Genomic DNA, 57,671 nt, shown 5'->3' with positions numbered 1-57,671 from the left:
TGGACAAGTACTTCGACACGGCGTTCGCCAAGGCCCAGGCCGCCGCGGGCGGACCCCTGCCCACCTCCGGCGCGCTGTTCGTCTCGGTGGCCAACAAGGACAAGCGCTCCGCGGTGATCCCGGTCAAGATGTTCGCGGACCTGGGCTTCGAGATCGTCTCCACGGGCGGCACCGCGCAGGTGCTGCACCGCAACGGCATCGAGTCCACGGTGGTGGCCAAGATCGCGGACGCCCAGGGGGACGAGCCCACGGTCGCGGACCTGATCACGGACGGGAAGATCGACCTGATCTTCAACACCCCCTCCGGCGGCCAGCAGGCGCGCGGGGACGGGTACCAGATCCGTGCCGCCGCGACCTCCGTGGGCGTGCCCACCATGACCACGGTCTCCGAGCTCGGGGCGGCGCTGCAGGCCATCACCGCGCAGCGGCAGTACACCTGGTCGGTGACCTCCCTGCAGGAGCACGAGCGCACCCTGCGCGAGCGCGCCGAGGAGGCCTCCCGTGGCTGACTCCCCGGCCCAGGACCGACCCGCGGCTCCCGCGCAGGGCGCCACCCCGGTGCACGACGCCGCCGCGGCGCGCGAGCCGTTCGGCGCCCGGCTGCAGCGGGCCATGGCACAGAACGGCCCGCTGTGCGTGGGGATCGACCCGCACCCCTCCCTGCTGCAGGCGTGGGGGCTGCCCACCACGGCGGCGGGCCTGGAGACCTTCTCCCTCCGGACGCTGGAGGCCGCGGCGGGCCGCGCTGCCGCGGTCAAGCCGCAGGTGGCCCTGTACGAGGCCTACGGCTCCACCGGGTTCGCGGTGCTCGAACGGGTGCTGCGGGAGGCCGCGGCCGCCGGTGTGCTGAGCATCGCAGACGCCAAGCGCGGGGACATCGGCTCCACCATGGCCGCCTATGCCGCCGCCTGGCTCTCGGACGACTCCCCGCTGGCCGCCGACGCCGTGACCCTGAGCCCGTACCTGGGCGTCGAGTCCCTGCGTCCCGCACTGGACCTCGCCCGCAGCACCGGGCGCGGCACCTTCGTGCTCGCGCTGACCTCCAACCCCGAGGGGGCCAGCGTCCAGCACGCGGGTGGCCCCGACTCCGTGGCGGGCACCGTCCTCGCCGCCGTGGCGCGGGAGAACGCGGAGCGGCGCGGGGCCACGGCGGACCCCGGCACCGGTCCCGCCCGGGGAACCGACCCGGGCCGGGACCACGGTGACGCGCGACGCGGCGGCGGCGCGGCGGCGTCGTCCGAGGTCGGACACGGGACCGCACGAGGTCACGGCGGCGATCGTGACCGAATCGTGACGTCGTCCCGTTCCGCGGGGCTGGGCTCGTGCGGAGTGGTGGTCGGCGCCACCGTGGGGGAGGCCCTGGAGCGGCTCGGCTTGGACCTGCGCCCGCTCCACGGGCCGGTCCTCGCACCCGGCTACGGTGCCCAGGGAGCAGACGCGCACGCCGTGGCGCGGGTGTTCTCCCAGGTCAGGGGCACGGTGCTGGCCAACTCCTCGCGCGGTGTGCTGGCCCACGGCCCAGACGTGGCCGCCCTGCGGGAGGCCGTGGACCGCGCGAGCGGGGAACTCGCGGAGGTTCTGCAGCGCCCCTGAGGAGTCTCCGAGCCGCCCCGTGACGAGCGCGCGTCCGCGCACGTCACGGGGCGGTCTTCGTGCGCGCCCGTATGTACGCGAGCAAACGCGTCGGGTATTTTCGTGGCGAGGACTCCCGCGCACCACCCCCCTGTCATCGGTGCGCGCCGGGGCCCCTGGGCTATCTAGGAGGAGAGCTGGGCATGGCACTGCGGCCACTGACCGATGAAGAGCGCGCCCGTGCGCGAGAGAAGGCCACGGCGGCACGGTCCGCTCGGGCCGAGATCAAGAAGTCCCTGCGGGACGGCTCCGTGAGCGTGGCGGAGGTGCTGCACCGCGGCAAGGAGGACGACGCCGTGAGCCGCCTGAAGGTCACGGAGCTGCTGGAGGCCACGCCGGGCATCGGCAAGGTCCGCTCCGCGGCGATCATGGAGCAGATCGGGATCGCGCCCACCCGCCGCGTGCGGGGGCTGGGTCAGCACCAGCGCCGGGCGCTCGTGGAGTACCTGGACCGCTGAGCGCGCGGCGGGGCGGCACCGCGGTCCCGTCCCGCCGCGGCCACCGCGGTTGGTACAGTGGCGGACGACCGCTCGGTCCGTCTCCCACCGTCCCCTGGAGGTACCCGTGTCCCGCACGCCCACCGTGACCGTTCTCGCCGGCCCCACGGCCGTGGGGAAAGGAACGGTGTCCACGTACGTGCGCGACCACTACCCGGACGTGTGGCTGTCCGTCTCCGCCACCACGCGCGCGCCCCGTCCCGGCGAGGTGGACGGCGTGCACTACTTCTTCGTGGGGGACGCCGAGTTCGACCGCATGGTCGAGGAGCACGACCTGCTGGAGTGGGCCGTGGTGCACAACCTCCACCGCTACGGCACCCCCCGCCACAAGGTGGAGGAGGCCCTGGCCGCGGGGCGCAGCGTGCTGCTGGAGATCGACCTCCAGGGAGCCCGGTCGGTGCGCCAGGCCATGCCAGAGGCGCAGTTCGTCTTCCTCGCCCCGCCCAGCTGGGACGAGATGGTGCGCCGCCTCGTGGGGCGCGGCACCGAGACCCCCGCCCAGCAGCAGCGCCGCCTCGAAACGGCTAAACTGGAACTTGCGGCGCAGTCGGAGTTCGACCACACGGTGGTCAACGACACCGTGGAGCGCGCCGCCGCAGAGCTCGTGGCCCTTATGGGGCTGCCCGGCGGGCGGGAGCACTGAGCGCCCCGCCGCCCCCGCGGACCCCTTCCGGTCCGCCCGCGAACCACAGAAACACACGTCCACCACAGGAGTCGAGAGAACACGTGAGCACGAACAACGAAGGCATCGTCAACCCGCCCGTCGATCGGCTGCTCGACAAGACGGACTCCAAGTACGGACTCGTGATCTTCGGCGCCCGGCGCGCCCGCCAGATCAACGCGTACTACTCGCAGTTGCACGAGGGCCTGTTCGAGTACGTGGGACCGCTGGTGGACACCCAGCTCAACGAGAAGCCCCTGTCCATCGCGTTCCGCGAGATCGACGAGGGCCTGATCGAGGCCGACCACGTGGCCCACGCGTCCTTCACCCCGAACGGTCAGCTGGTCGGCGACGAGCCCACCGCCACCGACATGTTCACCGGGGACTTCTTCGCGCAGACCCAGGAGCAGGACGGCACCGCGGTGTTCTCCGACGGCGTGGAGATCACCGAGACGGCCGAGGCCGATGACACCGCCTCCGGCGAAGAGGTCACCGAGACCACCACGGAGACCGTGGTCGAGGACACCACGGACGACTCCGCGGAGACCTCCGAGCAGTGACACCGCCGGACACCGGCCCCGCCCCCGTCCCCACCCCGACCGCCGCGCCGCTGCGCGTGGTGCTGGGTGTGGGCGGGGGCATTGCCGCATACAAGGCCGCATCCCTCTCCCGGCTGTTCTCCGAGGCGGGCCACCACGTGGTGCCCATGCCCACCCGCGCGGCCCTGGAGTTCGTGGGTGTCCCCACGTGGGAGGCTCTCACCGGGGAGCACGTCTCCGGATCGGTCTTCGACCGCGTGGACACCGTGAACCACGTGGCACAGGGCCAGGCTGCGGACCTCGTGGTGATCGCCCCGGCCACAGCGGACCTCATGGCCCGGGTGGCCCACGGCCACGCGGACGACCTGCTCACCACCACCGTGCTCGCCACGGCCGCCCCCGTGCTGCTGGCCCCGGCCATGCACACGGAGATGTGGCTCAACCCCGCCACCCGGCGCAACGTGGCCCTGCTGCGCGAGCACGGCCACACCGTGATGGAACCCGCCACCGGCCGTCTCACCGGCTCCGACAGCGGCCCGGGGCGGCTGCCCGAGCCGCGGGAGATCTTCGAGGCCGCACTCGCCCTCGTCACGGACACCACCCCCCGCGCCGGCGGGGGCGACGCCGCCGGGGCCGCGGGTGCCCTGCGCGGACGCCGCGTGCTGGTCACGGCCGGTGGCACCCGCGAGGCGCTGGACCCCGTGCGCTTCCTGGGCAACCGCTCCTCGGGCAAGCAGGGGGTCGCCCTGGCCGAGGCCGCGCGGGACGCGGGGGCGCACGTCCACCTGGTCGCGGCCCACGTGGAGACCGACCTGCCGCGGGGTGTGGAGCTCACGCGCGTGTCCTCGGCCCACGAGCTGCAGGAGGCCGTGCTCGCCGCGGCGGAAGACAGCGACGTGGTGGTCATGGCCGCCGCCGTGGCCGACTTCCGCCCGGACACCGTGGGCGAGCACAAGATGAAGAAGTCCGAGGACGGCACGGACCCCGTGATCCGCCTGGTGCGCAACCCGGACATTCTCCGGGCGCTCGTGGAGCGGCGCGACCGGTGCGGCGCGGAGCAGCTGGTGGTGGGCTTCGCCGCGGAGACCGGGGACGCCGAGCACTCCGTGCTGGAGTTCGGCCGGGCCAAGCTGCGGCGCAAGGGCTGCGACCTGCTGGTGCTCAACGAGGTGGGCACCGACAAGGTCTTCGGCCGGGACGACACCGAGGTCACCGTGCTCTCGGCGCGCTCCCCGGAGGAGCCCACGGCGCGGGGCTCCAAGACGGAGGTGGCGCGCTTCGTGGTGGAGCGCATCGGCCACGAACTGGGTGTCCGGGGCGCCGGGTAGTGTGGGGGCGTGACCGCATCGAGTGAACACCTGAGAATCTTCACGTCCGAGTCCGTGACCGAGGGGCACCCGGACAAGATCTGCGACCAGATCTCGGACTCCATCCTGGACGCGCTGCTGAGCGAGGACCCGCAGTCCTCGGTGGCCGTGGAGACCATGGTGACCACGGGACTGGTGCACGTGGCCGGTGAGGTCAAGACGGACGCCTACGTGGACATCCCGCACATCGTGCGCAAGACCCTGCTGGACATCGGGTACAACTCCTCGGTGCACGGCTTCGACGGCGAGTTCTGCGGCGTCTCCATCAGCGTGGGAGAGCAGTCCAACGAGATCTACGACGGCGTGTTCACCTCCCTGGAGGAGCGCACCGGTGTGGCCAGGGACCCCCGGGACGTGCAGGGCGCGGGGGACCAGGGCATCATGTTCGGCTACGCCTCGGACGAGACCGAGGCGCTGATGCCCGCCCCCATCCTGCTGGCCCACCGGCTGTCCGAGCAGCTCACCCGGGTCCGCAAGACCGCCGTGCTGCCCGAGCTGCGTCCGGACGGCAAGACCCAGGTGACCCTCGGCTACGACGGCCACACACCCGTGTCCGTGGACACCGTGGTGGTCTCCTCCCAGCACGCGGAGAACTACCACCTGGACCAGCTCGCCCGGGACATCACCACCAGCGTGGTCACCCCGGTGCTGGAGGAGTCCGGGCTGGACCTGTCGAGCACACGGATCATCGTGAACCCGGCGGGCAACTTCGTGCGCGGCGGGCCCGTGGGGGACGCCGGGCTGACCGGGCGCAAGATCATCGTGGACACCTACGGTGGCATGGCCCGCCACGGCGGCGGGGCGTTCTCCGGCAAGGACCCCTCCAAGGTGGACCGCTCTGCGGCGTACGCCATGCGGTGGGTGGCCAAGAACGTGGTGGCCGCGGGTCTCGCACGCCGCGCGGAGGTCCAGGTGGCCTACGCGATCGGGCAGGCGCACCCGGTGGGTCTCTACGTGGAGACCTTCGGCACCGAGACGGTTGACCCCGTGCGGATCGAGAGGGCCATCACCGAGGTCTTCGACCTGCGCCCGCTCGCGATCATCGAGGACCTGGACCTCAAGCGCCCCATCTACGCGAAGACCGCGGCGCACGGGCACTTCGGCCGCAACGACCCCGACTTCACCTGGGAGCGCACGGACCGGGTGCAGGAGCTGCGTTCCGCCGCGGGGCTGTGAGCTCCGCGGCCCAGCCGGAGGACCCGGGGGAGCAGCTGGCGCTCTCCGGGCTTCCGGCGGCCGCACCCCGGGACCGTGCAGCCCGTGCGGCTGCCCGCCGCGCCCCCGCTTCCGAGGCCGCGGCGCCTGAGCGTCCGGTGGCCAAGGTGCTGCTGGAGGCGTACGTGCCGCACCTGGACCGCCGCTTCGACTACCGCGTCACCGCCGCGCTGGACCAGCAGGCGGTGGTGGGATCCAAGGTGTCCGTGATCTTCTCCGGACGGAAGATGTCCGGGTGGGTCGTGGACCGGGTGGACCGCACGGACGTGGCGGAGGACCGGTTGCTGCCCATCCGCCGCGTGCTCAGCCCCCTGCCCGTGGCCCGGCCCGAGATCGTGGAGCTCGCCGAGGCCGTGGCGGACCGCTGCGCGGGCACCGCCGCGGACGTCCTGCGCGTGGCCATCGCGCCCCGGGTGGCGCGCGTGGACAGGGAGTTCATCGCGGAGGACCCGCAGGAACCGGCCTCGCAAGCACCGGCCTCGCCGTCCCCTGTCCCGGACACCGGTGTCCAGGAGACCGAGGCCGTGGATGACGCGTCGCCAGGCGCGGGCGGCGCCGCCGCCGGAACGTCGGCAACCACGCGAACGGCCGGGGATTCCTCCACCCCCGATCCCGTGGACCCCTCCGTGACCGGAGGCGCGGCGGCTCCCGAGACCTCCCTCTGGGAGCGGTACGACCGCGGCCCCGAGTTCATCGCAGCCGTTGCGGCGGGAACGCAGGCGCGCGCCGTCGTGGAGGTGCTGCCCTCGGCCGAGGACCACGACTGGGCCGCGCTCACGGCCAACGCCATGGCCACCGCCCACGCGGCGGGCCGCGGTGCGGTGGGTGTGGTGGCGGACCACAAGGCGCTGGAGCGGCTGGAGCGGGCGCTGCACGCGCTCGTGGGGGAGGGCGCCGTCGTCCGGCTGCACGCCGGGGACGGACCCACGCCCCGCTACCGTGGGTTCCTGGAGCTCGCGCTGGGCCGCAAGCGCCTGGCCGTGGGCACGCGCTCCGCGGCGTACGCACCCGTGCGGGACCTCGCCCTGGTGTGCTGCCACGACGACGGGGACGTGAACTTCGTGGAGCAGCGCGCCCCGTACCAGCACACCCGGGACGTGCTGCTACTGCGCGCCCGGCAGCAGGGGCTCGCCGCGCTGTTCACCGGGTACGCGGTGAGCCCGGAGGCGCAGCGGCTCGTGGCCACCGGCTGGGCGTGGCGGGTGGCACCCCCGCGCGCGGAGCTGCGCCGGTTCTCCCCGCGCATCGAGGCGACCTCCGACTCCTTCAACACCGAGCGCGACCCGCTGGCTGCCCGGGCGCGGCTGCCCCACGAGGCGTTCCGCGTGGCCCGGGCCGGTCTGGAGCGCGGCCCGGTGCTCGTGCAGGTGGCCCGCAAGGGGTACGCACCGGTGCTCGCGTGCCAGCGCTGCCGCACCCCCGCCCGCTGCACGGCGTGCGACGGCCCCCTGTCGCTGACGTCCGCGAACGGGGTGCCCGTGTGCACGTGGTGCGGCAGGCAGGCGCACGACTGGCGGTGCGTGGAGTGCGGGTTCACGCGGGTGCGGCTGAGCTCCGTTGGAGCCGGGCGGACGGCCGAGGAACTGGGGCGCGCGTTCCCGCAGGTGCCCGTGATCTCGTCCAGCGACCGCACGGTGCGCTCCCGGGTGGGGTCCGAGCCCGCGCTCGTGGTGGCCACCCCGGGCGCGGAGCCCGTGGCCGAGGGCGGCTACGCGGCCGCCCTGCTGCTGGACGGCAACCAGATGCTCGCCCGTCCCTGGCTGCGCGCGGAGGAGCAGACGCTGCGCCGATGGTTCAACGCCGCCGCCCTCGTCCGGGCGTCCTCGCGCGGGGGCACGGTGGTGGTCACCGCGGACCAGGACCGCGCGGTCGCTGCCCTGGTGCGCTGGGATCCCGCCGGTCACTCCGCCCGTGAGCTTCAGGAACGCCACGAGCTGGGCCTGCCCCCGGCCGTGCGCACCGCCGCGCTCACGGGAACACGGGAGGCGGTGGCCGCCACGCTGCGGGACCTGCGGCTGCCGGAACGGGTGCGGGTGGTGGGCCCTGCGCCCGTGGAGTTCGTTGCGGGCAACGGCGCGGACCCCGCCGACGCCGAGACCGGTGAGAGACCGGCCGAGACGCTCGATGGTCTCGCCCGCGCTGCTTCCGGGGGTTCGGACGGTGCGGTGGGCGGCCGTGTCGGACCCGAACGCGGTGCTGAGCGTCCCTACCGGGCCCTGCTGTTCTTCGGCTTCGGGATCGCCCCGCGCGTCACCGCTGCCCTGCGGGCGGAGAAGGCCCGGGCCTCGGCACTGCGGGAGCACGCGCCGGTGAACGTGCGCTGCGACGTGGCGGACCTGCTGTAGCCGCCCGCCCACGCACGCACTCCGGAGGCGCGGCACCCCGGGTCCCTGGGCCGGCCCGGCAACTGGCCTACCATGACGGCCATGACGGCCAGGACGAGTGTGGATGCGGGCCCTCGACGGCTCACGGTGGTGCTGTTCCCGGGATTCGAGCTGCTGGACGTATTCGGGCCGGTGGAACTGTGCCAGGCAGTTCCCGGACTGGAGATCGACTACGCGGCGCGGGTGCCCGGTCTCGTACCGAGCTCCCAGGGCGTTCAGGTGCTGGCCGAGGCGGCGTGGCAGGACGTGGAGCCCGACATCCTGCTGGTCCCCGGAGGTCCCGGCACCCGGGCCATTGCCGCCGATCAGAGGCAGCTGAACGAGGTGGCCGAGCTCGCGGGACGGGCCAGCGTGGTGAGCTCCGTGTGCACGGGCTCGGCCGTTCTGGCGGCCGCGGGAGCCCTCGCGGGGTACCGGGCCACGAGCAACAAGCGGGCCTTCGAGTGGGTCGCGAGCTGCGGGGAGGGCGTCGAGTGGGACCCCTCCGCCCGCTGGGTACACGACCGTGACCGCTGGACGTCCTCGGGGGTCGCCGCCGGGATGGACATGGCCTGCGCGCTCATCACCTGGCTGTTCGGAGCGGAGAGCGCGCGCGAGTCCGCGCGCCGGTGCGAGTACACGCCGAACAGTGACCCGTCGGCCGATCCGTTCGCGCTCGACCACGAGCTCCCCGGGGCTGACGCACCGCTTCCGGACGCGAGGCGGTTGTAGCGCGTCCGCCGACAGGCCGGGCGACGACGGTCAGCTGCACGGGCGCGGCAGCTGACGAGCGGACTCCTCCCGCATGTGCCCCCGGCCCCTGTGCGGCTGCACGACAAGACGCGCCCGCCTCACACGCTCGGCACGATCGTGACCTGCACCCCCGCGTCCTCGAAGGGTTCCAGGGCGGCGCGGGGTGCGTCCTCGGTGGTCAGCAGGTGGGTGAGGTCCGCGACCGCCCCGAAGCGGAAGGTCGAGGGGCGGGTGAGCTTGTCCGCCGTGGTCACGAGCACGCGGCGGGTCGCGGACTCGATGGCTGCGGCCTTGATCGCGGCGTCCTCGGGGAGGTCGCACACGAGACCGCGGGTCGCGGAGATCGCGCACGCGCCCATCACGAAGACGTCGGCGCTCAGGGCCCGCACGGCGTCGGTGGCCTGCGTGCTCAGCTGCGCGAGGGTGTCGGTGGTGACCACTCCTCCGGGGACCACCACCCGGGCGGCGGGGTCGCTCCCGAGCGCGGTGGCGCTGTGCAGGGACAGGCACACGGCGGTCAGGGGTCTGCCCACGAGCTGCGTGGCCACGGCGTGGCACGTGGTGCCGTTGTCGATGATCACGGTGTCGTGGTCGCTGATCAGCTCGCACGCGGCCCGGGCGAGCGCGGTCTTGCGCTCGAGGTCCTCGCCCAGGCGCAGGGCGTAGGGCAGCTCCTCGCCGGACTTCACGGCGCGTGCCGCCCCGCCGGGCACGCGGCGCAGGGCGCCGTGGGCCTCCAGGGTGGCGAGGTCGCGACGGATCGTCACGGGGGACGCGCCCGTGAGACGGCTCAGCTGGCCCACGCTCATCCGCCCGGAGGAGCGCAGCGACTGGACGATCATCTTGGCTCGAACTGATCGGTGCATGTGATCATTCAGCCCCATAGCGTGATCAGTACGCAAGAGCTCCCGTTCCCGGAAAGGACATCCGATGGCCGTACTCGACCACGCCGCGCTCCACGTCGAGGACCTCGACGCAGTGTGCGACTTCTACACCACCTACGCCGGTGCCTCCCGCGGCCCCGGCTACCACAACCCCCGCACGGGGCTGCGCACACACTTCCTGAGCTTCGACGGCGGGGCCCGCCTGGAGGTGATGTCCCGTCCCTGCCACGACGAGCCGCAGTCCGCGCGTCACCTGGGTCTGCACCACGTGGCGCTGCACCTGGGGTCGCGGGAGGCCGTGGACGCCCTCGTGGCCCGGCTGCTGCGGGACGGCGTGACCGTCCTGGACGGCCCGCGCGTCACCGGGGACGGCTACTACGAGGCCGTGGTGCTGGACCCGGAGGGCAACCACGTGGAGCTGGTGGGCTGATGACGACGACACACCCCGCCCCCTCCGCCGGCACGGGACCGTCTGCCCGGTCCGCCCGCACCGCCACCCTCGTGGTGTTCGGGGCCAACGGCTTCGCCTTCGCGTCGTGGATGTCCCGGCTGCCGGACGTCCGCGCCCACCTCGAGCTCTCACCCGGTGCGCTCAGCGTGCTGCTGCTCGCGATCGCGGCGGGCTCACTGATCGGGCTGCCCCTGGCCGGGCGGGTGCTCGAGCGCACCGGCACCGCCCGCGGCACCCGGCTGGCCGCCGCAGTGGCCGCGGCCGGTCTGGTGGGAGCCTCGGCCGCAATTGCCGTGGCGCCGGACGTCCGGTGGGTGGCCCCGTTCCTCACGGTCTTCGGGCTGGGCAACGGCATGTGGGACGTGGCCCAGAACCTGGAGGGCGCCACCGTGGAGCACCGCCTGGGCCGCGCGATCATGCCGTGGTTCCACGCCGCGTTCAGCGGTGGCACGGTCCTCGGCGCCCTCACGGGGGCGGGTGCCATCGTCGCGGGTGTGCCCGTCGCGTGGCACGTGTCCCTCGCGGTCCTGCTGGCGGCGGGGCTCGCCTGGGTGGTCAGCACCCGGTTCCTCACGGCTCCGACGACGAGGCCGCCCGGGCCCTCGCGCGCCCGGCCCACCGGTGGGGCGTGGCGGGAGCCGCGCACTCTGCTGATCGGCGTGATGGCCATGGCGGCGTCCTTCACCGAGGGCACGGCCAACGACTGGCTCGCCGTGGGGTTCGTGGACGGCCACGGGGTCGGCTCCGGCGTGGGAGTGGTGGCGGTGAGCGTGTTCCTCGCGGCCATGACGCTCGCGCGGATCCTCGGCACGCGTGCCCTGGACCGCTTCGGCCGGGTGGCGCTGCTGAGCGTGCTGTTCACCCTGGCGTTCGCCGGGTGCGTGATGGTGGTCTTCGGTTCGCTCACGGTGGCGTTCCTTGGCGCCGCACTGTGGGGCGTCGGGGCGAGCCTCGGGTTCCCGGTGGGCATGTCTGCGGCCTCGGACGAGCCGGCACGCGCGGCGGCCCGGCTGTCGGTGGTCTCGACCATGGGCTACACCGCGTTCCTCGGCGGGCCCCCGCTGCTCGGTCTGCTGGGGGACCGCTTCGGCACGTTGCACGCGCTGCTCGCCGTGGGAGTGGCGGCCGTCGTGGCCACTGCGGCGGTGCCCGCGGCGCGGCGTCGGTGACGAGATGAGCCGGGCTGGCGACCAGGAGTGGCGAGCGCTCCCGCTCAGCCGCGCTGGTGCAGCTCCTCGGCCAGGGCCAGCAGGTCCCGGGCGGAGTCCTCCCACGTGTGCTCGCGAATCTTCGCCAGCCCCGCGAGGATGCGCGCCCGGGCGAGGTCCGGGTCGGTGAGCTCGCGCACCCGGGCGGCGAACGCGGCGTCGTCGTCCGCGGGGGCGTAGCCGGCGGCGTCCCCGGCGACCTCGTGGAAGATGGGCAGGTCCGAGCACACCACGGGGGCGCCCTGCGCGAAGGCCTCCACGAGCGGCAGCCCGTAGCCCTCCGCGCGGGACGCGGTGACGAGCGCGGCGCACGAGGCCAGCAGCTGCCGGTACTCGTCCTCGCCGACGCCGCGGTGGAACACCACCCGGGCCCCGCTCGGGACCTGGGCGCGCAGCTCGGTCTCCCGCGCGGGACTGATCCGGGACAGCAGGTGCAGGGTGTGCCCGGGCAGGTGGGCCACGGCGCGCAGCAGCGTCTCCACGTTCTTGTACGGCAGGAACGAGCCCATGTAGAGCAGGTCCGTGCCGCGCCGTCCCAGCCGCGCGAGCGCCTCGCTCTCCGGGATCCCGGACGACGGCGCCGCGTTGGCCACCACGCGCACCTCCCGCTTGGTGAGGCGGTGCGCGAGGATCTGCTCGCGGGAGGTCTGGGACACGGTGGCCACCGCGTCCGCCCGGTTGAGCGTGAGCCGCTGCGGCCACCACGCCTGGTGGTAGGCCCGCCACCCCCACTGCACGGCCAGCGGGAGGTCTCCGGGGGGCTGCGGGTGCTCGTAGTAGATGAGGTCGTGCAGGGTGAGGATCAGCCGGTAGCGCCTTCCCAGGGAGCCCATGGTCTGCATGGGGGAGAACACCACGTCCGGCGCGTACCTGTTCACGTACTGGGCGGTGAACGCCTCCGCCGGGGACGTCACGGACGGGCCCGTGAGGACGGGCACACCGTTCGGCACGAAGCCTCGCTGGGCGGGATCGCTGATCAGCGCGCACAGCCGCACCCGCGGGTCCGCCGCCGCCAGGCGTGCGGTGGCCGCGAGCAGCTCGGCGCTGTAGCGGCTGATCCCGTCGTGGTGGTCCGTGCGGATGTAGCGGGCGTCGAAGAGCAGCCTCACCGCCGCGACTCCCCGCGCGAGTCCTTCGAGGCCTCCCGCACCCGGGTCTCCCGGCGGAACTGGCGGGCGCTCGCCGCGGGGTCCACGGCGGGCAGCATCCCGGTGAGCTGGTCCGGGGTGGACTCGGTGGTGTCCGCGCGGGGCAGCTCGTCGTAGCCCTCCAGCGGTTCCGGGGCCGGGGACTCCAGGAAGTCCTCGATCAGCGCGGCGGCGGTCAGCGGTGCCTCGTAGTGGATCAGGTGGCCCACGCCCGGGATGATCTCCAGGCGGTGGCTGCGCACCCACGAGGCCATGGTGCGCTGGGACTCCACGGAGCCCAGGTCGTCCAGTTCCCCCACCAGCAGCAGGGTGGGCATGCTCAGGTTCATGGCCACCTCCGCCACGGTGCGGGAGATGGAGGCGTCGTACGCCTGGGAGAGCACGTCCCGGTTCGCGAACGTGTTGAAGTACGCCTGGTGCTGACGCAGGGCGTAGCGCTTGACCTCCGGGTCCTCGGACTTGACCATCACGTCCGTCATGAGCTTGACCACGGCGTCGGAGGACAGCAGCCGGGTGCCCAGCCGCCGCGGCAGCGCGGAGCCCGCGCCGTAGTACAGGCGGGTGAGCCGGGTGAGGTTCTTCTGCTCCCCGCTCAGGGCCGGCTGCGAGATGGGGTTGACCAGCACCAGCCGCTCCACCATGGACGGGTGCGCGGCGGCGAAGTGCGAGGCCAGGATGGAGCCGAAGGAGTGTCCCGCGAGCACCACGCCGGTGCCCGAGTCCGGGGTCACGGCACCGTCGGTCAGCGCGGTGACGAAGTCCCGCACGAAGTCCACGTAGGCGGCCACGGAGTGCTCCCGGTCCGGGAAGGGCTCCGAGCGGCCGAAGCCCGGCAGGTCAGGGAGGACCACGTGGTACTTCTCCCGCAGGGCGGAGGCGATCAGCTGCAGGCCGTGGTGGTCCCCGCGGAAGCCGTGGAGCATCACGAGCAGGGGCTTGCGCTGCTTGTCCGCGTCGTAGAACCAGTAGCGGACCCGGTACCCGCCCAGGTCCACGCTGCGTCGTTCGGCATAGGGGTTGTCCACGGGACCTCCATCGGGTGAGCATCGGCGCCACCATGGTATCCGGGCCCGGTCCAGGCGGGCCGTGACGGCCGCTGGTCTAAGCTGGGAGGGATCCCCACACATCCACGCGGGGGACCGCACGCCCACCCCGGCACCGGGGTCCGGGCACCCGGCCCCGCGAACCCTGAAGGCGAGGCACGTGAGCGAGCAGAGCACCCCGGAGGCGGGCACCGACTACGACGTCCGGCGGATCGAGTCCACCTGGTCCGGCTACTGGGAGCGCCACCGGGTCTTCACCCCCGCCGACGACGGCTCCCGGCCGCGGCGCTACGTCCTGGACATGTTCCCCTACCCCTCCGGCGACCTGCACATGGGTCACGCGGAGGCCTTCGCCATGGGGGACGTGGTGGCCCGCTACTGGCTGCACCGCGGCTACGACGTGATGCACCCCATCGGCTGGGACTCGTTCGGGCTGCCCGCGGAGAACGCCGCGATCAAGCGGGACGCGCACCCCGCGGAGTGGACCTACCGCAACATCGACACCCAGCGGGAGTCCTTCAAGCGCTACGCGATCAGCGCGGACTGGGACCGGGAGATCCACACCTCGGACCCCGAGTACTACCGGTGGACGCAGTGGCTGTTCCTGCGGTTCTACGAGCACGGGCTGGCGTACCGCAAGGACTCCCCGGTGAACTGGTGCCCCAAGGACCAGACGGTGCTGGCCAACGAGCAGGTGGTCAACGGGGCCTGCGAACGCTGCCACACCCCTGTGACCAAGAAGTCCCTGAACCAGTGGTACTTCAAGATCACGGACTACGCCCAGCGGCTGCTCGACGACATGGGCGAGCTGGAGGGGCACTGGCCCGAGCGCGTGCTGGCCATGCAGCGCAACTGGATCGGGCGCTCCGAGGGCGCCCACGTGGACTTCGTCGTCGAGGGCGCCCCGGCGGAGGGCGCTGACCCCACGGACACGTCCGGGCGCACGGTCACCGTGTTCACCACCCGCCCGGACACCCTCTACGGGGCCACGTTCTGCGTGGTCGCCGCGGACGCGCCCATGGCCGAGCAGATCGTGGCCCCGGAGCAGGCTGCGGCGCTCGCGGAGTACCGGGAGCGGGTCAAGGCGCTGTCGGACATCGAGCGCCAGGCCTCGGACCGGGAGAAGACCGGGGTGTTCCTGGGCCGGTACGCCGTGAACCCGCTCACGGGCGAGAAGCTGCCGGTGTGGGCCTCGGACTACGTCCTGGCGGACTACGGCACGGGCATGATCATGGCGGTGCCGGCCCACGACCAGCGGGACCTGGACTTCGCCCGCGCGTTCGACCTGCCCGTGCGCACCGTGCTGGACACCGGCGAGGAGGACCCCGCGGTCTCGGGCGTGGCCGCCACGGGGGAGGGCACCCTGGTGAACTCCGGCCCCCTGGACGGGCTGCCGAAGGCGCAGGCGGTGCAGCGCGCCGTCGAGATCGTCACGGAGGCCGGCACGGGCGAGCACCACGTGAACTTCCGGCTGCGGGACTGGCTGCTGTCCCGGCAGCGCTTCTGGGGCGCGCCCATCCCCATCATCCACTGCGCCTCCTGCGGGGAGGTGCCGGTGCCCGAGGACCAGCTGCCCGTGCGCCTGCCCGAGAACCTGCGCGGTGAGCAGCTGGCGCCCAAGGGACAGAGCCCGCTCGCGGCGGCGTCGGACTGGGTGAACGTCACGTGCCCGGCGTGCGGCGGTCCGGCGAAGCGGGACACCGACACCATGGACACGTTCGTGGACTCGTCCTGGTACTACCTGCGCTACACCTCCCCGCACGACGACGCCGCGCCGTTCGACCGCGCCGCGGTGGACCGCTGGCTGCCGGTGGACCAGTACGTGGGCGGTGTGGAGCACGCGATCCTGCACCTGCTGTACTCGCGGTTCTTCACCAAGGCCCTGTACGACTTCGGCCTGGTGGGCTTCACGGAGCCGTTCAAGGCGCTGCTGAACCAGGGCCAGGTGCTCAACGGGGGCAAGGCCATGTCCAAGTCCCTGGGCAACGGCGTGGACCTGGGTCAGCAGCTGGACGCGTTCGGCGTGGACGCGGTGCGCCTGACCATGGTCTTCGCGTCCCCGCCCGAGGACGACGTGGACTGGGCGGACGTCTCCCCGCAGGGCTCCCAGAAGTTCCTGGCGCGGGCGTGGCGCCTGGCCCAGGACTGCACGGCGGACCCGGCGGCGTCGTTCGCGGACGGTGACCGCGCGCTGCGCGGGGCCACGCACAAGACCGTGGCGGACGCCGCCCAGCTGCTGGACGCGGGGAAGTTCAACGTGGTGATCGCCCGCACCATGGAGCTGGTGAACGTGACCCGCAAGGCGATCGACTCCGGCTGCGGTCCCGCGGACCCGGCGGTGCGCGAGGCGGTGGAGGCCGTGGCGATCCTGCTGAGCCTCGTGGCCCCGTACACCGCCGAGGACATGTGGCACCTGCTCGGCCACGAGGACACCGTGGTGCGCGCCCCCTGGCCGGAGGTGGACGAGTCCCTGCTCGTGGAGGACACCGTCACCGCCGTGGTGCAGGTCAAGGGCAAGGTCCGCGACCGCCTGCAGGTCCCCGCGGACATCTCCGACGAGGACCTCGAGGCCGCGGCCATGGGATCCGCGGTGGTGCAGCGGCTGCTGTCCGAGGCCACGGTGCGCAAGGTCATCGTGCGCGCCCCGAAGCTCGTGAACATCGTGGTCTGATGACCGGCCACGGTTCCCGGAGCCCGTCCGCCCGCTCGCACGAGGGGGAGGGCGGGCTCCGCCCGTTCCCGGGTGGTTCCGGGGCGGGTTCCCCGGTCTCCTCCGGTTCCCCGGTTCTGCCCGGCGACGACGCCGCGGCGCCCGGTTCCGCTGCCGAGGGCGCGGCTCAGCGGCGCCGCGTGGCTGTGGTCACCGACAGCGCCGCGGCCCTTCCTCCCGCGTGGCTGGCGTCCTTCGAGGCCACCGGCGGCTTCGCGGCGGTGGACATGCCCGTGCTCATCGGCGGACAGCTGCACACGGAGGACGAGACGGACCGGCTGTCCTCCCTGGTGGTCGCGCTCGCGGAGGGCCGCCCGGTCACCACGTCGCGGCCCGCACCGGGGCAGCTGCGAGCCGCGTACCACCGGGCCGAGACGGCCGGGTTCGAGGCCGTGGTCTCTGTGCACCTGTCCGGGGAGCTCTCCGACACGGTGGCCGCCGCGCGGATCGCCCGGCAGGAGATCGGGATCCCCGTGCGCATCGTGGACACCGCGAGCGCGGGGCTCGGGCAGGGCCTGGGTGTGCGCGCGGCACTGGCCGCGGCGGCGTCGGGAGCGGGTGTCGACGACGTCGCCCGCGCAGCCCGTGAGGCGTCGGCCGCCGCTCAGGTGCTGATCCAGGTGCGGTCGCTGGACACGCTGCGCCGCGGAGGTCGGGTGAAGCCGACTGCCGCGGTGGTGGGCTCGATGCTGCAGCTCAAGCCGCTGCTGAGCCTGGCCGGAGGCAGGATCGTGACCGTGGAGCGCCCGGTGTCCGCACCGCGCGCGCGGGAGCGGTTCATGTCCCTGGTGGGCCGAGCGCTGCGGGAGGCGGAGCCGGAGCACCCGGTGCTGTGCGTGCACCACGTGGCGGACCCGCACGGGGCGCGGGAGATCGGGGAGGTGCTCGTGGACCGGTACCGCCCGGACGCGCGGCTGGTGGTCAGCGAGCTGCCCCCGGTGCTCAGCGCCCACCTGGGGCTGGGGGCGAAGGCGGCGGTGGTTGAGGGGCCCACCTCGGCGCCCGTCGCGCACGGTGTGAGGGCTCCCCAGCCCGGCTCCTGAGGGCTTTCCCGCTCACGGCCTCCACAGCGCAGTCCCCTCCCACCGGGTGCGGTGGCGGCCCGGGGTTCAGTGGGGGCATGAGAGGGATTGACGTCAGGGGACGGCGCAGATTTCGGGACACTGACGCCACGGAGCGGCTGAGCGCTCTGCTGCGGGAGGAGCACACCGGGTCGGGGTCCGCACCTGGTGAGGAACCGCAGGGCGGTGCACCCGCTGATTCCGGCTCGACGTCTGCGGAGGTGGCGGAGTCCCCGCACGAGTCCCTGCCCGGGTCTGCGGATGACGCCGGGTACGCGGCCCGGCACCGGGAGGACGTCACGCTCCGCCGCCGGCTGAGCCGACCGGCCCTTGTCCTGCTGTGCCTGGTGCTGCTCGTCGCGCTCGCGGCGGGGGCGGTGTCCCTGCTGCGCGGTGGCGGGAACGGGGACGCGGTGGTCACGTCGGCGGAGGCGTCCTCGGACGCGGATGACACTCGGGGCTCTCGGGCCGGGCGGGACACTGCGGGCGCATCCCACGCCCGCTCGGACGGCGCGGGTGCGGAGGACAGCGGCGCGTCGTCGGTGGGGGCGTCCAGTGCCGAGAGCGGTGCGTCGGCCTCGGCGGCTGCCTCTCCGGGTGGCGCCGCGACCGGGGGTGTGCTCACGGTGCACGTGGTGGGGGAGGTGAAGGACCCCTCCGTGGTCACCCTCTCACCCGGGTCCCGCGTCATGGACGCCGTCACGGCGGCGGGCGGCTTCACCCCGGAGGCGGTCAAGGACCGCATCAACCTGGCGGCGACCGTCACGGACGGAGCGCAGATCGTCATCCCCAACGCGCAGAACGCGGACCAGGTGCTCACGGCCCCGGCGCAGCCCGGGGGCGCCGGCACGGGAGGTGCCTCGGCGGGGAGCAGCGGTACGGGAAGCCCAAGCGCCGGGGCGGGCGCCGTTGCCGGAACCACGTCAGCGGGAACCGGCGCCGCTGCCGGTGGCACCCCCGCCCCGGGCGGTGCGCTCGTGAACCTCAACACCGCCACGGAGACCGAGCTGGAGGAGCTGCCCCGCGTGGGTCCGGTGCTCGCCCAGCGGATCGTGGAGTTCCGCACCCAGCACGGCCCGTTCACCGCGCCCGAGCAGCTGGACGACGTCAGCGGTGTGGGTCCCGCCATGCTCGAGTCGTTGCTGCCCCTGGTCACGGTGTGACCGTCACCTGGGACCTGCGGCTGCTGCCCGTGGCCCTCACGGTGTGGCTGAGCGCGGTGGCCACCCTGCTGGGCGAGTGGCGTGCGGGCGCGGCGTGCTGCGTGGTGTGCGCGGTGGCAATCCTCCTCGCGCACCGTGTGCCCCGCGGATGGGTGCGGTTTCCCGCTGGCTGGCCCCGTCAGGCATCACGGGGCGGTGTCTCGCAACCCCGTGCATCGCGTCGCGGTGTCGCCCCGCCCCGCCGATCGCAGCCCCGCCGATCGCGGTGCCGCGGCTCGTGGGTCATGGCAGGTGTGGTCCTCCTCGCCGGAGTGGCTGCCCTCGTGAGCACCCTCGCCGCCACCGCCCCGGCCCGCGCGTTCCTGGCCCACCACCCTCCGGGGTCGGTGGTGCGGGTCCAGGCCACTGTCTCCGGGACGCCCTCCCCGTACACCTCCCACTCCGGGGCGGCGGAGCAGGAGGCCTCCCACGGCGTCGCCCTCACCCTGGACGTGACCACCGCGGACGGGGCCCCCGCCCCCGCACGGCTCACGGTGTTCGCCACGCACCCCGGCTGGGAGGCCGTAGCGGACGGGCAGGCGGTGGGCGGCGGCGTCACCGTGGCGAGCACCGCCACCCCGGCACGGCTGCTCGCCCGCGCCACCTCCCCGCCGGACACCTCCCACAGCGCCGAGCCGACCGCGGCGCACGGGCTGGTGCCGGCCGTGCGGTCCGACCTGGTCCGGATCGCGGGCGGCTTCGGGGCCGCGAGCGCCGGGCTGGTGCCCGGAATGACCGTGGGGGACACCTCCCAGCTGCCCGACGCCCTCGCCCAGAGCATGAAGGACACCGGGCTGACCCACCTCACGGCGGTCTCCGGGTCCAACTGCGCGCTCGTGATGACCCTGAGCGGTCTCACGGCCCTGACCCTGGGGGCGGGGCGTCGTGCGTGCGTGGCCGTGGGTCTCGCCGCGCTCGCGGGATTTGTGGTCCTCGTGGGCCCGGACCCCTCCGTTCTTCGCGCCGGCGTGATGGGAGCGCTCGGAGGACTCGCCATGCTGGGCGGGCGCGCGGGGGTGAGCCTCAACGCCCTGTGCGCCGCGGTGATCGGTCTGGTGCTCGCCCGCCCGGACCTGGCCACGGACATGGGCTTCGTGCTGTCCGTGCTGGCCACCGCGGGCATCGTGGTCAGCGCCCGCCCCGTCACACGCCTGCTCGCCACCCGCCTGCCCACCACGGTGGCCGTGTGCCTCGCGGTGCCCCTGGTCGCGCAGCTGTGGTGCGGTCCCGCGCTGCTGCTGCTCAACCCCGACCTGCCCGTGTACTCCCTGCCCGCGAACATCGTCACCTCCCCGCTCGTGCCCGTGGTCACCGTGGCCGGGCTGCTCGCCGTGTGCGTCCTGCTCACCGGTCACCTACTCACGCCGCTGCTGGCCTGGCTCCCGTCCGGCGCCCACGACGGCGCCGCCGCCGGGTGGGAGCGCGCCGCGAACCTGCCCGTGGGCGCCGCCTCTCTGCCCGCTCGCGCCCTGGCCTGCGTGGCCGAGACCTTCGCGTCCCTGCCCGGCGCGCACCTGCCCTGGCCACCCGGCCTCCCCGGGATCGTGCTGCTCACCGCCCTGACACTCCTCGCGCTCGCCGCCGTCCACGCGCTGGACGCCCGGATGCGCCGTCCGGCACCCGCCGCGGGCGCCGTCAACGCCGCCCCCGCTGAGAACCCGGTGCCCGACGCCGTGTGGCGCATCCGCCTCCAGCGCACCCGCGCCCGACGTCGCCTGCTCGCCGTGACCGCGTCGCTCGCGCTGGTCGTCCTGCTGGTCACCGCCGTGCTGTGGTGGTTCCGCCCGGCCCCGGCGTGGGAGTCCGTGGTCTGCGACGTGGGGCAGGGGGACGCCACCCTGCACCGCACCGGGGAGCACAGCGCCGTCCTCGTGGACGGCGGACCGGACCCCCGCGCCCTCACACGGTGCCTGCGCCAGGCGCAGATCACCCACCTGGACGCCGTGATCGCCACCCACGCCCACGCCGACCACGTGGCCGGACTGGAAGGCCTGGCCGACACCGTGGACGTGGACCGCGTCTGGTACTCCGCCGCCGGGGACACCCCACCGGACGAACTCGTCCAGTGGGCGGACATCGCCGTGCGCCCCGCCCCTGGCGAGCGGCTGCACCTGGGACCGCTGACCGTGGAGGTCCTGGCCCCCGCACCACCCGTGCCCTCCCCGCCCACACCCGCAGGCCCCGGAACCGGCTACCACCCCGCGCACCGGAAGGTCACCTCCGAGGACGAGAACAACGCCTCCCTCGTGCTGCTCCTCACCATCGACGGCCCCGACGGGCCCACCACCTGGCTCTCCGCCGGGGACCTCGAAGCCGACGGCTACCGCCGCGACCTCCGCACCCTCCCCGGCGGCCGCGCACCCCACGTGGACGTCCTGAAGGCCTCCCACCACGGTGCCCGCAACGGCGGCACCGACATCATCCGCGACACGCACCCCGCGCTGGCGGTGATCTCCGTGGGGGAGGGCAACAGCTACGGCCACCCGCACCCGGAGATTGTGGCCGCACTGCAGGAGGTCGACGCCGCGGTGGCGCGCACGGACGAGAGCGGCGCGCTGTGGATGCACCGGGAAGGCGGACGGGTGGTGGTGGCCCAGCGGTGAGCACCACCGAGGCCTCCACACCCAGCGGGCGGCCCGGCGCGCGTGTCGGCGGCGGGCTAGCATGGCAGGGCCACCCACGGCGACGCCTCTGTCCCCGCGCCCGCGCAGCGTGGGGCAGCCGGGCACCCGGGTGGCGTAGCCCGCGGACCGCCGGGCGCCACCCGTGCCAGCACCACCAAGGAGCACCATGTCACCGGCCCGATCGTCAGCCCGCCGCCAGCCCGCGGCCGCGCCGCAGACCTCGTGGCGCGAGGCCACCCCGCAGCCCCTCGTGCTGGCGTCCGGCTCGGACGAGTACATCCTGCAGCGCATCCGCGAGTCCCTGCGGGACGCCATCCGTGGCCAGCGCGGCTCGTGCGAGGTGACGGACATCGCCGCGGGGGACTACGAGCCCGGCCAGCTCGCCGTGGTCACCAGCCCGTCCCTGTTCGACGACCCCAAGCTCGTGTGCGTCCAGGAGCTGGCGAGCATGAACGAGCACCTGCTCGCGGACGCCCTCGCCTACGTGGCGGCCCCGGACCCGGACGTCACCGTGCTGTGGCAGCACTCCGGCGGCAACCGCGGCAAGAAGCTGCTGGACGCCCTCAAGGAGCGCGCTCTGGTGCTGGACTGCACCCCGCCCAAGTCGGACCGGGACAAGTCCGCGTTCGTGCTGGCGGAGTTCCGGGCGCAGGGCAAGCGCATCGAGCCCGACGCCGCCCGCGCCCTGGCCGCGGCCGTGGGCACCTCCACGGCGGAGCTGGCCGCGGCGTGCTCGCAGCTGGTGGCGGACGGCCCCGTGACCGTGGACCTGGAGCTGGTGGAGAAGTACTATGGCGGGCGGGTGGAGGTCACCGCGTTCCGCGTGGCGGACGCCGCCGTGGCCGGCAACGCGGAGCAGGCGCTGAAGCTGTGGCGCCAGGCCGTGGACGTGGGGGTGGACCCCGTGCCCATGGTGGCCACCCTGGGCTCGAAGATGCGGCTGATCGCCCTGACCGCGGGCTCCCGCGGGGGAGCGAACCGGATCGCCAAGGACGTGGGTGCGGCCCCGTGGCAGGTGGAGCGCGCACAGAACGAGGCGCGCCGCTTCACGGCCGAGGACGTCACCCGGGCCCTGCAGGCCATCGCGGAGGCCGACGCCCAGGTCAAGGGCGCCTCCCGCTCCCCGTACTTCGCGGTGGAGCGGGCCATCACGGTGATCGCCACGTCCGGGCACCGCTGAGCCGGCCTCGCAGCGGGTCCCGCTGAGCACCCGCCACGGGGCAGGGCCTCGCGCCACGGAGCGGGGACTCGCGCACCGGTTACCCCGGCACACGCGGACAGCACCCCGCACACGACAACGGGCCCGGTACTCGCGAGGAGTACCGGGCCCGTTCACTCCGTCAGCGCGACGGGGTCAGCCGACTCAGATCTTGGCGACCTTCTTGGCCAGACCGGACTTCTTGTTGGCCGCGGTGTTCTTGTGCAGGACACCCTTGGACACGGCCTTGTCGAGCTTGCGGGACGCGTTGCGCAGGGTCTCCGCAGCGGCGTCCTTGTTGCCGGACTCGACCGCCGCGTCCACCTTGCGGATCAGGGTCTTGAGCTCGGACTTGTACGAGTTGTTGCGCAGGCGAGCCTTCTCGTTGGTGAGGATGCGCTTCTTCTGCGACTTGATGTTGGCCACGTGGGACTCCTAGAACGATTGCGGAAGTAGGTCAGTGAGGGCTCACGGACGGTCATCGACTGAGATGTGAGAGTGGGGACGCTCGGTGGCGGCCATCCGCTGTGCCCGACGACCAGCGCGGACACACAGCCGTCGACTTTAGCAGATTTCCGCCCCGGGCGCCGCCGGCAACACGCCACGCGGCCGCCGCGCGGGGACTCGCGGCTCTCCCCGGTGTGGGAGGGGCTCCCGCTCAGTGCCGGGCCGTGAGCTGCGCGGCGACGGCGTCGAAGCGGGCGCGGTCCAGCACCGCACCCTCGCGGCGCACGTTCTCGGGGCGCACGGGGATGATCCGGTCCAGCCGCGCCTCCGAAGGGCGCCCGGAGCGGTCCCAGCCACCCGTGCCCACGTCCACGTAGCGCGGGTCGTCGTGGGCGGCGGTGTCGTGGTCCTTGGACGTGAGCATCACGCACAGCAGGTACCCGTCCGCCCGGTCCACGACCAGCACGGGCCGGTCCTTTCCGCGAGAGTGGTCCTCCTGGTAGGGCACCCACGTCCACACGACCTCGCCCGGATCCGGGCGGCCGTCGGGCTTCGCCGCCCACCGCGGGTTGACGGGCCCCGTCCAGTCCCCGGGATACGCGGAGGTCCCACCGGACGACGCCGCCGTGCCCGCCCGGGTGCGCCCGGTGCCGTCGTGCCGCGGTGCGTTCCCGGGGGAACCGCCTGGGCCCCGCTGCGGCGCCGCAGTGGGGCGGGTGAGGCGCTGGTAGAGCCGGTAGAGCCTGCGCCCCTCGCGGAGCAGTCGTGTGAGGTCTGCCATGACCACCATCGTAGGGGCGGGTGGGCCTCAGCCGCGCCGGAAGCGGTTCAGGGCCCCGGAAGCCCCCGTGGTGGGGGTGAGCTCGTCCAGGCGCCGCAGGGCGTCCTCGTCCAGCTCCAGGGAGCCCGCCGCCACGTTCTGCTCCAGGTGCGCCACGGAGGCCGTGCCGGGGATCAGCAGGGTGTCCGGGGCGTGGTGCAGCAGCCAGGCGAGTCCCACGGCCGCGGGGGTGGTGTCCGCGGCGGCGGCGATCTCCTGGACCACCGGTTCCTTCACGACCTTCGGGGCGCCGGGGAACGCCCCGCCCAGGGGGAAGTACGGCACCCAGGGGATGCCTTCCGCGCGGCACACCGCGAGAACCGGCTCGTCCTTTCGCGAGGCCACCCCGTACGGGTTCTGCACGCACGCGATCCCGGCGGGCAGGGCGCGGGCGAGCTCGTCCGCGGTGACCGTGCTCAGTCCGATGGCACCGATCAGGCCCTCGTCGCGCATCGCGACCATCTCGGCCACCTGGTCGTCGAAGTCCACGAACTGGTCGGGGCCCTTGGGGAAGCCGAACGCGCCGATGCGGCGCATGTTCACCACGTCCAGCTGCTCGCGGTGCAGGGTGCGCAGGTTGTCCAGCACCCCCTGGCGCAGCTCCTCCGGGCGCTGGGCGGAGACCAGGGGAGCGGGACCGCGGCGGGCGGGGCGGGCCCCGACCTTCGTCACGACCACCACACCCGGGCGGTCCACCACCTCCCGGGCCAGGCACTCGTTGCTCATGCCGTCGCCGTAGAAGTACGCGGTGTCGAAGTGGTTCACGCCCAGCTCCAGCGCCCGGCGCAGCACGGCGCACGCGGCGTCGGCATCCGCCAGGCGCGGCAGCTGCATGGCACCGTAGCCCACCCGGGCCACGGTGTGTCCGGCCAGCCTCCCGGGGCCGCCGGGGATGGGAACGGGCAGCGCGGCGTCGTCGTGGTTCGTGCTCATGGGTGTGGCCCTTCCTCGGGAGCGGAACGGGGAGCGGGCGGACCCCGGTGGGCGGCAACCTAGCACCGGCACCCGTGAGTGCCCGGGACGCCACCGGCACCGGTTCGCCCCCGGTCCCCGATCATGGGAAACTGGGGAGTCATCCCGGAAACGAAAGGACCGCCCGTGTCACCGTTGGCCGTCAACCCACCGGCACCCGCCTCGACCGACCCTTCGGTGCTCCGCAACTTCTGCATCATCGCGCACATCGACCACGGCAAGTCCACGCTCGCGGACCGGATGCTGCAGGCCACGGGCGTGGTCACACCCCGGCAGATGAAGGCGCAGTACCTGGACCGCATGGACATCGAGCGCGAGCGCGGGATCACCATCAAGTCCCAGGCCGTGCGGATGCCCTGGAACGTGGACGGCACGGACTACGCCCTGAACATGATCGACACCCCGGGCCACGTGGACTTCACGTACGAGGTCTCGCGCTCACTGGCCGCGTGCGAGGCCACCATCCTGCTGGTGGACGCCGCCCAGGGCATCGAGGCGCAGACGCTGGCGAACCTGTACCTGGCGCTGGAGAACGACCTCACGATCATCCCCGTGCTGAACAAGATCGACCTGCCGGCGGCGCAGCCGGAGAAGTACGCCGCGGAGCTCGCGAACCTCATCGGCGTGGAGCCGGAGGACGTCCTGAGGGTCTCGGGCAAGACCGGCGAGGGCGTGGCGGAGCTGCTCGACAGGATCGTCCGTGACGTGCCCGCGCCCCAGGGCGTGAAGGACGCGCCGTCGCGGGCCATGATCTTCGACTCGGTGTACGACACCTACCGCGGCGTGGTCACCTACGTGCGCGTGGTGGACGGCACCCTCACCCCGCGCGAGCGGATCCAGATGATGTCCACGGGGGCCACCCACGAGCTGCTGGAGATCGGGGTGATCTCCCCGGAGCCCATCCCGTCCAAGGGGCTGGGCGTGGGGGAGGTGGGCTACCTCATCACGGGCGTGAAGGACGTCCGCCAGTCCCGCGTGGGTGACACCGTGACGAGCCAGCAGAAGCCGGCGAAGCAGTCCCTGGGCGGCTACGAGGACCCCAAGCCCATGGTGTTCTCGGGCCTGTTCCCCGTGGAGGGCTCGGACTACCCGGTGCTGCGGGACGCCCTGGAGAAGCTGCAGCTCAACGACGCCGCCCTGGTCTACGAGCCCGAGACCTCCGCCGCCCTGGGCTTCGGGTTCCGCTGCGGGTTCCTGGGGCTGCTGCACCTGGAGATCACCCGGGACCGTCTGGAGCGGGAGTTCAACCTGGACCTGATCTCCACCGCGCCGTCGGTGTCCTACAACGTGACCCTGGAGGACGGCTCCGAGGTGGAGGTCACCAACCCCTCCGAGTTCCCGGAGGGCCGGATCCTGGAGATCCGCGAGCCCATGGTCTCGGCCACCATCCTGGTGCCCTCCGAGTTCATCGGCGCGGTCATGGAGCTCTCCCAGTCCAAGCGCGGGGAGATGAAGGGCATGGACTACCTCTCCGAGGACCGGGTGGAGCTGCGCTACCGGCTGCCGCTCGCGGAGATCGTGTTCGACTTCTTCGACCAGCTCAAGTCGAAGACCCGCGGGTACGCGTCCCTGGACTGGAAGGCGGACGGGGAGCAGGCCGCGGAGCTCGTGAAGGTGGACATCCTGCTCCAGGGCGAGCAGGTGGACGCGTTCAGCGCCATCACCCACAAGGACAAGGCCTACTCCTACGGCGTGCTCATGACGGGCAAGCTGCAGAAGCTGATCCCGCGCCAGCAGTACGAGGTCCCCATCCAGGCGGCCATCGGCTCGCGCATCATCGCGCGCGAGAACATCCGCGCGATCCGCAAGGACGTGCTCTCCAAGTGCTACGGCGGTGACATCTCCCGCAAGCGCAAGCTGCTCGAGAAGCAGAAGGAGGGCAAGAAGCGCATGAAGATGGTGGGCCGCGTGGAGGTCCCCCAGGAGGCCTTCGTGGCCGCGCTGTCCTCGGACGAGGACAGCGGGAAGGACAAGAAGAAGTAATGCCCGCACAGCCCGAGGGCGACCCGGCGCCGTCGGACGGGGCCCTGCCCCCCAGTGCGGTGGCGCGCGCCGCGCAGCGCACCCTGAGCCTGTACGTCCACGTCCCGTTCTGCGCGGTGCGCTGCGGGTACTGCGACTTCAACACCTACACCGTGGACCAGCTCGGGGACGGCGTGTCCCGCGCGGACTACCACCGCGACGCCGCCGCGGAGATCCGCTTCGCCCGTGGCGTGCTCGACGCCGCCGGGGCACCCCCGCGCGCCCTGCACAGCGTGTTCTTCGGCGGCGGCACACCCACCCTCCTGCCGGCCCGTGAGCTCGCCGCGATGCTCGCCCAGGCGCGGGAGAGCTTCGGCCTCGCCCCGGGCGCCGAGGTCACCGTGGAGGCCAACCCCGACTCCGTGACCCCGGAGACCTTCGACGTCCTCGCCGCCGCCGGGGTCACCCGCGTGTCCTTCGGGATGCAGTCCGCCGTCCCGCACGTCCTGGCCGTGCTGGAACGCACGCACACCCCCGCGAACGTGCCGCGCGCCGTCGGCTGGGCCAAGGAACGGGGACTCGGCGCCAGCGTGGACCTGATCTACGGCACCCCCGGGGAGAGCATCCCCGACTGGCAGGCGTCCCTGGACGCCGCCCTGGCCCTGGAACCCGACCACGTCTCCGCGTACTCGCTGATCATCGAGGACGGCACCAAGCTCGCCGCGCAGATGCGCCGCGGCGAGGTCCCCGCCGTGGACCCCGACGACCAGGCCGAGAAGTACACCCTCGCCGACCGCGCCCTGGGCGAGGCCGGATTCCAGTGGTACGAGGTCTCCAACTGGTCCCGCGCCGCCCACGGGCGCAGCGCCGCCCAGAACCGCAGCGCCCACAACCTCGCCTACTGGCGGGACCAGGACTGGTGGGGCGTAGGCCCCGGCGCCCACTCCCACAGCGACGGCGTGCGCTGGTGGAACCTGAAGCACCCCCTGCCCTACACCAACAGGGTGCGCGCCGGGCTCTCACCCGCCGTGGGCCGGGAGACCCCCGACCCCGAGGCCCGCTACACCGAGCACGTGATGCTCGGCATCCGCATCCGCGAGGGCCTGCCCCTGGCCACCCTGCGCCCCGCAGGCCGCCGTGCTGTGGCCGGACTCATCGCCGACGGCTGGCTGGAGGGCCCCGCCGCGCTCGCGGGCACCGCGGTGCTCACCGACGCGGGGCGTCTCATGGCCGACGCCGTCACGCGCCGCCTGCTCGACTGGTGAGCTCCGCGGCGGCGTCGCGGGCTCAGGAGCGCGCGGTGAGCCGGTCGTAGAGGTGGCTGCTGAACCGGTACTGGTGCGGCTCGCCGCGGTTGACCCGGATGCCCGCACGCACCGAGGTGAACGCCAGGAACACCCAGGTGAGGGCCGCCACCAGCCCGCAGAACCCCCCGATCACGGGGACCAGGGACAGCAGGATCCCGGCCAGGATCACCAGGCTGGGCAGCAGCGTGTAGTTGACGGCCTCGCGGGACTCCTGCGCGGTGAACGGGCCGCGGTCCCGGAACACCCGGTGGATCACCCAGCTGGGCAGCACACCCACCACGCCGCCGAGGTGGGCCAGGGTGGCCCACTGCCGGTCCTGCGCCACGTCCAGGGGCTGGGCCACCGCGGGGACGGACTCGAACGGGGTCTCCGCCGCGGACGAGGGCGCGGGCGTGGACGGGGAGGCAGCATCAGTCACGGTGGGGTGTCCCTTTCAGGGGCGGTAGCCGGGTCAGGCAGGATCGAGGGGGCCTGGGACACCCATTCTACGGCGGGTGCCCGGAAAACACTCCGTCACCCGGGTCACGGTCCCGGTGCCGGGCCCTCTCTCGGCTCGCCCCCGCGTCGTGCCGGCCCGTGCGGCGGTCCCGGTGCCGGGTTCAGGCCGAGTGGTCCGGGGCCGGGTCCTCGGGTGCAGTGAGGAAGTCGATGAGCTCCTCCACCCGTCCCAGCAGCGCCGGTTCAAGGTCCGCGTAGCTGCTCACGCGCGACAGGATCGCCTGCCACGCCCGCCCCACGTCCTGCGGGGTGCGGTGGGGCAGCCCGAGCGCCCGGGCGGCACCCGTCTTCCAGTCCTGTCCGCGCGGGACCACCGGCCAGGCGGGGATCCCCAGGGCGGCGGGCTTCACGGCCTGCCAGATGTCCACGTACGGGTGGCCCAGCACCAGCACGTTGCCGCGCGCCCCCGGCACCCGCAGGGCGGCCTCGGCGATCCGCGACTCCTTCGACCCCGCCACCAGGTGGTCCACCAGGATTCCCAGCCGCCGTCCCGGGCCGGGCCCGAACTCCCGGACGGCCGCGGGAAGGTCGTCCACCCCGTGCAGGGGCTCCACCACGATGCCCTCCACCGCGAGGTCGTGGCCCCACACCTTCGCCACCAGCTCCGCGTCGTGGTATCCCTCCACCCACACGCGGGACTCCTTCGCCACCGAGGCGCGCAGGTCTGCGACCTCCACCGAGCCCGAGAGGGACCGCCGCGGCGTCGCCGGTCGCGCGCGGGACACCGGCGGGCCCAGGCGCACAGGTTCACCCTCCAGCAGGAACCCCGGGCCCAGGGGAAAGGACTTCACGCGCCCCCGGCGGTCCTCCAGACCCACCACCCGCATGCCGCCGATGACCTCCACGCCCACCACGGCACCCACCCAGCCGGTCTCCACGTCCTCCAGGACCATCCCGGGCTCCACCGCCACGTCACGGGAGGTGGGGCCCGTCCGGGACACGTCGGGGCTGCCGAGGTCCTGCGGGCCCCACCCCCAGCCGGGTGCGTTCACGGTGCCTCCTGGGCGGTCGCGGTCGAATCAGCCGCGAGCGTACCAAAGCCGCCCTCCGCCACTGCGGCCGCTACACTCCCGAATTAGCACTGTGCTCACTGGAGTGCCAAAATTGGGCGGACGCAACGGGAGGTGAACACCATGGAACACCCACGCAGGGTGCAGATCCTGCGAGCCATCGTGGAGGACTACGTCCACTCCCGCGAACCCGTCGGCTCCAAGGCACTCGTGGAACGCCACCACCTGCCCGTCTCCTCCGCCACCGTCCGCAACGACATGGCCGCCCTCGAGGACGCCGGACTCATCACCGCACCGCACACCAGCTCCGGACGCATCCCCACCGACCGCGGCTACCGCGTGTTCGTGGACCAGATCACCGCGCTGCAACCCCTCAGCCCCGCGCAGCGCCGCGCCATCCAGGCCGTCCTCGACGGCGCCGACGACCTCGACGACGCCATGGAACGCACCGTGCGCCTGCTCGCCCAGATCACCCACCAGGTGGCCGTCGTCCAGTACCCCGTCCACACCGGCACCACCGTCCGCCACGTCGAGCTCGTGGACCTCGGCGCGGGCACCGCCCTCGTGATCCTCATCCCCACCAGCGGACGCGTCGTCCAGCGCGCCGTCCCGCTGCCGGCGCCCCTGCACGAGCACGACCTCCTGGAGCTGCGCGCCCTGCTGCTCGCCCGCCTGCTCGGCCTCGCCCTCGAAGCCGTCCCCGGCGCCGTCGCCACCCTGCCCACCACCGCCCCCGAACCCCTGCGCGCGGCCGCGCTCGCGGTGGGGGACGCCCTGGTGCTGCTGGCGGACGCCGCGGACGAGCACCGGCTGGTGATGGCGGGCACCGCGAACCTGGCCCGGTTCAGCGGGGACTTCCCCCAGAGCATTTCCCCGGTGCTGGAGGCGCTCGAGGAACAAGTGACCGTGCTGCGCTTGTTGTCCGAGATGCAGCAGGACGAGCGCGGGGTGGCCGTGCGGATCGGCTCCGAGCGTGGGGACGACCCCCTGGCGGAGGCGTCCGTGGTGGCCACCGGCTACGGCCCGCGCGCCGCGTCGAAGGTGGGGGTGGTGGGACCCACCCGCATGGACTACCCCACCACCATGGCCTCCGTGCGCGCGGTGGCCCGCTACCTGTCCAAGAACCTGGGGGAGTGAGCGCCGCACCGGCGCCGCCCCCGACCACCGACCCCGACACGAGAGAAGAAGCGACGACATCGTGAGCGACCACTACGAAACCCTCGGCGTGAGCCGGGACGCCAGTGCCGAAGAGATCAAGCGTGCCTACCGCAAAAAGGCCCGCACCCTGCACCCGGACGTGAACCCCTCCCCGGAGGCCGCGGAGGAGTTCAAGCGCGTCTCCCACGCGAACGACGTCCTCTCCGACCCGGAGAAGCGCCGCGTCTACGACGCCACGGGCAACGAGAACGGCACGGACACGGGCTTCGGCGGGGGCTTCCCCGGCTCCGGCTTCGGCTTCTCGGACATCTTCGAGACGTTCTTCCAGGGTGCAGGCGGCGGGGGCCAGCGCGGTCCGCAGTCCCGCACCCGGCAGGGCCAGGACGCCCTGATCAACGTGCGGATCTCCCTGAAGGACGCCGTGTTCGGGGTGGAGAAGGACATCACGGTGGACACCGCCGTGACGTGCCCCACCTGCCACGGCACGTGCTGCCAGCCGGGCACGAGACCCGTGACGTGCACCATGTGCAAGGGCTCCGGGCACATGCAGTACCAGCGCCAGTCGATCCTGGGCATGGTCACCACCCAGGCCCCGTGCTCGCAGTGCAACGGCTTCGGCACCGTGATCGAGAGCCCCTGCCACGAGTGCTACGGCGAGGGCCGGGTGCGCGACCGCCGCCCCCTGACCGTGAAGATCCCCGCGGGCATCCAGTCCGGCAACCGCATCCGTCTGGGGGGCCAGGGCGAGGCCGGCACCGCCGGCGGGCCCAACGGTGACCTCTTCGTGGAGCTGAAGGTGGACCCGGACCCCTCGTTCCACCGGGAGGGCGACGACCTCCACGCACGCCTGCGCGTGCCCATGACGGCCGCGGCACTCGGGACCACAGTGACGCTGGAGACCTTCGACGGCACCCGCCGCGTGGAGGTGGAGCCAGGCACCCAGTCCGGTGCCACCGTGACCCTGGACAACCTGGGCGTCACCCACCTGCGGGGCAAGGGCCGCGGGGACCTGCAGGTCCACTTCGAGGTGGAGACCCCCCGGAACCTCACGGGCGAGCAGCGGGAGCTGGTGGAGCGTCTCGCGCAGCTGCGCGGCGAGGAGTCCGACGACGGCACCACGGTAAGCACCTCCCACGCCGGCGGGTTCTTCTCCCGGCTGCGCGGGCGGTTCAACGACCTGTGACGAACCCCGTCTTCCACCACGAGCACCTCACCGGGGTCCGTCCCGGTGAGGTGCTCGACGTCGCCGGCCCGGAGGCCAAGCACGCGGTGACCGTGCGGCGGCTGCGCGCGGGTGAGCCGCTGGACCTCGTGGACGGGCGCGGTACCCGCGTGAGCTGCACGTTCACCGCGGGGGAGCGGGACCGCATGAGCGTGACGGTCTCGGAGGTCACCCACGAGGCCGTGCCCCGGCCGGAGCTGACCCTCGTGCAGGCCCTCGCCAAGGGCGACCGGGACCTGCAGGCCGTGGAGTCCGCGACCGAGCTCGGGGCGAGCCGGGTGATCCCCTGGCAGGCCGAGCGCAGCATCGTGCGCCTGCGCGGGGAGCGCGCCGCGAAGACCATGCACAAGTGGGAGGCGCAGCTGGCCTCCGCGGCCAAGCAGTCACGCCGCGCCGCGTGGCCGCAGTTGCGGCCCTGGGTGGACACGGCAGGCCTCGTCCGCCTCGTCGCCGAGGAGCCCGCCACCCTGTGGCTCGTGCTGCACGAGAGCGCCGAGACGCCCTGGTCGGCGCTCGACACGCCCGCGCAGGACGCGCACGAGCGCGTGGCCGTGGTGGTGGGCCCCGAGGGCGGGATCAGCGACGCCGAGCTCCACGCCCTGCGCGCCGCCGGGGCCCGCACCCTGCGCCTGGGCCGCACGGTGATGCGCTCCTCCACCGCGGGCCCCGCCGCGCTCGCCGCGCTGAGCGCCGTGCTGGGCCTCTGGGACTGAATTCCACCTCGCTACCGCGTCCGTCGGGCGAGGACCGGCGGCGCGCGGGGATCACTGCGGCGCGGAGACCGTGATCTCGTGGTCGTCGGTGAGGACCGTGCCGTGCTCGTCGGTGCCGCTGACACGCACCACGTAGGTTCCGGGGTCCAGCTCCGCCGTGGTGCGCAGCTCGGTGCCCACGGAGGGGTCGGTGCTCGGGGAGGCGCCGCGGACGGTGCCGCCCCTCACCCGGCGTCCGTCCGCGGTGATCTCCCACCGCACGTCGTGCACGGTGGGCAGCACGCGGGCGAAGAGCGCGAGCGGGCTCGCGGGGTCGGATCCGGTCTGCGGGTCGATCAGCCACACGGGTGCGGCGAGGGCGGAGTCGCGTGTCAGGGGGTCGTCCAGCGTGACCGCACCGAAGGCCCGGTACCCGGTGCGGCCGTCCACGAGGATGCGGACCTCCTTGGCCGTGGAGGAGTCCAGCAGCCCGGCGGTGACCACCGCGGCGGAGACCGTGTAGACCATCTGCTGCAGGGCCATGCGGGCGTCCTGCTCGGACAGGGGCGTGGCGAACGCGGCGGCGGGCAGGTCCACGGTGACCGTGCCGTCGGGTGAGACGGAGGTGCCCACCGTGTCCGCAGGGGACCACAGCGTGCGGTAGTCCGGGTCCTCGGGGGTGGCAGAGGTGAGCATCGTGGCCGCGCGGGCCACGGGATCCGCGACGTCCGTGCTCTCCGGGGAGCGGAACTCCCGGAACAGGTACCCCGACTGGTCCCCGGTGCCCACCCAGTATACCGGCGCCTGCTCGGTGGCCACGCCGTCGCCGGCCTCGTTGGTGGCGCCCGGGGCGGAGCCGATGCCCGGTGCGGGCCGGGAGTCCGTGCCGGGGTGGTCCGCCGCGGTGCCGCATGCGGTGACCCCCGCCGCGAGCGCCAGGGCGAGTGCCACCCCGATGGCGCGTCCGCCGGTTCTTCGTGTCCTGCTCGCACGCCGTGGCATGCACCCTCCCTCCCGTGAGCGATCCCTGCTCCGGTTGCGCGGACACCGGACGGTGCCCAGCTGTCTCGTACCAACTGCCTGCCGGTCGTCGCGCGCTCCGGCGTCGACGGGTTCGGCGGCCCCGGCCACACAACCTACCCAGTGCGGGGGCGCCCTCCCAACCCTGACGCGCCCGACGGGGACGTGGGGCAGCTCGCAACCCTGGGCCCCCGCAGGAGAGGTGGCGGTACGCTGGGACGTGATGACCGAACGACTCGAGGGGACCGACACCCTGACCACCACACCCCGTGAATCCACCCGCGTGACCGTGCACATGCCGGACCGGGACACCGCCGTGCGGTGCCTGGGACACGCCGACTCCACCCTGCGGCTGCTCGAGGGCCAGTTCCCGAGCGTGCGCATGACCGTCCGTGACCTCGACGTGGCCCTCGAGGGGCCCGTGGTCGAGACCCGCCTGGCCGCCGCGCTGCTCGAGGAGCTGCTCGCCATGGCGCTGCGCGGCACGGAGGTCACCGAGCGCACCGTGATGCGCGTGTCCCGCATGATGCGCGACGCCCAGGACCTGCGCCCCTCCAGCGCGCTGTCCACCAGCATCCTCTCCACCCGGGGCAGGACCATCCGCCCCAAGACCGTGAACCAGAAGACCTACGTGGACGCCATCGACGAGCACACCGTGGTCTTCGGCATCGGCCCGGCCGGCACAGGCAAGACCTACCTGGCCATGGCCAAGGCCGTGCGCGCGCTGCAGGCCAAGGAGGTCAACCGCATCATCCTCACCCGCCCCGCCGTGGAGGCCGGGGAGCGCCTGGGCTTCCTGCCCGGATCCCTCAACGACAAGATCGACCCCTACCTCCGCCCCCTCTACGACGCGCTGCACGACATGATGGACCCCGAGTCCATCCCGCGCCTCATGGAGGCCGGCAGCATCGAGGTGGCACCCCTGGCGTACATGCGCGGACGCACCCTCAACGACGCCTTCGTGATCCTCGACGAGGCGCAGAACACCACCCCCGAGCAGATGAAGATGTTCCTCACCCGCCTCGGCTTCGGCTCTCGCATCGTCGTCACCGGAGACGTCACCCAGGTGGACCTGCCCGGCACCACCAAGTCCGGGCTGCGCCAGGTCCAGCACGTCCTGGGCGGCATCGACGACATCGCCTTCTGCGAGCTGACCTCCGCGGACGTGGTCCGCCACGAGCTCGTCGGGGAGATCGTGGCCGCCTACGACCAGTTCGACACCACCAACCGCCACCGCGTGGAGCGCGCCCGGCGCAAGGAGGACCGCCGCGCCGCCCGCGACGACGCCCCGGCCCCCACCACCCCCGGTGCCGCCTCGTGAGCGTGGAGTTCGACCTGCCCTGGGACACCGACGAGCAGCGCCTCGCCCTCCCGGACGCCTACCACGCCGTGGACACCGCCCAGCTCACCGCGCTCACCGCGCTCGCGTTCCGGCGGTGGGGGATCCACCCGGACAGCGAGGTCTCGATCGCCGTGGTGGACGAGGAGCGCATGGCGCAGCTGCACGAGCAGTGGCTGGACCTGCCCGGTGCCACGGACGTGATGTCCTTCCCCATGGACGAGCTGCGCGAGGGCACCCCTGAGAACCCCTCCCTGGGGGTCCTCGGGGACGTGGTCCTGTGCCCGCCGGTCGCACAGCGCCAGGCGCGCGCCGCGGGGCACAGCACGGCGGACGAGCTGTGCCTGCTGACCGTGCACTCCCTGCTGCACCTGCTGGGCCACGACCACGCCCGCGAGGACGAGCGGGCGCGCATGTTCGCCGCCCAGCGCGCACTGCTCGAGGAGTTCCTGGGCCGTGACGCCCCCGTGGAGACCATGTCGTGACAGACCGAGCCCACCACGCAGACCGCGCCACGTCGCGGCAGAGAACCGACCGCAGGACCGAGGACACCGCATGACCCAGGACAGCTCCACCACCCCCGAGGACTTCCGCGCCGGCTTCGCCGTGTTCGTGGGCCGCCCCAACGTGGGCAAGTCCACGCTGACCAACGCCCTGGTGGGCCGGAAGGTGGCCATCACCTCCAACCGCCCCCAGACCACCCGCCACACCATCCGCGGCATCGTCCACCGCCCGGACGGCCAGCTGATCCTCGTGGACACCCCCGGTCTGCACCGCCCGCGCACCCTGCTGGGCCAGCGCCTCAACGACGTGGTCGCCGAGACCCTCGGCGAGGTGGACGTGATCGGCTTCTGCGTCCCCGCCGACCAGAAGGTGGGCCCCGGGGACCGCTACATCGCCCAGCAGGTCGTGGCCGCCGTGGGCCGCACCCCCGTGGTCGCCATCGTCACCAAGGCGGACCTCGTGCCCCAGGAGCAGCTCATGGAGCAGCTGCTCGCCGTGAGCGAGCTGGGCCGCGAGGTCGTCACCGCGGAGCGCGCCCACCGCGACGCACGACGACGCCGCCGCGACGCCGCGTCGTCGCCCGCCGCACCCCCCGCACCGCGCCAGGACACCGGGGACGACCCCGCGGGCTGGGCCCACGTGATCCCCGTGAGCGCCGCGGACGGGTACCAGATGGACGAGGTGGCCGAGCTGCTGGTGTCCATGATGCCCGCCTCACCGCCGCTCTACCCCGAGGGAGACCTCACCGACGAGCCCGAGATCACCATGATGGGTGAGCTCATCCGCGAGGCCGCCCTCGAAGGAGTGCGCGACGAACTGCCGCACTCCCTGGCCGTGGTGGTGGACGAGGTCTCCGAACGCGAAGGCCGCTCCCCGCAGAACCCCATGCTGGACGTCCACGCCAGCCTCTACGTGGAACGCCCCTCCCAGAAGGCCATCGTGATCGGCAGGCGGGGAGCTCGGCTGCGGGAGATCGGCACCCGGGCCCGGGGCCAGATCGAGGCCCTGCTCGGCACCCGCATCTACCTGGACCTGCACGTCAAGGTCGCCAAGGAGTGGCAACGGGACCCCAAGCAGCTCTCCAAGCTCGGCTTCTGACCCGCACCCACCCACGCCCGTCCAGGCGCTCGCCGCCGGCCCCCGCGGCCGCGCCAGGCTCGGCCACACACCCCAGGAGTCACCGGTGGACCCCAGCTCAGCACCCCGCCCGCGCCGCGCCGCCGCAGCCCCCGCCCCGTGGGCCGCGCACCCGGCACGCCGCACGGACAGCGCGGGAGAGCCGTTCGACCTCCGCCAGACGGGACGCCACCACCGCGCCCACGGCCACCGCTCCTCTGCCCGCCGGGTGATCGTGATCCTCGCGGTGCTCACCCTCGTGGCCGTGCTCGGCCTCGGGGGAGTCACCGCCCTGCGACTCACCGGCAACCTGACCTCCAGCCCCCTCAACCTCTCCGACGGCTCCGGGAGCGTGGACGACGGCCCCCTGGACATCCTCGTGATGGGCTCGGACACCCGCACCGGCACCGGCAACACCGAGTACGGCAGCAAGGACGACGCCGAGGGCCGCACCGACGTGATGATGCTCGTGCACGTCACCGAGAAGCGCGACGCGGTGACCGTGGTCTCCTTCCCCCGCGACCTCATCGTGGACATCCCGCAGTGCACCGACCCCGACACCGGCACGGTCCACCCCGCGGAGAAGGACATGCTCAACAGCGCCGTGGAACGCGGCGGGCCCGGCTGCACCGTGGCCACCATCGACAAGCTCACCGGCGTGAGCATCGACCACTTCATGCTCGCCGACTTCAACGCCGTCAAAGAGCTCTCCAGCGCCGTGGGCGGCGTGCAGGTGTGCGTCAACGAGGCCGTGGACGACCCCAAGTCCGGACTCAAGCTCCCCGCCGGCATCTCCTCCGTGGAGGGCGAGCAGGCGCTCGCGTTCCTGCGCTCCCGCGCGGCTTTCGGCAACGGCGGGGACGAGGGCCGGATCCGCTCCCAGCAGGCGTTCCTGGCGTCCCTGACGCGCAAGATCCAGGCGGACGGGACCCTCACCAACCTGCCGCGGCTCTACCACATCGCCGAGGTCATGACCCAGAACCTGCACGTGGACGAGGGTCTGACCTCGATCCCCACCCTCGTGGGCATCGCCGGAACGTTCAACGGCATCGATCCCGGCCGCATCGCGTTCGTGACCGCCCCCACCGAGGCCTACCCCCAGGACCCCAACCGGCTGCAGCTGGACCGGGCCCCCGCGGAGAAGCTCTTCGCCACCCTGCGCCGCGACGTGTCGGTCACGGGGGAGGAGCCCACCGCCGGTGCGACCGCCGCACCCGAGCGCAGCGACGCCGGGGCGAGTACCTCCGCAGGTGCCGGGGCCGAGCAGGGCGAGCGGGCGACGTCGTCCCCCGCCGCGAGCCCGAGCGCCACCGGACCCGCCGTGGATCCCGCGCTCGTGCCCCTGGAGGTGACCAACCGCTCCGAGGCCGGCGGCCGGGACACCCAGGTGGTCGAACGCCTGCGAAAGGCCGGGTACACCCGGGCGGGCACCGGGTCCTCAGGGGCACAGCTCGCCGCCACGCAGGTCTTCTACAACCCCGACTGGGCGCTGGCCGCGGAGGACGTCGCGCGGCTGCTGAACGTGGGGGATGACCAGCTCGTCGCGAGCTACGAGGTAACGGGGGTCGAGGTGGCTGTGGGGCAGGACTTCACCTCCGGCGACCGCCTGCAGCGCGGCAGCGCCCTGCCCGAAGACCTGAAGGGGCAGACGGCCGAGCAGTTCACGTGCCAGGCCACCGCCGAGGAGTGAGACACCGCCGCACCCGGCCACGGAGGGGAGAACCCTGTGGCGGCACCGGTGAGCGGGACCACTGGTGGTACGTTGGATCACATGCGGACCGACGTGCAGCGACTCCTGCTTACGTGCCGCAGCGGGGCCTGATCCGATCACCCACGGCCGGCCACCCGCTGCGGAGTTCTCCGATGCCGGCCCCACGCATCAGCTCGAAAGGCAGCACCCCGTGAAGAACCTGCAGCGCCCCTCCGGCATGCCCGTCCACAAGTACACCCCGTACCACCAGAACTTCCCGTTCGACATGTCGGACCGCACCTGGCCGGACAAGGTGGCCACCACCGCCCCCCGCTGGTGCGCAGTGGACCTGCGCGACGGCAACCAGGCCCTGATCGACCCCATGGACTCCGAGCGCAAGCTGCGGATGTTCCAGCTGCTGGTGAAGATGGGTTTCAAGGAGATCGAGGTGGGCTTTCCCTCCGCCTCGCAGACGGACTTCGACTTCGTCCGCATGCTGGTGGAGGGCAGGCACATCCCGGACGACGTCACCATCCAGGTGCTGACCCAGTCCCGTGAGCACCTGATCGAGCGCACGTACGAGGCGATCGACGGCGCTCCCCGCGCGATCGTGCACCTGTACAACTCCACCTCCACCCTGCAGCGGCGCGTGGTGTTCAACCAGGACATGGACGGGATCGTGGACATCGCCCTGACGGGGGCCAGGCTGTGCCGCAAGTACGAGGAGCAGCTCACGGGCACCGCCGTGACCTACGAGTACTCCCCGGAGTCCTACACGGGCACCGAGCTGGAGTTCGCGGCGCGGATCTGCAACGAGGTGGCCGAGACCTTCGAGGTGGGGGACGGGCGCTCCATGATCATCAACCTGCCCGCCACGGTGGAGATGGCCACCCCCAACGTCTACGCGGACTCGATCGAGTGGATGAGCCGCCACCTCTACCACCGGGACGACATCATCCTGTCCCTGCACCCGCACAACGACCGCGGCACCGGCGTGGCCGCCGCCGAGCTGGGCTACCTGGCCGGCGGTGACCGGATCGAGGGCTGCCTGTTCGGCAACGGCGAGCGCACCGGCAACGTGGACCTGGTGACCCTGGGCCTGAACCTGCTGACCCAGGGCGTGGACCCCCAGATCGACTTCTCGGACATCGAGGAGATCCGCCGCACGGTCGAGTACTGCAACCAGCTGTCCGTCCCGGAGCGCAGCCCCTACGGCGGGGACCTGGTCTTCACGGCGTTCTCGGGTTCGCACCAGGACGCCATCAAGAAGGGCTTCGACGCCATGCAGCGCGACGCCCGCGAGCAGGGCGTGGGTGTGGACGAGCTGGAGTGGGCCGTCCCCTACCTGCCCATCGACCCCAAGGACGTGGGACGCAGCTACGAGGCCGTGATCCGCGTGAACTCCCAGTCCGGCAAGGGCGGGGTGGCGTACCTGTTGAAGAGCGAGTACGGGATCGACCTGCCCCGGCGCGCCCAGATCGAGTTCTCGGGCGCCGTGCAGAAGTACACGGAGACCTCCGGCTCCGAGGTCTCCGCCCAGCAGCTGTGGAAGATCTTCTCGGACGAGTACCTGCCCACCACGGACGGCGGCGAGGGGCGCTGGGGCCACTACCGGATCACTTCCATCTCCACCCACGCGGAGGACGAGGGCCACACCGTGCTGGAGGTCGGTCTGGACGTCGGCGGTGAGCACCGTGAGCGCACCGCCCAGGGCACCGGTCCCATCGACGCCCTGATCAACCTCTTCAACCGGGAGGGTGTGGACGTGCGCCTGCTGGACTACACCGAGCACACGCTGTCCGCGTCCTCGAACGCCCAGGCCGCGAGCTACGTGGAGCTGGCGGTGGGGGACCGCGTCCTGTGGGGCGCGGGCATGGACAGCAACACCACCCGTGCCTCCCTGAAGGCCGTGGTTTCGGCGGTGAACCGCGCGGTCCGCGACGCCCAGGCGGTGGAGCAGGACTGACGGTCTCGGGGCAGCGGCCCCCGTTCTCCCCCTGGAGAACGGGGGCCGTCGCGTTCCAGGGGTTTCTCGCCCCCCCGCCCTCGCGGGCGGGGCTCGCCCGGACGGTGAGACAATGGAGCGGTGGCCCGTACAACCTTCGCCTCGCGCAGCTACAGCGACGACGCCGTGGTGCTGCGCACCTACAAGCTGGGCGAGGCGGACCGGATCGTCATCCTCCTGACGGCTGAGCACGGCCAGGTGCGGGCCGTGGCCAAGGGGGTCCGGCGCACCACCTCCCGGTTCGGGGCGCGCCTCGAACCGTTCAACGTGGCCCAGGTGCAGTTGGTGCACGGCCGCACCCTGGACATCGTCTCGCAGGCAGTGGGGAAGCGCTCCTACGGGGAGCGCATCGCGGCCGACTACGACCGCTACACCGCCGCGGCCGCCATGGCGGAGACGGCCGAGAAGCTCACCGCCGACGACTACGACACCGCCACCGAGCACTACCGTCTCCTCGTGGGCGCCCTGTCCGCGGTGGCCCGCGGCCTGCACGAGCCGGGCCGGACCCTGGACTCCTACCTGCTGCGTGCGGTGTCCCTGGCAGGGTGGACCCCCAGCTTCGTGGACTGCGCGCGCTGCGGCGCCCCCGGACCCCACCGCTCTTTCTCGGCCGCGCTCGGCGGCGCCGTGTGCCCGCTGTGCCGCCCCCCGGGCGCCGCGGCCCCCAGCGAGGCGACGTTCGTGCTGCTCGACGGTCTGCTCCGCGGGCACTGGCCCACCATCGACGCCGCCGACGCCCGCACCGCCCGCGCCGCGGCGGGGTTCGTGACCGCCTACGTCCAGTGGCACATGGAGCGCACGGTCCGCTCCCTGGCGCTCGTGGAGCGCTCCGAGGGCTGAGCCCGCACCGCCGACGGGCTTTCCGGCACCGTGTGACCATCACCCGGCGCCGGTCCCGCGCCCTTCCATCCCGAGGTCCTAGGGTGGAGGACGTACCGACAACATCCACGAGAGGACCGCGCGTGTCACCCTTCTCCTCGCCCCCGCCGCACCCCAGCGGCGCGACCGTCCCTGCGATCGAGCGCGCGGCACTGCCGCAACACATCGCGCTGGTGATGGACGGCAACGGACGGTGGGCGAACGAGCGGGGTCTGCCCCGCACGGAGGGACACCGCGCGGGGGAGCGGGCGCTGATGGACGTGGTCGCCGGCGCCATCGAGCTCGGCGTTCCGTACGTGTCCGCGTACGCCTTCTCCACCGAGAACTGGAAGCGGTCTCCCGCGGAGGTGGCGTTCCTCATGAACTTCACCGGGGACGTCATGAAGCGGCAGCTGCCCACCTTTCAGGAGTGGGGCATCCGCGTGCGCTGGGCGGGACGCCGACCCCGGCTGTGGGGCTCGGTGATCGACCGGCTGGAGACCGCCGAGCGGGAGACCCGCGACAACGACGTGATCACCCTGACCATGTGCGTGAACTACGGCGGCCGGGCGGAGATCGCCGATGCCGCCGCGGCCATGGCCCGGGACGCTCAGGAGGGGCGCCTGAAGCCGGGGTCCATCACGGAGGCCACCGTCCAGCGGTACCTGGACGAACCCCAGCTGCCGGACGTGGACATGTTCCTGCGCTCGTCGGGAGAGCAGCGGCTGTCCAACTTCATGCTGTGGCAGTCCGCCTACGCGGAGCTGCTGTTCATGGACGTCCTCTGGCCGGACATGGACCGGACGGTCCTGTGGCGCGCCGTGGAGAGCTACGTGGCACGGGACCGGCGATACGGCGGCGCGGTGGACCGCGCGGTGCCACCCCAGGCATGAGAGCGGAACCCGGCTAATTTTAAAGGTGAACGTGGAACTTCAATAATGTATTCAAACCTTCACGTGAAACTTAAATGAAGAGTGGCACATGTGGGTTCATTCGGGGGCGTGGCGGGCCCGCGCCCGCCTCGTGTGGGACCATCGGAACCATGCGCGTGTATCCCGCCTTCTTCAAGGCCGCCTTCTCCTGGATGGACCCCGAGCTCGCCCACACCCTCGGCTTCGCCGGCATCAAACTCGCTCACCGCACCGGTCTCGGGCGGGCGCTGAGCCGAGCCACCGCTCCCGACAGGGGCCGGGAGGTCCACGTCATGGGCCTCACCTTCCCCTCCGCCTTCGGTCTCGCCGCCGGCTTCGACAAGGGAGCCACAGGCACCCACGCGCTGGCGGACCTGGGATTCGGCCACGTGGAGATCGGCACGGTCACCGGGGAGGGGCAGCCCGGCAACCCCCGCCCGCGGCTGTTCCGCCTCGTGAAGGACCGCGCCGTGGTCAATCGCATGGGCTTCAACAACGACGGCGCCCGCGCCGTGGCACCCCGGGTGGCCTCCGCCCTGCACACCCTGGCGCAGCAGGCGGCCCGGACGGGGCGGACCCGTGCGGTGGTGGGGGTCAACATCGGCAAGACCAAGGCGGTGCCGCTGGAGGACGCCGTTGCGGACTACGTCCACAGCACCGCCACACTGGCCCCCTACGCGGACTACCTGGTGGTCAACGTCTCCTCCCCGAACACCCCGGGCCTGCGGCAGCTGCAGGAGCTCGACGCCCTTCACCCCCTGCTCAGTGCCGTCCGCGCTGAGGCCGACCGCGTGACCACGCGCCGCGTCCCCCTGCTCGTGAAGATCGCCCCGGACCTCGCGGACGAGGACGTGCGCGCCGTCGCGGACCTCGCCCTGGACCTGGGGCTGGACGGGATCGTGGCCACGAACACCACCATCCGCCGGGAGTACCTCGGTCTGCGCAGCACTCCCGACGAGGTTGCCGCGTGCGGTGCCGGTGGGCTCTCGGGGGCTCCGCTGCGGCGTCGTTCTGTGGAGGTGCTGCGCCTGCTCAAACAGCACGTGGGGGACCGGCTCGTCCTGGTGTCCGTGGGCGGGGTCACGAGCGCCGAGGACGTCCTCGAGCGGTTGGACGCCGGGGCCTCCCTGGTGCAGGGGTACACGGCGTTCCTGTACGAGGGGCCGTTCTGGGCGGCGCGCATCAACCGGGGTCTCGCACGGGCCGCGCGGCGCGCCGCCCGCTGAGCACCCCCGGCCGTTCCGTCGGGGGATGCACCTCAGCGGGGCCCGGCTGACGCCCCGGGGTCCACTTTCCCGGCACCCCTCTGCCGGCACCACGGTCGGGAGCTCCACGGTCGGGATACGACGACGGGGCCGGCTCCCCTGCGGGACCGGCCCCGTCGGGCACGGGCGCGGGGGGAGCTACTCGGGCCGCTGGCCCCGCTGCACCTGCGGCTTGGGCAGGCGCAGGCGGCGGATGGTGAAGGTGCGCATGGCGGCGTACCAGCGGGTGCCGCGCTGGACCGTGCCGAACTTGCGCCGCATCGCGGAGTGCATGCGCTGCGTGGTGATGACGGCGTCCAGCACGCACAGGGCCACATAGCCGTAGACCACCCAGATCAGCGTCAGCGCGATCGACTGCAGCGGCAGGAACATCACCACCACGATCACGAGGAGCAGGACCAGCACGTACTCGCCGATGTTGAAGCGGGAGTCCACCCAGTCACGCGCGAACCGGCGCTGGGGACCGGCGTCCCGCGGCCCCAGATAGCGCTCGTCGCCCGCGGCCATGCCAGCCTGGGCCCGTGCGCGGCGTTCCCGCTCGGCCTGGCGGGACTCCGCCTTCGCGGCCTTGCGGTCCTCGGGGATGAGGGGACGGCGGCGGGCCGCCTCCCGCTCCTTGCGCGTGGGCGTGGGGCGGCCCTTCTTCCCGCCGGGGGAGTGCGCGTCGCGCCGGGGCCCCTCCGGCTCGGCGGCGGGCTCGGTCACGGCCGTGGCGCGCACGGCGGTGGAACCCGAGGATTGCTCTGACTTCTGGCGTCCAAACACCGGTCCAGCCTAACGGAGAGCGGACCCGTCACGGTCGTGTGTCCTGGGGCACCGCGGCGTCGCGCGGTTAGGCTGGGCCCATGACTGCAGACTTCTCACGTCCCAGTGCCGAGACCGTCGCATCGCTGCGGGCCAGCGTGGAACGCTCCCGGCCCACCCTGCTGCGTGAGCTCGGGGAGCTGGTGGCCATCCCCGGCATCGCGTGGAGCTCGTTCGACCCCGCCGAGCTGGACCGCAGTGCGGAGGCCGTGGCGGAGCTCCTGCGCAGCCTGCCCTTCGACGAGGTGGAGGTGCTGCCCGCGGCGTCGCCCGGGGGCGCCGAGCACCCGGCGGTGGTGGCCCGCAAGGCCGCGGCACCGGGGCACCCCACCATCATGCTCTACGCCCACCACGACGTTCAGCCCCCGGGCAGGCGCGAGCTGTGGGACACCGAGCCGTTCGAGGCCGTGGAGAAGGACGGGCGGCTGTGGGGCCGCGGCGCCGCGGACGACAAGGCCGGGATCGTGGCCCACGTGGGCGCGCTGCGCGCGTTCTTCGAGCAGCGGGGGAGCGAGCCCGGTCTGGGTGTCACCGTGTTCGTCGAGGGGGAGGAGGAGGCCGGTTCCCCCGGCTTCGAGGCCTTTCTCGCCGCGCACCGGGAGAAGCTCGCGGCGGACGTCATCGTCATCGCGGACTCCGCCAACTGGGAGGTCGGCGTGCCGTCCCTGACCACGAGCCTGCGAGGCCTCGTGGGCGGGGTCGTGGAGCTGGCGGTCCTGGACCACTCCGTGCACTCGGGCATGTTCGGCGGGCCCGTCCTGGACGCCCCCACGCTGCTGTCCCGGCTGATCGCCACGCTGCACGACGACGACGGCGCGGTGGCGGTTCCGGGGCTCGTGAGCGAGGACCACGCGGACGTGGACTACGACGAGGACCGGTTCCGCGCGGACGCCGGAGTCCTGGACGGCGTGCAGCTGGCCGGACGGGGGTCCATCTCCTCACGCATCTGGACCCAGCCCGCACTGTCCGTGACCGGGATCGACGTGACGGACGTGGCCACCGCCTCGAACACCATCGCGGCCACGGCGCGCGCGAAGCTCAGTCTGCGCGTGGCCCCCGGCCAGGACCCCCGGGAGGCCGCCGAGGCGCTGCGGCGCCACGTGGCGGACAACGCCCCGTTCGGCGCCCACGTGACGTTCGAGGTGGACGACATGGGCCCCGCGTTCCAGGCCGACACCGGGGCGGTCAGCTCCCGGATCGCGCTGTGGGCCTTCGAGCAGGCCTGGGGGCGCCCCGCCGTGAGCGCCGGGATGGGTGGCTCCATCCCCTTCACCGCGCCGCTGACCGAGGCGTACCCTGGCGTGGAGCTCCTGATCACGGGGATCGAGGACCCGGACACCCGCGCGCACAGCGCCAACGAGTCCCTCCACATCGGGGACTTCCTCAACGCGGTCACTGCCGAGTCCCTCATCCTCACCGCGCTGGCGGAGCAGGGGGCCCCGCGGGCGGAATGATTCGCGGCCCGCACGCGTTCCACACGCCAGAAGGGTCCGACCGAACTCAGGGGTGCGGCCGAGCGCCGCACGGAAAGCGAGCACCATGAGCGTCACCACCGACAACGAGACCGTGCAGGACCTCCCCACCCACGAGGTCCTGCTCACCGACAACGCCGCCCAGAAGGTCCGTGACCTGCTGGAGCAGGAGGGCCGGACCGACCTGCGGCTGCGTGTGGCGGTCCAGCCGGGCGGCTGCTCCGGGCTGATCTACCAGCTGTACTTCGACGAGCGTGTGCTCGACGGGGACCACGTCCGCGACTTCAACGGCGTGGAGGTCATCGTGGACAAGATGAGCGTCCCGTACCTCAGCGGCTCCACCGTGGACTTCGAGGACACCATCTCCAAGCAGGGCTTCTCGATCGACAACCCCAACGCGCAGGGCTCGTGCGCGTGCGGGGACTCGTTCCACTGATCCCGCCGCTCCCACGAAGGGGTGCGGGGCGGCCGGCTCGGTCGCCCCCCCCCCCGTCGTCGTGCCGCCCGCGAACCCAGCCCGGCGCCGGCGGCCACCCCCGCGGGGTGCTGCCCGTGCGGGGCCCGGGCCCGCGCCCGGACCGCCCGCAGGAAGGCGTCCGCCGCGACACGGCGTGCTGACACAGTGTCAGCACATCGCGGGGCTGAGGGGTAAGCTTCACAGGGAGAACCATCAACGGGCAATGCGTCCTCCGTGCCCACGCGCAGGACCGATGCGGAGCCCACACACAGAAGAGGAAGGGCCGTTTGTGAGTTCGCAAACTCGAACCGGCAGCCGCCGCGGCCGAGCGCTCAAGGTCTCGGCAGTGGCAGTCCTGGCGACGCTCTCGCTCACCGCCTGCTCGGAGCAGTCGAAGGTGGGCTTCCTGCCCACGCAGCGCGGCACCACCGACAACGCAGACCAGATCATGGACCTGTGGATCGGGTCCTGGGTCGCGGCCCTGTGCGTCGGTCTCCTGGTGTGGGGACTCATGCTCTGGTGCATGGTCGCCTACCGGCGCCGCAAGAACGAGACCGGCTACCCCCGGCAGCTGGCGTACAACGCCCCGCTGGAGATCTTCTACACGATCGTCCCGGTGGCCATGATCGTCACCCTGTTCTTCTTCTCGTTCCGCACGCAGACCGAGATCACGGACCGCTTCGACAACCCGGACACCAAGGTCCAGGTGTACGGCAAGCAGTGGGCCTGGGACTTCAACTACGTGGACGACAACGTCCACTACCAGGGCGTGCAGGCGCACCTCACCGGCAAGCCCGGTGTCGAGGACACCCTCCCCACCCTGTACCTGCCGGCGGACAGCAAGGTGGAGCTGGAGATCAAGTCCCGTGACGTCATCCACTCCTTCTGGGTTCCCGCCTTCCTCGAGAAGATCGACATGATTCCGGACCGCACCAACTACATGAGCTTCACCACCGGCCGCGAGGGGACCTTCGCCGGCAAGTGCGCCGAGCTCTGCGGCGAGTACCACTCCGAGATGCTGTTCAACGTCGCCGTGGTCAGCAAGGACGAGTACAAGGCGCAGATGCAGAAGCTGCGGGACGAGGGCAACACCGGACTGGTCGGCGACGAGTACAACCGCAACCCGAACCTCAACGAAACCTCGAACAAGTAGGGGATAGGCAATGTCTACGCTCGAATATTCGCGGGACGACGCGGCCACGGCTGCACCCCGCGTTGTCCCACGCTCCAAGGGTCGGGTGATCGTCAACTGGCTCACCTCGACGGACCACAAGACCATCGGGTACATGTACCTGATCTCCTCGTTCATCTTCTTCTGCGCCGGCGGCGTCATGGCGCTGCTGATCCGCGCGGAGCTGTTCCAGCCGGGCATGCAGATCCTGGAGACCAAGGAGCAGTACAACCAGCTGTTCACCATGCACGGCACCATCATGCTGCTGATGTTCGGCACCCCGCTGTTCGTGGGCTTCGCCAACGTCATCGTTCCCCTGCAGCTCGGTGCACCGGATGTGGCGTTCCCCCGCCTGAACGCCCTGGCGTTCTGGTTCTTCCTCTTCGGCTCGCTCATCGCGGTGTCCGGCTTCATCTCCCCGCAGGGTGCGGCCTCCTTCGGCTGGTTCGCCTATGCGCCCCTGAACAGCACCACGTTCAGTCCGGGAGTGGGCGGTGACCTCTGGGTCTTCGGCCTGGGCCTGCAGGGCTTCGGCACCATCATGGGTGGCGTCAACTTCATCACCACCATCGTCTGCATGCGCGCACCGGGCATGACCATGTGGCGCATGTCCGTGTTCACCTGGACCACGCTGATCACCTCCATGCTGATCATCATGGTGTTCCCGCCGCTGGCCGCCGCGCTGTTCGCGCTGGGCATGGACCGGCGCCTGGGTGGTCACGTGTTCGACCCCGAGAACGGCGGTGCCATCCTCTGGCAGCACCTGTTCTGGTTCTTCGGCCACCCGGAGGTGTACGTGCTGGCGCTGCCGTTCTTCGGCATCGTCTCCGAGATCATCCCCGTGTTCTCCCGCAAGCCGATCTTCGGCTACAAGGGGCTGGTGTTCGCCACCATCGCGATTGCGGCGCTGTCCGTGACCGTGTGGGCGCACCACATGTACGTGACCGGTGCTGTCGCGCTCGGGTTCTTCTCGTTCATGACCATGATGATCGCGGTTCCCACGGGCGTGAAGTTCTTCAACTGGATCGGCACCATGTGGCAGGGCTCGCTGACGTTCGAGACCCCCATCCTCTGGGTGCTGGGCTTCCTCTTCACCTTCCTCTTCGGTGGTCTCACGGGCATCATCCTGGCGACGCCGCCGCTGGACTTCCACGTGTCCGACACCTACTTCGTGGTGGCCCACTTCCACTACGTGATCTTCGGAACCATCGTGTTCGGCATGTTCGCCGGGTTCTACTTCTGGTGGCCCAAGTTCACGGGCAAGATGCTCAACGAGCGCATCGGCAAGGTGCACTTCTGGCTCCTGTTCGTGGGCTTCCACATGACCTTCCTCATCCAGCACTGGCTGGGCGTGGACGGCATGCCCCGCCGGTACGCGGACTACCTGCCCGAGGACGGGTTCACCTGGATGAACCAGTTCTCGACCATCGGCTCCATGCTGCTGGGCGTGTCCATGATCCCGTTCTTCTGGAACGTGTACACCACCCACCGCAACGCCAAGAAGGTCGAGGTGGACGATCCCTGGGGCTTCGGCGGCTCCCTCGAGTGGGCCACCTCCTGCCCGCCCCCGCGCCACAACTTCACGTCCCTGCCTCGGATCCGCTCCGAGCGCCCGGCGCTGGATCTTCACCACCCGGAGCTCTCGGCGTTCTCCAGCCAGCAGTACGACGCCGAGACGCCCCTGGTCGGCGGCAGCGGAAGGAACGGTCGATGAGCGCAACTATCAAGGTGTTCATGCTGCTCGGTGTGTTCTGCACCGTGGTGGGTTTCATCTACGGCTATGTGACGGACTTCGAGGAGCTCGCGGGCTTCCCGGCGCTCCTGGCCGTGGCCGCCATGAGCTTCATGCTCGTGGTCTACCTCTGGCTCGTGCAGCGATCCACCGGGGGAGCTCTTCCGGAGGACCGTGAGGACGGCGAGATCGTGGAGATGTCCGGCGAGTACGGCGCCTTCTCCCCGTGGAGCTGGTGGCCCCTGCTGCTGGGCATCGGTTGCGCCCTGTTCGTGACCGCGCTGGCCATCGGCTGGTGGATCATCGGGCTGGCCGCCCCGGTCGCCATCCTGGGCCTTTTGGGCCTGATCTTCGAGCACTCCCGCGGGGAGCACGCCCACTGATCGTGTGTAGCCTGCGGGCACTATGAGTGGCCCCCGTCGTCTCCGGACGACGGGGGCCACTTCTTTCGCCCGGCACCCTTTCGTCCAGGTGCGCTCCGTGGCAGCGGGGGTATAGATCGGGCGGCCCTCTCCACGGTGGCTTCGGCAACCCGCCTCGGTAGCCCCCGGCGCATCGGACGGGACACTGCGGGAGGTGACTTCCTGTTGTCACGGCGTGAGGGCGAGGCGTCGTGGTCGCCCACCTCATCTCGGTTCCGATGCTGCCTTGGCGGTGCGTTTGGTTGCGCAGGCCACTCCGGCCAGGACGACGAGAAGCCCCGTCCACTGCATGACGGAGGGCTGCTGAGCGAACATGAACCAGGCCCACAGCATCGTCATGGGAGCAGTCAGGTAGAGCAGAGTGCTTGTCGTCGTGGCTCCAAGATGACGCAGGCACCACGTGAACGTCATGTAGCCTCCCAGACCGGACAGGAGGACGAGCCAGGTGATCGCCCACAGCAGCCGCTCAGTGACGGGAATGCCGAGGCCTCCATCGTGAAGCGCGATGAGCACGAAGACCACAGCTGCCACACAGACCTGGATGGTCAGACTGAGTAGCACCGGTATTCTCGGTTGCCACGCGCGCTCCAGAAGCGCAGACGTGGACAGACCGAGCAGGCTCGCCACCACGAGGCCGACGCTGGCCAAACCGGTTGCGCTGATCCCACCGACGCTGAGCGCGACACCGGCAAGGGCCATGACGAGTCCGACCCATTGACGAACTCTGACCCGATCGAAAAAGACCAGCCGACCCGCGGCGGTGACCAGCAAGGGCTGCAACGCGCACACCAAGGCGGACAGCCCGGCATCCAATCCCTGTTGCGCCGCAAGAAACACCCCGCCCAGGAAGACGACGTGCGAGAGAAGCGCCAGGGCAATCTGCCGCAAGAGGTCACTGCATTTCACCGTGGTCACGGCTCGACGGCTCACTGGCACAACAAATGAAGCGAGCAGGAGCACCGCCGCGGTCGCCAGGTAGCGCCAAGCAAGCAGTCGCCAGACTCCCACCGCTGTCTGGTCAGCCAGGGAGGCGCCTATAAAACCCGAGCTCCATGCCACCACGAACGCCGCAGCCATCATCCATCGCATCCAGCCAGGTAACCATACCGGTCGGTATACTGTCAGTGCACCTGCATCAGAGGTAAGGAGCAGACGATGGACATTGGACTTGAACCCTGCGAATCCGTGACCACCACCGCGGCCGGCGAGCGGATCCTCGATGCCGCGACACGACTCTTCCGTGAACATGGAATCACCGCCACGGGCGTGGACAGCATCGTCGAGCTCGCCGGCACCACCAAGAGGACGCTGTACCAGCGTTTTGGGTCCAAGGACCGTCTCGTGGCCTGCTATCTGCAAGCACGCGCTCACCGCTGGCAGAGCGAGCTCTTGGCCGCACTGGCGCCAGCCACCCCGGAGGAACGTCTCGACATCGTCTATGACCACACCATTCGGTGGGCAGGGGAGACGCCCCGGGGATGCACCTTCGTGAACGCATGGGCTGAGGTCGGAGCCACTGACCAGCAAGCCACCGGGGTCATCCAGGAAGAGAAGAAGTGGATGCTGACACTGTTCACGCTAATGGCCAACGGCAACCAGTGCACAGGCCGTCTGCTTCACCTGCTCCATGAAGGCGCTCAAGTCACGGCCTCGATCGAACGGGATGCCATTGCCTTCACCGCTGCCTGCTCCGCATCCCATCAGCTGCTGGCCCGTCAGTCATGAACTCCACGGGCCATCGACGATCGCCCCGGACACCCTCCTCTGCCCTCGGGACCCCCTGACCGTTCGGCCGCTGTTCCGAGGGCGCATCAGATGTCCCGCAACATGGAGTTCCTGGGGTGTCGAGCCCATTTCCAGCCGGGGGCCGGGCAGGGTTCATCCTGGCGCCGGTGAGACGGCCAGGCCCGGGGAGGGCATCTCTGCAACTCTGTACGGCGCGCGGCACTGCAGACACAGCAAGAGGCCCGTGACCATCAGATGATGGTCACGGGCCTCTTGTCAGCGGCAACTGGTGCCGGTGGGTTGCTACCTCTCGATGGAGGTGGGGTGGGATCCCGCACCCACAGCCACGGGCTCCGGCTCATGGTGCCCGTGAGCGGCCTCGAGCTCGGCGGGGCTCACCGGGGCCACACGGTCCTCGAAGAAGAGGTGGCTCAGGCGACCGCGCATCTTCTCACCGGCCGTGATCTTGCCCTTGGCGTTCGCACGGGCGGGCTGCACCTGGCGGTCCTGGAAGTCCACCAGCTTGTAGCGGCGGTACTCGTCCAGGGGCTCGTGCACCTCCACGAACTCGCCGTGGGGCAGAGCCTGGATGCGTCCGGACTCGCGGCCGTGAAGGACGATCTCGCGGTCCTTCCGCTGCAGCGACAGGCAGAAGCGACGCGTGATCATGAACGCCAGGATGGGGCCCAGGAAGTACAGGGCTCGCAGCCAGTAGATCACATCGTTCACGGCCATGTGGAAGTGCGTGGCAATGAGGTCGCCAGAGGCGGCGATCATCTGGACGGCGTAGAAAGTCACGCCCGCCGCGCCCACGGCCGTGCGGAACGGCGCGTTGCGGGGGCGGTCCAGAATGTTGTGCACACGGTTGTCGCGGGTGACCCAGCGCTCGATCCAGGGCCATGCGAACATGGCACCGAACATCCCCGCCATGGGGATCAGCGGCAGGAGGATGGCCAGGGGAATTGCCAGGCCGAAGAGGTGGATCTCCCACGAGAACGGCCAGGACCCCGGCATGAGGCGCAGACCGCCGTCGGAGAAGCCCATGTACCAGTCGGGCTGCGAACCGGCCTGCACGGGGGAGGGATCGTAGGGGCCGTAGTTCCAGATCGCGTTGATGGTGGTGGTCCCGGCGATGGCGGCCAGGATGCCGAACACGATGAAGAAGAAACCGCCGGCCTTGGCGGCGTACACGGGACCCACGGGGAAGCCCACCACGTTGTTCTCGGTGCGGCCGGGGCCGGGGTACTGGGTGTGCTTGTGCACGACCACCATGAACAGGTGGATCACGATCATGACCAGGATCAGCGCAGGGATGATCAGCACGTGCACGATGTACAGGCGGCCGATGATCGCGTGGCCGGGGAACTCCCCGCCGAACATGAACATGGAGATGTAGGTGCCCACCACGGGGATGGACTTGGCGATGGCGTCCGCAATCCGCAGACCGTTGCCGGAGAGCACGTCGTCGGGGAGGGAGTAGCCGGAGAAGCCGGCCACGATCGCCAGGATGAAGAGCACGCAGCCCACCACCCAGTTCAGCTCACGGGGGCGCCGGAACGCGCCGGTGAAGAACACGCGGAGCATGTGCACGGACAGGGCCATGACGAACAGCAGCGCGGACCAGTGGTGGAGCTGGCGGAGGAAGAGACCACCGCGGATGTCGAACGAGATGTTCAGCGCCGAGGCGTAGGCCCCGGACATCTCCACACCCTGCATGGGCACGTAGTTGCCCTTGTACTCCATGGACGTCATGGTCGGGTCGAACCAGAGCGCCAGGAAGGTCCCGGAGAGGAGCAGGATGACGAAGCTGTAGAGGGCCACCTCACCGAACATGAAGGACCAGTGGTCGGGGAAGACCTTGCGGCCGAACTCCTTGACCATGGCCGAGGCACCCACGCGGGTGTCGACGAAGTTGGCGATGCGGCCCGTGCTGGTGGTGGGCCTGTATTCGAAGTCGGACGATGTGGACATCAATTCGCCTCATCCTGCATGTCTTTGACGGCGAAATCGCGCTGCGAGTAGGTGGGTCCCACGGGCTCGTGGAAGTCACTGCGGGCAACGAGGTAGCCGTCGGAATCAACGGAAATGGGCAGCTGCGGCAAGGGTCGGGATGCCGGGCCGAAGATGACCTCACACTCGTTCGTGAGGTCGAACGTGGACTGGTGGCACGGGCAGAGCAGGTGGTGCGTGTGCTGCTCGTACAGGGCGATGGGGCAGCCGACGTGGGTGCAGACCTTGGAGTAGGCGAAGATGCCGTCCACGTTCCAGTCCTTGCGGTCCTCGGATACGTTCACGGTGTCCGGGTCCAGGCGCATGAGCAGCACCACGGACTTGGCCTTCTCGTTGAGGTAGCCGTCCTCGTGGCTGAGGGTGGTGAGGTTCTCGGGGATCACGTGGAAGGCGGAGCCCAGGGTCACGTCGGACGCCTTGATGGGGGTGCCGGAGGGGTCGCGCACCAGGCGCACGCCCTGGTCCCACATGGAGTGGCGCAGGACCTTGAGGTCGGTGGGGCCGAGGTCCTTGAGCAGACCCACGAACGGGAGCGGCATGAGCACCGCCGCGCCGATGAGCGTGTTCCGCAGCAGCGGGCGGCGCTTGACGCCGGACTCGTCGTAGATGGTGTTCAGGATGCTCTGCGCCTCGGCGCGCTCCTCCTCGGAGCGAAGGTCGTGGCGCTGCTCCACGATCTCGTGGTCGGGCATGAGCGTACGGGCCCAGTGGACCACGCCCACGCCGATGCCGAACATGCCGAGCGCGATGCCGAGACCCAGCAGGAGGTTCTGCAGGCGCAGCTGCGCGGTGGGTTCGGTGTTCACCGCGTCGTAGAGCGGGCCGTCCACGCGGATGCCGAAGTAGGCCACGAAGAAGAGCACGGAGCCGATCACGGAGATCAGGAACATCAGGACGATGTGGTGCTCGGCGCGCTTGGCGGCCTTGGGGTCAACGTCGGTCACGCGGGGGCGGTGCGGTGGAAGCCCCGGGTTGGGGAAGTGGTCCAGATCCGCTCCGTCCGAGGTGACAACCGCCCCGCTCTTGTGGGGAGTGCCGTCACGATGGTCGCCCATGTGGTCCCTCATTCTTCTCTTGGTGCTGTGAATAGTGTCTAGGGTGCCGGCCCGGGGCCAGCGGGTGCTCTCAGGCGGAGCGGGAGGTCAGCCAGACCGTGAAGGCAATGACGACGATCAGACCGATGGTCCAGATGAACAGGCCCTCGGAGACGGGACCCAGGGAGCCCAGGCTGAACCCGCCGACGGTGGTGTTGTTATCGAGCGTCTTCAGGTACGTGATCACGTCGCGCTTCTCATCGGGAGTGATGTTGGCGTCGTTGAACACGGGCATGTTCTGCGGGCCGGTCTGCATGGCCTCGTAGATGTGCTCCTCGCTGACTCCCATGAGGGAGGGGGCGAACTTGCCGCGGGTCAGGGCGCCGCCCTGGCCGGCCGCGTTGTGGCACATGGCGCAGTTGGAGAGGAAGATCTTGGCGCCCTCGGCGGAGTTGCCCTTGGAGATGTCAAGGTCCTCCTCGTCCGGCACGGAGGGGCCGGCGCCGAGGGAGGCCACGTACGCGGCGAGCTGCTTGGTCTGCTCGTCGTTGAACTGCGGCGGCTTCACCTGGGCCTGGGGGCCCTGCATCTGCATGGGCATGCGGCCCGTGCCGACCTGGAAATCCACGGAGGAGGCGCCCACGCCGATGAGGGAGGGACCGGTGTTGGTTCCCTGGGCCTTCATGCCGTGGCAGGTGGAGCAGTTGGACTGGAAGAGCTTCTGCCCGTCCTGGATGTCCTGAGCCGAGTAGGTGGTCGTCTCGGCCTTGGCTTCATTGGTGGTTGTGGCAACTGCGTAGAGTCCACCGGTCAGAAGCAAAGCCATGACCAACAGCGCCAGGGCTGCCATGGGATGGCGGCGCTTTTGTGAGAGTGCCTTCACGTCAAACGTTCCTTAACTCGGTTCTCGATCTGGGATGGGTGGTGGGACCTGCGAGGACTACTTGATGAAGTAGACGAGGATGAACAGGACGATCCAGACGACGTCCACGAAGTGCCAGTAGTAGGACACCACGATGGCCGAGGTGGCCTCGTAGTGGCCGAAGCGCTTCGCGACGAACGCGCGGCCCATGATGAAGAGGAATGCGATGAGACCACCGGTCACGTGCAGGGCGTGGAAACCGGTGGTGATGTAGAAGGCGGAGCCGTAGGCGCTGGCCGCAATGGTGACGCCCTCCGAGACCAGGGACGCGTACTCGTAGACCTGCACGGACACGAACACCGCCCCCATGAGGAAGGTGAGGGCGAACCACTCGGTCAGGCCCCACTTGGTGATCTGGAAGATCCCGCCCGTGCGTCGCGGCTGGAGTCGCTCCGCCGCGAACACGCCGAACTGGCAGGTCACGGAGCTCAGAACGAGGATCAGGGTGTTGATCGACGCCATGGGGACGTTGAGCACTTCGGTGTTCTCGTGCCAGACCTCGGGAGAGGTGGCGCGGAGGGTGAAGTACATGGCAAAGAGACCGGCGAAGAACATGACCTCGGAGGACAACCACACGATGGTGCCCACGGAGGTGAGGTTGGGGCGAGTGATGGTCGCACCCACCGGTTTGGCTGGGGTATGAGTCGCAGTTGTCACAGAGACATTATGTCGCCAAAACTCTCGACGGACCAACCACCACGCGCTCGGGCCTCCGCCGTGTCGCCCGCCCCGCACGTGACATCGGCGACGCCGCGGGGTTCGCGGAACCCGGGGGAGAGGGCTGCGGGCGCCGCCGGTGGCCGCGGCGCGGGCGGTAGAGTCGGCACCGTGACTACCTCGAGCGACCCCCGCGCGGCCCAGCAGTGGCCCGATCTCCTGGCCGCCCTGTCCCGGGGCGAGGACCTCACCCGGGAGGCGGCCTACTGGGCCATGGACACCATCATGGCGGGCGAGGCGTCGGACGCCGTGATCGCCGGATTCCTCATGGCGCTGCGCACCAAGGGGGAGACCGTCCCGGAGCTCGACGGGCTCGCGGACGCCATGGTGGCCCGCGCCCGTCCGATCACCGTCCCCGGCCCCGCCCTGGACATCGTGGGGACCGGCGGCGACCGGCTCTCGAGCGTCAACATCTCCACCATGGCGGCGATCGTGTGCGCCGGCGCGGGAGTGCGCGTGGTGAAGCACGGCAACCGGGCGTCGTCGTCGAAGTCGGGCTCCGCCGACGTCCTGGAGGCGCTGGGCGTCCAGCTGGACATGCCCGTGGACCGGGTGCAGGGCTGTGCCGTGGACGTGGGCATCACGTTCCTCTTCGCCCAGACGTTCCACCCCTCCATGAGATCTGCCGCGGCTGCCCGCAAGGCCCTGGGAGTGCCCACTGCCTTCAACCTCCTGGGTCCCATCACCAATCCGGCGCGCGTCTCGGCGTCCGCGATCGGTGTGGCGGACGCAGCCCTGGCCCCCCTGATGGCCGGGGTGTTCCGGGACCGCGGCGACCGCGCCCTCGTCTTCCGGGGCGGCGACGGGCTCGACGAGCTCACGGTCACGGCGCAGTCCGCGGTGTGGGAGGTGCGCGACGGCGAGGTCACCGAGCACACTCTGGAACCCCTCGATCTGGGCATGCCGCGTGCCTCGGTCGCCGACCTGCGCGGTGGGGACGCCCGTCACAACGCCCAGGTGGTGCGCGACGTCCTCGACGGCGCCCCCGGCCACATCCGCCACGCAGTGCTGCTGAACGCGGCCGCCGGCCTCGTGGCCCTCGCGGAGCACGCGGAGGGGCCGTTCGAGGAGCGCTTTGCGGCGGCCGTGTCCCGTGCCGCCGACGCGGTGGACTCCGGAGCGGCGCGCGCCGTCCTGGACCGCTGGGTGGATTTCTCCAGGCCCTGACGGGCCCGCCCGCCCCGGTTTCCGGTCACGTCACGGGCTGCGCACCTCCGGAGCAACGACGCCGCCCGGCCGGGTGACCGGGGGGGGCGGCGGCCTTCTGTGGGGCGGTGCGGGCGAGCCGTCCGTGCCACTTTCTTCACAGGGTGACGGTCAGGGACCGGTCACCCGTGTCTGAGCTGTCCTGGGAGACCTCGTGCGCGTCCTCGGCGAGCTGGAACTGGACCGGGGTGCAGGAGAGCGCGCACACGGTCGCGGGGGAGTGGTCCGCGCTCAGCGGCGGCGCAGCCGCGCGACGAGCGTCAGCACGAGCCGGTAGCCCACGAGGAGCACGGCCAGGACGATGGTGCTGACGACGATGAAGGACAGTGCCGTGCCCTGGCCGGTGAGAGCTCGCAGGACCATGCCACCCACCTCGGCGCACAGCCACACGGACAGACCCGTGGGGATGACGGCGACCGGGTGCCGGGTGCCGCGGCTCGCGAGCCATCCGAGCAGGGCTCCCGCGGCGAAGGGCCAGGCGGTGACCACGAGGCCACCGAGGTCCTCGCCGTGACTGGCACGCCCGATGGCGGCAAAGATCAGCACGAGCACGACGTCCACCACCAGGTAGACCGGCCACCGCGTGTTCGCAGTGCCGTCGACCGCGGCGGGAGCGGTTCGCCCCGGCCGGGACTGCCGGGTCTGTG

52 protein-coding genes (1 of these 52 cut by a window edge) are annotated in these 57,671 nt (G+C 71.7%); 36 read left to right on the top strand and 16 right to left on the bottom strand.

From position 1 onward, the window contains the following. The 9 genes from carB to Q4A22_RS07870 form a co-directional block, all read left to right on the top strand. A protein-coding gene (gene carB, locus Q4A22_RS07910) for a carbamoyl-phosphate synthase large subunit (protein WP_303178349.1) crosses the window boundary here: on the top strand, nucleotides 1-509 show its 3' end. The gene continues 2,809 nt to the left of window position 1, outside the view; only the last 509 of its 3,318 coding nucleotides appear in the window; the start codon falls outside the window, past its left edge; it ends in the stop codon at nucleotides 507-509. 49 nt (nucleotides 510-558) lie between these two features. Next, on the top strand, nucleotides 559-1,593 hold the full coding sequence (pyrF, locus tag Q4A22_RS07905) for an orotidine-5'-phosphate decarboxylase (RefSeq protein ID WP_303178455.1): 1,035 nt from the start codon (nucleotides 559-561) through the stop codon (nucleotides 1,591-1,593). A 182-nt stretch (nucleotides 1,594-1,775) separates the two neighbouring features. Then, nucleotides 1,776-2,090, top strand: a complete 315-nt coding sequence (gene mihF, locus Q4A22_RS07900; RefSeq protein WP_303178348.1) for an integration host factor, actinobacterial type — start codon at nucleotides 1,776-1,778, stop codon at nucleotides 2,088-2,090. A 106-nt stretch (nucleotides 2,091-2,196) separates the two neighbouring features. Next, complete coding sequence (gene gmk, locus Q4A22_RS07895; RefSeq protein ID WP_303178346.1) at nucleotides 2,197-2,772, top strand: guanylate kinase; 576 nt, start codon at nucleotides 2,197-2,199, stop codon at nucleotides 2,770-2,772. Between the two features lie 83 nt (nucleotides 2,773-2,855). Then, complete coding sequence (rpoZ, locus tag Q4A22_RS07890) at nucleotides 2,856-3,350, top strand: DNA-directed RNA polymerase subunit omega (protein ID WP_303178345.1); 495 nt, start codon at nucleotides 2,856-2,858, stop codon at nucleotides 3,348-3,350. 50 nt (nucleotides 3,351-3,400) lie between these two features. After that, nucleotides 3,401-4,657, top strand: a complete 1,257-nt coding sequence (gene coaBC, locus Q4A22_RS07885) for a bifunctional phosphopantothenoylcysteine decarboxylase/phosphopantothenate--cysteine ligase CoaBC (protein ID WP_303178454.1) — start codon at nucleotides 3,401-3,403, stop codon at nucleotides 4,655-4,657. A 9-nt stretch (nucleotides 4,658-4,666) separates the two neighbouring features. Continuing rightward, entirely contained in the window at nucleotides 4,667-5,872 is a 1,206-nt protein-coding gene (gene metK / locus Q4A22_RS07880; RefSeq protein ID WP_303178343.1) for a methionine adenosyltransferase, read from the top strand. After that, complete coding sequence (locus Q4A22_RS07875) at nucleotides 5,869-8,256, top strand: primosomal protein N' (RefSeq protein WP_303178341.1); 2,388 nt, start codon at nucleotides 5,869-5,871, stop codon at nucleotides 8,254-8,256. Before metK ends, Q4A22_RS07875 begins: the two co-directional genes overlap by 4 nt. A gap of 81 nt (nucleotides 8,257-8,337) precedes the next feature. Further along, nucleotides 8,338-9,006: a DJ-1/PfpI family protein gene (locus tag Q4A22_RS07870; protein WP_303178339.1), complete on the top strand. Its 669-nt coding sequence runs from the start codon at nucleotides 8,338-8,340 to the stop codon at nucleotides 9,004-9,006. Between the two features lie 119 nt (nucleotides 9,007-9,125). On the opposite strand, the gene Q4A22_RS07865 is transcribed toward Q4A22_RS07870, so the two are convergent. Then, nucleotides 9,126-9,893, bottom strand: a complete 768-nt coding sequence (locus Q4A22_RS07865; RefSeq protein ID WP_303178336.1) for a DeoR/GlpR family DNA-binding transcription regulator — start codon at nucleotides 9,891-9,893, stop codon at nucleotides 9,126-9,128. Between the two features lie 64 nt (nucleotides 9,894-9,957). Here Q4A22_RS07865 and Q4A22_RS07860 point away from each other — a divergent pair, with 64 nt between their 5' ends. Both Q4A22_RS07860 and Q4A22_RS07855 read left to right on the top strand, forming a co-directional pair. Then, nucleotides 9,958-10,341, top strand: a complete 384-nt coding sequence (locus Q4A22_RS07860) for a VOC family protein (RefSeq protein WP_303178334.1) — start codon at nucleotides 9,958-9,960, stop codon at nucleotides 10,339-10,341. Continuing rightward, nucleotides 10,341-11,531 (top strand): MFS transporter, encoded by a 1,191-nt coding sequence (locus Q4A22_RS07855; protein WP_303178332.1) that lies wholly within the window; start codon nucleotides 10,341-10,343, stop codon nucleotides 11,529-11,531. The genes Q4A22_RS07860 and Q4A22_RS07855 overlap by 1 nt, the downstream gene beginning before the upstream one ends. Nucleotides 11,532-11,575: 44 nt before the next feature. Here the strand turns inward: Q4A22_RS07855 and Q4A22_RS07850 are convergent, their stop codons facing one another. Continuing rightward, nucleotides 11,576-12,679 carry a glycosyltransferase gene (locus Q4A22_RS07850; protein ID WP_303178330.1) on the bottom strand — a complete coding sequence of 368 codons (1,104 nt, stop codon included), beginning with the start codon at nucleotides 12,677-12,679 and terminating at the stop codon, nucleotides 11,576-11,578. After that, nucleotides 12,676-13,743 carry an alpha/beta fold hydrolase gene (locus Q4A22_RS07845; protein ID WP_303178328.1) on the bottom strand — a complete coding sequence of 356 codons (1,068 nt, stop codon included), beginning with the start codon at nucleotides 13,741-13,743 and terminating at the stop codon, nucleotides 12,676-12,678. Before Q4A22_RS07845 ends, Q4A22_RS07850 begins: the two co-directional genes overlap by 4 nt. A gap of 178 nt (nucleotides 13,744-13,921) precedes the next feature. Between Q4A22_RS07845 and leuS the strand changes: the two genes are divergently transcribed. The 5 genes from leuS (at nucleotide 13,922) to holA (ending at nucleotide 22,538) form a co-directional block, all read left to right on the top strand. After that, on the top strand, nucleotides 13,922-16,432 hold the full coding sequence (leuS, locus tag Q4A22_RS07840; RefSeq protein WP_303178326.1) for a leucine--tRNA ligase: 2,511 nt from the start codon (nucleotides 13,922-13,924) through the stop codon (nucleotides 16,430-16,432). Then, nucleotides 16,432-17,514: a DegV family protein gene (locus Q4A22_RS07835; RefSeq protein ID WP_303178324.1), complete on the top strand. Its 1,083-nt coding sequence runs from the start codon at nucleotides 16,432-16,434 to the stop codon at nucleotides 17,512-17,514. Before leuS ends, Q4A22_RS07835 begins: the two co-directional genes overlap by 1 nt. A 77-nt stretch (nucleotides 17,515-17,591) precedes the next feature. Next, nucleotides 17,592-18,695 (top strand): ComEA family DNA-binding protein, encoded by a 1,104-nt coding sequence (locus Q4A22_RS07830; protein ID WP_303178322.1) that lies wholly within the window; start codon nucleotides 17,592-17,594, stop codon nucleotides 18,693-18,695. Nucleotides 18,696-19,018: 323 nt separating this feature from the next. Next, nucleotides 19,019-21,337 carry a ComEC/Rec2 family competence protein gene (locus tag Q4A22_RS07825; RefSeq protein ID WP_303178320.1) on the top strand — a complete coding sequence of 773 codons (2,319 nt, stop codon included), beginning with the start codon at nucleotides 19,019-19,021 and terminating at the stop codon, nucleotides 21,335-21,337. A 187-nt stretch (nucleotides 21,338-21,524) separates the two neighbouring features. Then, nucleotides 21,525-22,538 (top strand): DNA polymerase III subunit delta, encoded by a 1,014-nt coding sequence (holA, locus tag Q4A22_RS07820; protein ID WP_303178318.1) that lies wholly within the window; start codon nucleotides 21,525-21,527, stop codon nucleotides 22,536-22,538. Nucleotides 22,539-22,721: 183 nt separating this feature from the next. On the opposite strand, the gene rpsT is transcribed toward holA, so the two are convergent. From rpsT to Q4A22_RS07805, 3 genes are all read right to left on the bottom strand, one after another. After that, on the bottom strand, nucleotides 22,722-22,982 hold the full coding sequence (gene rpsT / locus Q4A22_RS07815; protein ID WP_303178316.1) for a 30S ribosomal protein S20: 261 nt from the start codon (nucleotides 22,980-22,982) through the stop codon (nucleotides 22,722-22,724). A gap of 232 nt (nucleotides 22,983-23,214) precedes the next feature. Further along, complete coding sequence (locus Q4A22_RS07810) at nucleotides 23,215-23,784, bottom strand: type II toxin-antitoxin system PemK/MazF family toxin (protein WP_303178315.1); 570 nt, start codon at nucleotides 23,782-23,784, stop codon at nucleotides 23,215-23,217. A 27-nt stretch (nucleotides 23,785-23,811) separates the two neighbouring features. After that, nucleotides 23,812-24,756, bottom strand: coding sequence for an aldo/keto reductase (locus Q4A22_RS07805; RefSeq protein WP_303178313.1), 945 nt, complete (start codon nucleotides 24,754-24,756; stop codon nucleotides 23,812-23,814). A 165-nt stretch (nucleotides 24,757-24,921) separates the two neighbouring features. On the opposite strand from Q4A22_RS07805, the gene lepA reads away from it, so the two are divergent. Together lepA and hemW are read left to right on the top strand one after the other, a co-directional pair. After that, entirely contained in the window at nucleotides 24,922-26,778 is a 1,857-nt protein-coding gene (lepA, locus tag Q4A22_RS07800; RefSeq protein ID WP_303178312.1) for a translation elongation factor 4, read from the top strand. Further along, nucleotides 26,778-28,022, top strand: a complete 1,245-nt coding sequence (hemW, locus tag Q4A22_RS07795; protein ID WP_303178311.1) for a radical SAM family heme chaperone HemW — start codon at nucleotides 26,778-26,780, stop codon at nucleotides 28,020-28,022. The genes lepA and hemW overlap by 1 nt, the downstream gene beginning before the upstream one ends. A gap of 22 nt (nucleotides 28,023-28,044) precedes the next feature. Here the strand turns inward: hemW and Q4A22_RS07790 are convergent, their stop codons facing one another. Continuing rightward, nucleotides 28,045-28,482: a DUF4870 domain-containing protein gene (locus Q4A22_RS07790; RefSeq protein ID WP_303178310.1), complete on the bottom strand. Its 438-nt coding sequence runs from the start codon at nucleotides 28,480-28,482 to the stop codon at nucleotides 28,045-28,047. A gap of 181 nt (nucleotides 28,483-28,663) precedes the next feature. Then, on the bottom strand, nucleotides 28,664-29,554 hold the full coding sequence (locus Q4A22_RS07785; RefSeq protein WP_303178309.1) for a DUF3097 domain-containing protein: 891 nt from the start codon (nucleotides 29,552-29,554) through the stop codon (nucleotides 28,664-28,666). 141 nt (nucleotides 29,555-29,695) lie between these two features. Between Q4A22_RS07785 and hrcA the strand changes: the two genes are divergently transcribed. From hrcA to Q4A22_RS07770, 3 genes are all read left to right on the top strand, one after another. Further along, a complete protein-coding gene (hrcA, locus tag Q4A22_RS07780) occupies nucleotides 29,696-30,709 on the top strand; it encodes a heat-inducible transcriptional repressor HrcA (RefSeq protein ID WP_303178307.1) in 1,014 nt (337 codons plus the stop codon). A gap of 61 nt (nucleotides 30,710-30,770) precedes the next feature. Next, nucleotides 30,771-31,913: a molecular chaperone DnaJ gene (gene dnaJ, locus Q4A22_RS07775; RefSeq protein WP_303178305.1), complete on the top strand. Its 1,143-nt coding sequence runs from the start codon at nucleotides 30,771-30,773 to the stop codon at nucleotides 31,911-31,913. Next, a complete protein-coding gene (locus Q4A22_RS07770; RefSeq protein WP_303178303.1) occupies nucleotides 31,910-32,665 on the top strand; it encodes a 16S rRNA (uracil(1498)-N(3))-methyltransferase in 756 nt (251 codons plus the stop codon). Before dnaJ ends, Q4A22_RS07770 begins: the two co-directional genes overlap by 4 nt. A gap of 51 nt (nucleotides 32,666-32,716) precedes the next feature. Here Q4A22_RS07770 and Q4A22_RS07765 read toward each other — a convergent pair whose 3' ends face one another. Beyond that, nucleotides 32,717-33,646: a GerMN domain-containing protein gene (locus Q4A22_RS07765; RefSeq protein WP_303178301.1), complete on the bottom strand. Its 930-nt coding sequence runs from the start codon at nucleotides 33,644-33,646 to the stop codon at nucleotides 32,717-32,719. A gap of 313 nt (nucleotides 33,647-33,959) precedes the next feature. Between Q4A22_RS07765 and Q4A22_RS07760 the strand changes: the two genes are divergently transcribed. The 8 genes from Q4A22_RS07760 to Q4A22_RS07725 all read left to right on the top strand — a co-directional run bounded on the left by Q4A22_RS07760 (nucleotide 33,960) and on the right by Q4A22_RS07725 (nucleotide 43,313). Next, on the top strand, nucleotides 33,960-34,985 hold the full coding sequence (locus Q4A22_RS07760) for a PhoH family protein (protein WP_368410623.1): 1,026 nt from the start codon (nucleotides 33,960-33,962) through the stop codon (nucleotides 34,983-34,985). Between the two features lie 14 nt (nucleotides 34,986-34,999). Further along, nucleotides 35,000-35,488: an rRNA maturation RNase YbeY gene (ybeY, locus tag Q4A22_RS07755; protein WP_303178452.1), complete on the top strand. Its 489-nt coding sequence runs from the start codon at nucleotides 35,000-35,002 to the stop codon at nucleotides 35,486-35,488. A 70-nt stretch (nucleotides 35,489-35,558) separates the two neighbouring features. Further along, nucleotides 35,559-36,605 carry a GTPase Era gene (locus Q4A22_RS07750; protein ID WP_303178298.1) on the top strand — a complete coding sequence of 349 codons (1,047 nt, stop codon included), beginning with the start codon at nucleotides 35,559-35,561 and terminating at the stop codon, nucleotides 36,603-36,605. Between the two features lie 85 nt (nucleotides 36,606-36,690). Beyond that, nucleotides 36,691-38,313, top strand: a complete 1,623-nt coding sequence (locus Q4A22_RS07745; RefSeq protein ID WP_303178296.1) for an LCP family protein — start codon at nucleotides 36,691-36,693, stop codon at nucleotides 38,311-38,313. A gap of 211 nt (nucleotides 38,314-38,524) precedes the next feature. Next, nucleotides 38,525-40,279: a 2-isopropylmalate synthase gene (gene leuA / locus Q4A22_RS07740; protein WP_303178294.1), complete on the top strand. Its 1,755-nt coding sequence runs from the start codon at nucleotides 38,525-38,527 to the stop codon at nucleotides 40,277-40,279. A 120-nt stretch (nucleotides 40,280-40,399) separates the two neighbouring features. Next, a complete protein-coding gene (gene recO / locus Q4A22_RS07735; RefSeq protein WP_303178293.1) occupies nucleotides 40,400-41,158 on the top strand; it encodes a DNA repair protein RecO in 759 nt (252 codons plus the stop codon). Between the two features lie 122 nt (nucleotides 41,159-41,280). After that, the gene (locus Q4A22_RS07730) at nucleotides 41,281-42,069 is read left to right on the top strand and encodes an isoprenyl transferase (protein ID WP_303178291.1); all 789 of its coding nucleotides are present in this window, start codon (nucleotides 41,281-41,283) and stop codon (nucleotides 42,067-42,069) included. Nucleotides 42,070-42,218: 149 nt separating this feature from the next. Then, nucleotides 42,219-43,313: a quinone-dependent dihydroorotate dehydrogenase gene (locus Q4A22_RS07725; protein ID WP_303178290.1), complete on the top strand. Its 1,095-nt coding sequence runs from the start codon at nucleotides 42,219-42,221 to the stop codon at nucleotides 43,311-43,313. A 177-nt stretch (nucleotides 43,314-43,490) separates the two neighbouring features. Here the strand turns inward: Q4A22_RS07725 and Q4A22_RS07720 are convergent, their stop codons facing one another. Beyond that, nucleotides 43,491-44,117, bottom strand: coding sequence for a DUF3043 domain-containing protein (locus Q4A22_RS07720; RefSeq protein WP_303178288.1), 627 nt, complete (start codon nucleotides 44,115-44,117; stop codon nucleotides 43,491-43,493). A gap of 80 nt (nucleotides 44,118-44,197) precedes the next feature. On the opposite strand from Q4A22_RS07720, the gene Q4A22_RS07715 reads away from it, so the two are divergent. The 5 genes from Q4A22_RS07715 to Q4A22_RS07695 all read left to right on the top strand — a co-directional run bounded on the left by Q4A22_RS07715 (nucleotide 44,198) and on the right by Q4A22_RS07695 (nucleotide 49,371). After that, nucleotides 44,198-45,610, top strand: a complete 1,413-nt coding sequence (locus Q4A22_RS07715) for a dipeptidase (RefSeq protein ID WP_303178286.1) — start codon at nucleotides 44,198-44,200, stop codon at nucleotides 45,608-45,610. A gap of 85 nt (nucleotides 45,611-45,695) precedes the next feature. Further along, nucleotides 45,696-46,064 (top strand): iron-sulfur cluster assembly accessory protein, encoded by a 369-nt coding sequence (locus tag Q4A22_RS07710; RefSeq protein WP_303178284.1) that lies wholly within the window; start codon nucleotides 45,696-45,698, stop codon nucleotides 46,062-46,064. A 367-nt stretch (nucleotides 46,065-46,431) separates the two neighbouring features. Beyond that, nucleotides 46,432-47,238 carry a cytochrome c oxidase subunit II gene (coxB, locus tag Q4A22_RS07705; protein WP_303178283.1) on the top strand — a complete coding sequence of 269 codons (807 nt, stop codon included), beginning with the start codon at nucleotides 46,432-46,434 and terminating at the stop codon, nucleotides 47,236-47,238. Nucleotides 47,239-47,248: 10 nt separating this feature from the next. Further along, nucleotides 47,249-48,970 carry a cytochrome c oxidase subunit I gene (gene ctaD, locus Q4A22_RS07700; RefSeq protein WP_303178282.1) on the top strand — a complete coding sequence of 574 codons (1,722 nt, stop codon included), beginning with the start codon at nucleotides 47,249-47,251 and terminating at the stop codon, nucleotides 48,968-48,970. Beyond that, complete coding sequence (locus Q4A22_RS07695; protein ID WP_303178281.1) at nucleotides 48,967-49,371, top strand: cytochrome c oxidase subunit 4; 405 nt, start codon at nucleotides 48,967-48,969, stop codon at nucleotides 49,369-49,371. The genes ctaD and Q4A22_RS07695 overlap by 4 nt, the downstream gene beginning before the upstream one ends. 243 nt (nucleotides 49,372-49,614) lie before the next feature. Here Q4A22_RS07695 and Q4A22_RS07690 read toward each other — a convergent pair whose 3' ends face one another. Then, complete coding sequence (locus Q4A22_RS07690) at nucleotides 49,615-50,487, bottom strand: DMT family transporter (RefSeq protein ID WP_303178450.1); 873 nt, start codon at nucleotides 50,485-50,487, stop codon at nucleotides 49,615-49,617. Nucleotides 50,488-50,595: 108 nt separating this feature from the next. On the opposite strand from Q4A22_RS07690, the gene Q4A22_RS07685 reads away from it, so the two are divergent. Beyond that, nucleotides 50,596-51,135 (top strand): TetR/AcrR family transcriptional regulator, encoded by a 540-nt coding sequence (locus tag Q4A22_RS07685; RefSeq protein WP_303178280.1) that lies wholly within the window; start codon nucleotides 50,596-50,598, stop codon nucleotides 51,133-51,135. A 303-nt stretch (nucleotides 51,136-51,438) separates the two neighbouring features. On the opposite strand, the gene Q4A22_RS07680 is transcribed toward Q4A22_RS07685, so the two are convergent. The 4 genes from Q4A22_RS07680 to Q4A22_RS07665 all read right to left on the bottom strand — a co-directional run bounded on the left by Q4A22_RS07680 (nucleotide 51,439) and on the right by Q4A22_RS07665 (nucleotide 55,758). Beyond that, nucleotides 51,439-53,106, bottom strand: coding sequence for a ubiquinol-cytochrome c reductase cytochrome b subunit (locus tag Q4A22_RS07680; RefSeq protein ID WP_303178279.1), 1,668 nt, complete (start codon nucleotides 53,104-53,106; stop codon nucleotides 51,439-51,441). Then, nucleotides 53,106-54,200 carry a ubiquinol-cytochrome c reductase iron-sulfur subunit gene (locus Q4A22_RS07675; RefSeq protein ID WP_303178278.1) on the bottom strand — a complete coding sequence of 365 codons (1,095 nt, stop codon included), beginning with the start codon at nucleotides 54,198-54,200 and terminating at the stop codon, nucleotides 53,106-53,108. Before Q4A22_RS07675 ends, Q4A22_RS07680 begins: the two co-directional genes overlap by 1 nt. A gap of 70 nt (nucleotides 54,201-54,270) precedes the next feature. Continuing rightward, nucleotides 54,271-55,062, bottom strand: a complete 792-nt coding sequence (locus tag Q4A22_RS07670; RefSeq protein WP_303178277.1) for a cytochrome c — start codon at nucleotides 55,060-55,062, stop codon at nucleotides 54,271-54,273. Between the two features lie 57 nt (nucleotides 55,063-55,119). Continuing rightward, nucleotides 55,120-55,758 (bottom strand): heme-copper oxidase subunit III, encoded by a 639-nt coding sequence (locus tag Q4A22_RS07665; protein ID WP_303178276.1) that lies wholly within the window; start codon nucleotides 55,756-55,758, stop codon nucleotides 55,120-55,122. Between the two features lie 171 nt (nucleotides 55,759-55,929). Between Q4A22_RS07665 and trpD the strand changes: the two genes are divergently transcribed. Further along, nucleotides 55,930-56,985 (top strand): anthranilate phosphoribosyltransferase, encoded by a 1,056-nt coding sequence (gene trpD, locus Q4A22_RS07660; RefSeq protein ID WP_303178275.1) that lies wholly within the window; start codon nucleotides 55,930-55,932, stop codon nucleotides 56,983-56,985. Between the two features lie 270 nt (nucleotides 56,986-57,255). Here trpD and Q4A22_RS07655 read toward each other — a convergent pair whose 3' ends face one another. Beyond that, nucleotides 57,256-57,576 carry a DUF3054 domain-containing protein gene (locus Q4A22_RS07655; protein ID WP_303178449.1) on the bottom strand — a complete coding sequence of 107 codons (321 nt, stop codon included), beginning with the start codon at nucleotides 57,574-57,576 and terminating at the stop codon, nucleotides 57,256-57,258. Between the last annotated feature and the right edge of the window lie 95 nt (nucleotides 57,577-57,671).

It is taken from the genome of Kocuria sp., from assembly GCF_030530945.1.
In the GTDB taxonomy this organism is placed as follows: Bacteria; Actinomycetota; Actinomycetes; order Actinomycetales; family Micrococcaceae; genus Kocuria.
This window is presented reverse-complemented; position numbering and strand designations above follow the sequence as displayed.

Coding starts and splice junctions, on each gene's coding strand:
- mihF (WP_303178348.1), top strand. CDS start 1,776: ATGGCACTGCGGCCACTGACCGATGAAGAGCGCGCCCGTGCGCGAGAG.
- Q4A22_RS07870 (WP_303178339.1), top strand. CDS start 8,338: ATGACGGCCAGGACGAGTGTGGATGCGGGCCCTCGACGGCTCACGGTG.
- Q4A22_RS07865 (WP_303178336.1), bottom strand. CDS start 9,893: ATGCACCGATCAGTTCGAGCCAAGATGATCGTCCAGTCGCTGCGCTCC.
- Q4A22_RS07860 (WP_303178334.1), top strand. CDS start 9,958: ATGGCCGTACTCGACCACGCCGCGCTCCACGTCGAGGACCTCGACGCA.
- Q4A22_RS07855 (WP_303178332.1), top strand. CDS start 10,341: ATGACGACGACACACCCCGCCCCCTCCGCCGGCACGGGACCGTCTGCC.
- Q4A22_RS07835 (WP_303178324.1), top strand. CDS start 16,432: ATGACCGGCCACGGTTCCCGGAGCCCGTCCGCCCGCTCGCACGAGGGG.
- Q4A22_RS07830 (WP_303178322.1), top strand. CDS start 17,592: ATGAGAGGGATTGACGTCAGGGGACGGCGCAGATTTCGGGACACTGAC.
- holA (WP_303178318.1), top strand. CDS start 21,525: ATGTCACCGGCCCGATCGTCAGCCCGCCGCCAGCCCGCGGCCGCGCCG.
- Q4A22_RS07810 (WP_303178315.1), bottom strand. CDS start 23,784: ATGGCAGACCTCACACGACTGCTCCGCGAGGGGCGCAGGCTCTACCGG.
- Q4A22_RS07805 (WP_303178313.1), bottom strand. CDS start 24,756: ATGAGCACGAACCACGACGACGCCGCGCTGCCCGTTCCCATCCCCGGC.
- hemW (WP_303178311.1), top strand. CDS start 26,778: ATGCCCGCACAGCCCGAGGGCGACCCGGCGCCGTCGGACGGGGCCCTG.
- hrcA (WP_303178307.1), top strand. CDS start 29,696: ATGGAACACCCACGCAGGGTGCAGATCCTGCGAGCCATCGTGGAGGAC.
- Q4A22_RS07765 (WP_303178301.1), bottom strand. CDS start 33,646: ATGCCACGGCGTGCGAGCAGGACACGAAGAACCGGCGGACGCGCCATC.
- Q4A22_RS07760 (WP_368410623.1), top strand. CDS start 33,960: ATGCCGGACCGGGACACCGCCGTGCGGTGCCTGGGACACGCCGACTCC.
- Q4A22_RS07750 (WP_303178298.1), top strand. CDS start 35,559: ATGACCCAGGACAGCTCCACCACCCCCGAGGACTTCCGCGCCGGCTTC.
- Q4A22_RS07725 (WP_303178290.1), top strand. CDS start 42,219: ATGCGCGTGTATCCCGCCTTCTTCAAGGCCGCCTTCTCCTGGATGGAC.
- Q4A22_RS07715 (WP_303178286.1), top strand. CDS start 44,198: ATGACTGCAGACTTCTCACGTCCCAGTGCCGAGACCGTCGCATCGCTG.
- Q4A22_RS07710 (WP_303178284.1), top strand. CDS start 45,696: ATGAGCGTCACCACCGACAACGAGACCGTGCAGGACCTCCCCACCCAC.
- ctaD (WP_303178282.1), top strand. CDS start 47,249: ATGTCTACGCTCGAATATTCGCGGGACGACGCGGCCACGGCTGCACCC.
- Q4A22_RS07695 (WP_303178281.1), top strand. CDS start 48,967: ATGAGCGCAACTATCAAGGTGTTCATGCTGCTCGGTGTGTTCTGCACC.
- Q4A22_RS07690 (WP_303178450.1), bottom strand. CDS start 50,487: ATGGCTGCGGCGTTCGTGGTGGCATGGAGCTCGGGTTTTATAGGCGCC.
- Q4A22_RS07680 (WP_303178279.1), bottom strand. CDS start 53,106: ATGTCCACATCGTCCGACTTCGAATACAGGCCCACCACCAGCACGGGC.
- Q4A22_RS07675 (WP_303178278.1), bottom strand. CDS start 54,200: ATGGGCGACCATCGTGACGGCACTCCCCACAAGAGCGGGGCGGTTGTC.